This is a genomic window from Fibrobacter sp. UWH5, assembly GCF_900142505.1.
Classification (GTDB): Bacteria; Fibrobacterota; Fibrobacteria; order Fibrobacterales; family Fibrobacteraceae; genus Fibrobacter.
The window spans coordinates 57672-105630 of the sequence record NZ_FRBB01000012.1 but is presented as its reverse complement, the minus strand read 5'-3'; the positions used below and the strand labels follow the sequence as shown (position 1 = coordinate 105630).

The window sequence follows — 47959 nt, the reverse complement described above, 5'->3', positions numbered from 1 at the left end:
TTGCGTTCAAGGGCACGGTATGCGTCTCCGGCGCTCACAAAGCCAAGCCTTTGTCCGATACTCTGGAATGCCATTTTCAGAACCTCCAATGCCTCCGGGCTAATGTACTCCCTCAAATATAACTCAATCTTGCCAACAAGGCAAGCGCTTTCGTTGCTAGGCAACGTCCGCAACTTTTTCTCCATCTCAGGCAGCAGCGACTCGTACTTTGTCATGTCGAAGGCGTACTTCATGGTAATGGCGCCAATGGCCGCCTCAGCGTTGCCGTGAGCAAGGCAAATTTCATCGTCAATTTCCGCCAGGTTCACGAATGCGAACTCGAAATGCGGAATGCGGCCGTTGTACATGGCATGGATGTTCTTGTACTGCGCCAGCGGATCCCAAGGGGAGATTCCGTTATAAACGACAACCGCCTTTGTTGGCAGCCAGCCGTATTCGGAATTGCTCTTGTCTACCATCACGTTGATGGCGTACTTGCCTATCTGCGACATAATCCCGTTACTGGGCGAAGACTTGTGCTCCAGCAGCAAACCAAAGCGCATTTCGCTACCGTCGAGAGCCTTTACCTTGAAGGCAAGATCCGCTTCGCCCCGCTCGCCAACTTCGTCGAAGGCCTCGGGGATTTCCTCCAATGTATCCAGGTCCACCTCTGCAAGGATATCGGCAAGATTCTGGTTTGTCTTTGACGCAATCTCAAAAAGCGCCTTCGTGTTCACAGGTTTCGAGTAGACGTATTTCAGGAATCCGTCATGTTTCCGTTTGTTCATGTATTGTTCTTTTTATTCCGGCGACGCGGCCGGTTCGCAGGCAGAACAGTCCCTACCTACTTATATACACGCAGCAAACTTCTCATTTGCACAAGAAATCTTTGTAAAAATTACTTTTCCCCTCTCACGAGAAAAAGTTTGAATCCCGCTTCTGTGGTGAGGATGCGCCGCCATTTGCAAAAAAAAGGACCCGCAGGGGTCCTTTCGTTCTATTTCTGCATTTCCGGCAGCAGCGACTCGCACTTTAACATGTCGAGGGCGTGGTCAAAATATTTGATAGAGAAGACGTTGGCTACGAAAATATGTGTTCCGAGTGTATCAATACCGTGTTAAATGATTATTTCGGCGATGTTGACGCTGGGCGAAAGTACCGTGAAAAGTTTGATGCAGTATATCCAGACAAAAGCAAGGATTGAAATGCATAAAATCAAGTAACGTTATCAACATAAATATAAAGACGAGGCGACTCTCATGCAAACAACTGTTTGCAAAATGATGTCTTATAACGAGAGTCCCTTGTTTTTTTCACGCGCTTATTCTAGTTTATGGATACCAACAATCCTCCAAGGTAAACAAACATGATTATAGATCCAATCGCTATAACGAACTACAATCTTGATCATCTTGAAAAATCCAAAGAAGCTTCGCTCAAGCGCTTGAAGGGCGCAGGCATTTTGGACGAGGATGGAAAACTTGCAAAAATATACCAGAGTTCCAAACAACCGCGAAAGTGACACAATCTACAGTTCACGTCCAAACCTTTATTTAGGTTTTCACGGATGTGAAAAATCCATTGGTTTCAGGCTTTTAACCGAACCCAACGACATCAAGATCAGTCAGAATAGCTACGAAAGCAACATCGAAAAATAAAAAACCTGCCGTTCGATTCTGCAAAAGACGAATTATTGAGAAAACTTGACTGCGCTGTAATTCAACATATGCATTACGTGAACGAACTGGACAATAACGGGAATGTATATGATACTGTTCGCGGGGCTTTTTCGTCCATCAAGGCTTCTAGATTATCCGCATTTCCTTCCGGATAGTCATGACATCAGTGCGAAGCAGGCTCGCCGCTTTCGACATGGAAATCAGTTCGTTTTCAAGAGCCTTATATACCAGGGACTCAAAACGATGTGAGGTTTCTGCAATCGCCAAGAATTTTAGTTAACAAGTTGTTAATTTTCAATCTCTGCATAGGATAGCGATGGGGGACGAGGGCAGAACACCCCAGGCGCCATACCGCTTCTATGACGAGGAAGTGCCGCCATTTGCAAAAAAAGGACCCGCGTGGGGTCCTTTCGTTCTATTTTTGCATTTCAGCGAGCTTCGCCTTGAGTTCAGCAATTCTGCGATCCTTTTCGGCGATTTTCGCATCTTTCGCCTTACTTGCCAACTCCATCCTGCGAACCTTGCGTTCAAGGGCGCGGTATTCGTCTCCGGCGCTCACAAAGCCAAGCCTTTGTCCAATACTCTGGAATGCCATTTTCAGAACCTCCAATGCCTCTGGGCTAATGTACTCCCTCAAATATAACTCAATCTTGCTGACAAGGCAAGCGCTTTCGCTGCTAGGCAACGTCCGCAACTTTTTTCCATCTCAGGCAGCAACGACTCGTACTTTGTCATGTCGAAGGCGTACTTCATGGTAATGGCGCCAATGGCCGCCTCAGCGTTGCCGTGAGCCAGGCAAAGGTCGTCGTCAATTTCCGCCAGGTTCACAAAGGCGAACTCGAAATGCGGAATGCGTCCGTTGTACAAGGCATGGATGTTTTTGTATTGTGCAAGAGGGTCCCATGGGTCGGTTCCGTTATAGATAACGATGGCTTTGGTCGGAAGCCATCCATATTCAGAATTGCTCTTGTCTACCATCACGTTGATGGCGTACTTGCCTATCTGCGACATAATCCCGTTACTGAGCGAAGACTTGTGCAGCAAGGCTCGGGGAGCGAAGCGAGTACAGCCGGGCACGGGCGACAACTTGACGCGCGACGATATAGCAAACGGTTATACAGACTATGTGATATGGAACCGATTCAAACCGGAGTGCCTCGATATTGACGGGGAGTTGGATATGGAGTGTGTGGATAGCGGGATGGCTGCAGGACGTTTTGGAGCAGGCGTATGGGGAGCAGATTGTAGATGCAGTGTTGCTATTAAAAGACTAATCCTTCTCCCAGCTCAACACGGGATATCCGTCATTCAAGTCGGAATCGTATGTAAAATCGTCACCAAGGAGTTCCGCGAACTTCTTGGTTTTCATTTCTTTTGAGGTCTTGGGGGTGGCTACGCCACCGCCATCGTTATGGCCAAAGGGTTCCTGTTCACCTTGTTCCAGATAGTAGCAGTCGGCCATAGTGGAGTTATAGTTATAACCGATCATGAGACCCACGAGGGTATCGCCATCAACTTTTCCTGTACTATATGCGGAACTAGTTACGCCCTCTTTATTATAACCATAGATTCCACCTACATCAGCCTTTCCTGAAATGGATCCAACACCATAAACACGGCCTGGTTAGCGTATTCATCATTGTGGTAATAGTTTAACCTAGCGGGGCAAAGAAGTGCTTCTTTAAAAGCTGATTTTGTGAAGTATCTCATATAATCTCTATATCTACACTAAAAAAAAGCATTTTCCACCCTATGTAATTCTTTACATTTTGTGTTTTTGATTTCTGCACTTTTTATAAAAAACATGAAGTTTTCTATTGCCAAATCATAGGGCTTGAGCTACTTTATGAAGGTAATTTAATAAGTCTAATTCGAGTCGAGACGCCAGTCAAAACTGCAGCCGGCCGCATCCTACAAGGAGGCCGCCATGGCCCAAAAAAGTTTTAGTGTTCTAGATCTCAGAATTTCAAGTCTCCGCTCCGCCTACGAAAAGGGCGAAACATCGCCGCGAGAAGTTGTCCAAAAATTGCGCGACGCCATGGAGGCGGCCCCCAAGGAAATCTGGATTGCAAAGACCAGCAAGGAACAGCTGGAAAAATATCTAACCGCATTGGAAAGTGTCGCCGGCAGCGGCAACGGTTTCAAGATTCCTGCAGATAAGCCTTTGTTCGGTATTCCCTTTGCCATCAAGGATAACATCGACTGCGAAGGCATGGAAAGTACTTCGGCCTGCCCCGCCTACGCCTATATGCCCAAGAAGTCCGCGTTCGTGGTGGAACGTTTGATCGAGGCGGGAGCTATTCCCATGGGCAAGACCAACATGGATCAGTTTGCCACGGGGCTTGTGGGCGTGCGTTCCCCTTACGGATGCATCCCCAACAGGTATGCGCCGGAATATGTTTCGGGCGGAAGCAGCAGCGGTTCTGCCGCCGCATTGGCCTACGGTCTTTGCAGTTTTTCGCTGGGTACAGATACGGCAGGCTCTGGACGAGTTCCCGCCGCATTCAACAAGCTTGTGGGAGTAAAGCCTACCCGCGGCTTGCTTAGCACCAGCGGCGTGATTCCCGCTTGCCGCAGTCTGGATTGCGTCAGCATTTTTGCATTGGATAACAGCGACGCCCGCTATGTATTGAACATCGCCGGGGCCGAAGATAGCGAAGATGCCTACTCACGAGTGGCCCCCTGGAACGAGGATGCCGTGAACGCAAGGGGGGCTGCGCCGAGGCTCCCCGAAAATTGGACTTTCGGTGTTCCCGAAGAAAGCGAGCTGAACTTCTTTGGGAATGAGGGTTACAAGGCGGCCTTCTACCGCGCCGTCGAGGCATTCGAAAAGGCTGGCGGTACCAAGGTGACGATTCATTTTACCCCCTTCCTGGAAGCAGCCCGCCTGCTTTATGAAGGCCCCTGGGTTTTCGAACGCTACGATGCCGTGGGCAAGTTCATCGAGGAACATCCCGATGAAATCTTCCCCGTTACCAAGCAGATCATTAGCCCCAAGGTAACGCCCCACCCCTCCGAAGTTTTCGCCGGGTTCCACGCCTTGCAAGCCAAGAAGAAAATCGCCGACCGTGAATTCGCCAAGGTAGATGTTCTGCTTACGCCTACGGCCGGCACCATCTACAAGACAGCCGAAGTGAACGCCGACCCCATCAAGCTGAACAGTAACTTGGGTTATTATACCAACTACATGAACTTGCTGGATTATTCTGCATTGGCTATCCCCGCAGGCGTGGCCGACAGCACCGACCCCAACGCACCCAAGCTCCCCTTTGGCGTAACCATCGTAGGCCACGCTTTTGATGATTTCAAGTTGCTGGATGTCGCCGAAAAGGTAACGCCCTTCCTTAGCGAAAAGATTCCTCTAGCGGTGTGCGGAGCCCACCTGAAGGGTGAACCTTTGCATTATCAATTGGAAACCGCGGACTTTTTAGGTGCTGCAGAGACTGCAGCCGAATACAAGATGTACGCCTTCAAGGATGGCACTATCCAGAAGCCGGCCATGATCGCCGGCAACAGCAGCTTCTATGTGGAGCTTTACGCCCTTACTCCCGAAGAATTCGGCAAGTTCGTCGCCGCCATCCCAGCCCCTCTCGGCATCGGAAAGATCAAGCTTTCTGACGGCCGCATGGTCCCCGGATTTATCGGCGACGGAAGCATCTCGGTAATGGCCTTCGAAGGAACCGCCACCGACATCTCCGAATACGGCGACTGGCGCAAGTACGTTCATAAATAAGAACTATAAACCTCTCTACAAAAAAACTGCACCATTACGGCGCAGTTTTTTTTTGCAATAATATGCCAAACAGAATTATTTGTCCGCGAACATTTCCAACATTTTTTTAGCTTCCTCTATTTTATCTTCAGAAACTCCAAGAGAACGCATAACTTGAATGCCATCAGCATGACCTTTTTCTAACCCTTGTTCAATGCCTTGCTCAATGCCTTGCTCAATGCCTTTTTTCAAGCCTTCATTGATGGCATCGTCAATGCAGCAATCGATATCATATTGAGTCATCATAGAAAAAGCCTGCCTTTCAAGAATCTCTTTTGGAGTCCTGCGGATGCGCAGCCGTTCATAAGCGTCGCGGATGGCGCCCTGGGCGGTGCTGGGAATTTCGTCGCGACTGCCGCAGTTGTCGATGAAGTCCATCCATTCGCGTTCCCTTTCGGGCACGTCCTTCGCTCCTTTCAGCTTCGGCAGCTTGATGAAAATATAATTCAAAACATGGCTTACGGGCAAGGCGTCCTTGTTTCCCAGGTCGCTCTTGCGGTAGATTCCCCAGGAGTCGCGATAGTCCTTGTTGCCGTCGGAGGCATTCTCGCAAATCCAGATGCTATAAATCTTGGGCATGCGGTAGCGTTCCTTGAGGGAGAGCTCCCTGCGGCGCTTCTTCAGGGAAAGCAGCTCTTCGCGGTGGGCTTCGGCGGCCATGACAGCGCCGTACAAAACTACACGGTCCTTGAAATGAGTGTGCCCGAATCTCTGCATTTCAACATCGATGTATTCACCGTTCTTTGTCCTGGCGCGAACGTCTACTCCTACGATATCGTCGCTGGGGTAGATGACAGCCAAGTCGCGGTTCATGTGTTCTACGTCCGTGATGGAGTCCTTCTCATCAAGACGGAGTACGGCATTCAGAAAATCAATCAGGATTTCCTTGGATTCAAAAAGCCTGATGAAGGCTGTATTTTCTTTTGCAGAAAGGAAGGTGGAGTGGCGCAGAAGTTCCGGAATTTCCTGTTCCGGAAGGTCCTGGTTCAAAATAACGCCAAAATCGGCGTGAGATCCCGTTCTGACCATGGGATTCCTCTTGAGTATAAAAGTTGACGTTGTGGAGCCGATTTCAAAAAATCCATTGAAATCGGGAGCCCTACGTTACATACTCAGGAAGCGCTTTCCCAGGTAACCTGCAGCGATCTTGCTTCAGTAAAGTCGAAAGCCAAGTGCCGCGAGCAGCAAGCAGAGAGTGAATGGCCGCGCACGAATGCCGGATGAGAATGCTTAGAATATAAAAACATATAGTTTAACAGGCAACACCCCAAACATTGAACTTGGCACCCACTTCATAAATAAGAACTTTAAACCTCTCTATAAAAAAACTGCACCATTACGGCGCAGTTTTTTGTTATTATATTGAGAGTATGGTGAATATTCCTGAAACATTGCTGCAGCAGATAATTCAATTTGCAAAGGTATGCAAGTTGAATCGTGTTGTGTTGTTTGGATCTCGAGCCCGAGGCTCTCATAGAGATCGTAGCGATGTGGATTTGGCCGTTTTCGGAAAGAATGTCGCTGAATTTCAGTTTATGCTCGAAGATGAAGCAGATTCCCTTTTATCATTCGACGTTGTCGACATGGGAACCGTTGTCTCTCAGAAACTGAAGCAGAATATAGAGCGAGAAGGAGTTTGCCTTTATGCAGAAGTTTGAAAATTTCAAAAACTGTTTTGAAATACTAAGGAAATCCGAAAAGGCAAAGGCTCTAGCCGATGAAATTTACAGGACAGGAGTTATAGGTCAATTCGGTTTGACATTTGAACTAGCTTGGAAAACTCTTCAAGAATTGATGAGAGATCACGGCATTGAAGAAGCAGAAAATGGTTCCCCTAGAGAAATTTTACGCGCAGGATTTAAGTTTGGTTTTCTGAACGATGAATCTATTTGGCTCCAAATGTTGAAAGACCGAAACTCAGCAACTCATATTTATGATGAAGATGCATTTAATTTAGTTCTTGACCGAATTTACTCCAGCTATATAGATTTATTCAACAACTTTAAAATGACAATGGAATCGAAAATTTCATTGTTAGAAAACAACGAAGAGAATAAGCTTTAGTTTATAACAAAAACCCGTCTCGGCTTTCACCGGGGCGGGCTTCTTGTTATGTGGAGTTCAAAGGGAGTCCCCGACGGAGTCGGGGATTTTTGTTAGTTAGCTTTTACAGCGAAGAGGCATTGGCCGGAGCGGATTTCGCCGCCTTGCTTGCCAAAGACCTGAGTGATGACGCCGTCTTCGTCGGCAACCACCGGGATTTCGGTCTTCATACTTTCGAGGATGGCAAGGGTGTCGCCGGCCTTGAACTTGGCACCCACTTCAGAAACCACCAGTTTCCAGAGGGAGCCTGCCACAGGGCTGTACACGCCTTCTTCACCATCGGCCAGAGTCACTTCGGCAGCGGGGGCTGCGTCGGCGCTATGGCTTTCGAAAGTAAACTGTCCGTTTGCAATCCAGCGCTGCTTTTCTTCTTCGAAGGCGTTCTTGCGCTTGGTTTCGAAAGCATTGATGGTTTCTGCATTTTCGGCCAGGAACTTTTCGTATTCGGTGATGTCGAAGGAACTTTCGACGATCTTCACATGGAACTTTCCGGCAATAAAGTCCTTGCGCATTTGCAGGAGTTCATCGGCACCCACTTCGTAATACTTGACCACGTCAAAGAAGCGGAGCAGGTAAGGCAAGGTAAAGTCGCTTGTCTTCTTGAAACGGTTCCACATCTGAACGGTACGTCCGACAAACTGGTAACCACCAGGGCCTTCCATGCCGTAGACGCACATGTATGCGCCACCGATACCCACTGCGTTTTCGGGAGTCCAGGTACGGGCGGGGTTGTACTTGGTAGTCACCAGGCGGTGGCGGGGATCCAGCGGAGTTGCCACAGGGGCGCCCAGGTAAACGTCGCCAAGGCCCATGACCAGGTAGTCGGCGTTCATCACGATGTTCTTTACATCGGCAATGGAATCCAGGCCGTTTACGCGGCGGATGAATTCGATGTTATTGGGGCAGCACCAGGGAGCACCGGGGCGAACGGTGGTGACGTACTTTTCAATAGCCACGCGAGTCTGGGGGTCATCCCAGGAAAGGGGCAGATAAACGGTACGGGTAGGAACCTTGGTGACCTTGTTCTTCTTCAGGTGTTCAGCAAGGTCAGCAAGCTTTGCCAGCATTTCACCCTGACGGATTTTAGTTACGTCAAAATGAATCTGGATAGAGCGAATACCCGGGGTCACATCAATGACCAGGTCAGCCATCTGTTCCTTTACAGCCAGCATCCAGGCGTGTGCGGTAAAGCGGAGGCGAAGGTCAATGATGGCGGGGCCAAATTCCACCAGCACATAGTTGTCGCCGTCGGCACGAACCACGATGTGTTCCATTTCGTCGGCGCTGTCCTTATGGAATTCAGCAATAATGGGCGTTACAACAGGGGCTGCCACCAGAGCGGGAATTGCTGTAGAGGCTGCAGCAATGTTAGCGAGATTTGCTTCACGGGCCAGACGAATTTCTTCGGCACTTTCGGCAGTAAGGGGAACAAACTTTACGCGGTCACCGCTGCGGAGCTGACCCATCTTCCAGAGTTCAGAAGAAACAATGGTGACGGGGCAAGCAAAACCACCAAGGCTGGGGCCATCCACGCCCAAGATAATGGGCATGTCACCAGTAAAGTCTACAGTACCGATGGCGTAGGCATTATCATGAAGGTTAGACGGATGAAGGCCTGCTTCACCACCATCGGGGCGAGCCCACTTCGGCTGAGGTCCAACGAGACGGATACCGGTTCTAGAGGAGTTGTAATGGACTTCCCAGTTGGCAGCGAAGAATTCATCGATGTCTTCCTTGGTCAGGTAATCGGGAGCGCCATGGGGGCCATACATCACGCCGATTTCCCATTGGGTACTGATCTGCGGAAGAGCAGCCTCTGCAGGGACCATGGGTTCCGTGGCAATGGCGTTACCGATGTGGAGGATATCGCCTGCAGCCAGGGCGCGGCCACCATGGCCACCAAAACCGCCCAGGGTAAAGGTAGACTTACTTCCCAGATAATCGGGAACGTCAACACCACCGCGAATTGCCAGGTAAGCACGCTGACCCATCTTGGTAATGCCGAACTTCAGAACGTCACCGTCGTGAACTTCAACAGGAGTGTTCTTGGGGCATGCGGCACCATTCAGCTTTGCCGGAAAATCACCGCCCACCCATGCAATCACCGTGTCGGTGTGGAAGGCGAGAGAGCAGCCGGAGAGAGTCATTTCGATACCGGCAGCGTCATCGGCATTACCCACAATCTTGTTGGCCAAGCGGAAGCTGTAGTTATCCATGGGGCCGCTAGGAGGAATACCTACGTCCCAAAGGTTCAAGCGACCCGGATAATCCTGGATCGTGGTCTGGAGACCCGGAGCCAGCACTTCAAAAATCTTATTTTCGTACTTGTAATCGTTCAGGATCCAGGTAGAAACCTTGCCCGTAATAAAGGCATCCATTTCAAGGACATCTTGCAAGAGCTTGATGTTGGTCTCGAAACCGCAGAGCTTGACCTGCTTCAGGACTTCGCGGGCCTTGGCAATGTTGTCTTCGCGATCGTCGCCGGCCACAATGACCTTTGCCAGCAGGGGATCGTAAAAGGCGCTGACTTCAGTACCGCGGGAAACCCAAGTATCAACGCGGATTCCTTCGGGGAAGGAAACTTCGGTCAGGAGGCCGCTGGAGGGGCGATAGTTCTTGCCCGGATCTTCGGCGTAAACGCGGAATTCCATGGCGTGGCCCTTGGGAGTAAACTTTGCACCGATTTCGAAGGGACGAATACCTGCGGCCTGCTCGATCATCCAGCGAACAAGATCCACGCCAAATACAGTTTCGGTGACGCCATGTTCCACCTGCAAGCGGGTATTTACTTCCAGGAAGTAGAACTTGTCGTCGTTGGCATCGTAAATGAATTCCACGGTACCAGCAGAACGGTACTGCACACCTTGAGCCAAGCGGAGGGCAGAAGCATGCAGAGCCTCGCGAGTCTTTTGGGGAAGGCAGGGAGCCGGAGTTTCTTCCACCACCTTCTGGTTACGGCGTTGCACAGAGCAGTCACGTTCGCCAAGGACAACGGCATTGCCTTCGCCGTCACCGAAAATCTGGACTTCTACATGGCGGCCGCGTTCCACATACTTTTCTACAAAGAGGCCAGCGTTCTTGAAGTTGTTTTCGCTAAGGCGTTTGATACGGTCGTAGCTTTCGCGAAGTTCTTCTTCGCAGCGGCAAATAGACATACCGATGCCGCCACCGCCTGCAGTGCTCTTGAGCATGACCGGGTAACCGATCTTGCCTGCACCGGCTGCGGCTTCGTCAACACTGTTCAAAAGACCTGTGCCCGGAACCAGAGGCACACCAAATTCTTCGGCCAGTTCCTTACTGCGATGCTTCAGACCGAATTCAATCAGTTGCTTGGGAGTGGGGCCAATGAAGGCCACACCGTTTTCTTCGAGGGTCTTTGCAAATTCAGCATTTTCGCTCAAGAAACCGTAACCCGGATGCACGGCTTCGGCACCGGTCTGCTTAATGGCAGCCAAGATGGCATCTACATTCAGGTAGCTATCCTTGGCGGCGGCAGGGCCTACACGAACAGCTTCATCAGCCATCAAGACGTGAGCGGCAGTTTCGTCGGGGTCGGAGTAAACCGCCACGGACTTCACGCCCATTTCTTTTAGAGAACGAATGACACGGCAGGCAATTTCGCCACGGTTCGCAATCAGTACTTTCTTAAACATTTTTAGTTCCTTTTTATCCACACAACAATTTTTTGGTTTGAGGACGGCCTACGGCCTTTTAGGTATCAGGCCGCGCTTTCGCGCTCTCAGGTCATATTATTCAACCTCTAGGTGGCAAAGCCACCGACCTCATACCTCAAGCGAAGCGTTCCTCACGCCTTACTTCCCTGCCATGATGTTTAGTAGCCGGGAAAGAGCGCCATTGGGATTTTCCAGTTCCGTAAGGATTGAAAAATGGTCATGGCCATCTAGCAGGGAATAGCTTCCCGGTATACGTTCCGCAGCTCGAAGAGCCGCAAATTCAAGACTCTGACGGCGCAGTTCCGGAAGTTCCTTGCTTCCAGAAACAACGATTACAGGTTTTCTCACAAGGGGGGCGCGAGCAGGACTCAGGCGAAGAATCTCTTCGGCAGTCAACTGCAATTTTTTATTCAGGTAGCTCTTGGAAATAGGCTCCAAATCATATATGCCGCTAATGGCCAAGGCTCCCCGCACACCCGTTTCGTCGAGAACAGAAGTGCAAAGGTGACCGCCGGCAGACCAGCCAGACACATAAATACGATCAGCATCAAAGCCCAGTTCGTCGGCACGGCTGCGTAGAACCTTTATGGCCAAACGGATTTCGTAGACGATTCCCGTCAAGGGCATTTCGGGAGCCAAAGTGTAGCCTATGTTCGCTACGTTAAATCCGTTGGCCAAAGGGCCCTGTGCAAGAAAGCGGAAAGTTTCCTTGCAACGCATCTGCCAATAGCCACCATGAATAAAGACAAACAGGGGGGCCTTTCGATTACCACAGCTAAAAAAGTCGAACTTGTTCCGAGGGTGAACATCGTAGGTCATGTCTAGGGAAGAAGCGAATCTTCTGGCCAAGGCATCGCTACGCAGGTCGAACCCCTTCAGCTGAATGGCGCTATCGGCAACGGCATTGGTATTGTCGTAACCGGCGTCCAACTCGGCCTGGGTAAATCCACGGTAAACAAGTTCACTCATTTTACACCCTACTTGTCAAACACCACCATGCGAATGGGAGTGGGGTTGTAATCGTTACAGGGGTTGTTCAGCTGGGAGCAATCCGAAAGCAAGAACAGGATATCCATATCCACGCGCATTTCGATGTACTTGCCCGGGCCAGAAATGCCGTCGGCAAATTCAAGGCGGCCAGCATCATCCAGAATCACCTTGGTAAAGAAATTCAGGTTGCAAGTCTGATCGCGCTTACTCATGCCAAAGTTTTCCAGCGTACGCACGAAGGTATCGCGACAGCTATGCATATAGCGGGTCTTGTCCGTATAGCGAACGCAGTTGCCTTCTGCAGAGCATCCACTGCCAAGAGTATCGTGCTCGCCGCAGGTATCCGCAATCACCGTCAGCATGGGGTTGTTGCGGTTGCTGCGAATCACCGTACCCAATTCAATCATGGTGTTGGCCTGGGCGGTAATGGTGTTGTTGGCATTATAGCGTTCAGTCTTGTCGTGCTGATTATAAATCTGCACGTCGCCGGACTGGTTTCCGCAAACGTCGATCATGCGAAGAATCTGTCCCTTCTTCAGAGGCAGCATGTAGCCGTCGCCCGCATTCACCGTCACATCGAAGACGGCGTCTTCAATCTTTCGAGAACTTTCAAGAAGCTTCGAGTTCATAAAAATTTTTCTCCAAAAAATTTTCAGGTATGAGGTTTCAGGTCGGCCTTACGGCCTTTGAGGTTAATTTGCGCGCCTTTGGCGCATTTTTATGAAGCGGCATAGCCGCCGTCTTGTAACCTCTAGGAGGCAAAGCCTCCGACCTTGAGCCTCAAGCAAAGCGTGTCTGTCAACCTCTTAGTCCCAGATGAGCATTCTTACGGGTGTGGGGTCGTAGGCGTTGCAGGGGTTGTTGAGCTGCGGGCAGTTGCTAACGACTGCAAGCACATCCATTTCCGCACGCATTTCCACATACTTGCCCGGGCTAGAAATACCGTCGGCAAAGTTCAGGTTGCCCTGTTCATCGAAAGGCACATACATGAAGAAGTTCAGGTTGTTGACCTGATCGCGCTTATCCAGATTTTCAGTTTCCAGAAGAACCTTCAAAAAAGATTCGCGGCAGGCGTGCATATAACGCTTGTCCAGAGCGTAGCGGCAAGTGTTGCTTTCGCAGGAGCAGGCGGAGCCCAAGGTGTCATGGTCGCCGCAAGTGTCGGCAACAACAGTGAGCATGGGATTGTCATCGTTGGAGTAAAGCTTGGTGCCAACGCCTACGAGACAGTTAGCCTGACGCTGCACGGTCTGCTGAACGCTATAACGTTCAGAAGGATCGTTTGCGTTAATGAACAGAGTATCTACAGCCTGGTTCCCCTTCAGGTCCAGAATGCGGAAGGTCTGACCTTTTTTGATCAGATGGAGCCAGCCAGCACCAGCCTGCACATCTTCAGAATAAACGGCATCTTCTTCTTTCAGCGAACTTTCAACATATTTTGTATACATCTTATAAATCCTTTTTTCTTTTTTTACTTTTCGCTCATACCTCAGAGCGAAGCGACCTCATAGCTCAAAGCACCGCAGGTGCGCCCTACAAGTTGTAGTTTGCAGTGTTGATGTAGCCGCGGCCATTTTCCGGGCACCAGGTAAAGCAAGGATCGTCTGCGGGAGCTTCGTCGCAAGTGAGGAGTTCAACCTTCACGGGCTTGCGCAGATATTCCTTGGAAGGATTCAGCGGATGCATACCGGTATCGATTACAACAAGAGTGTCCATTTCGGCGCGGAGTTCTACGTAGTCGCCGGCCTTGGAGTTATTTTCGACGAAAGTCATCTTGCCGTCGGAAGTAACCACAACCTTGCTGAAGAAGTTTACCAGTTCGGTAAAGTCGCGCTTGGTCATGCCATGCTTGCCGATTTCAACCAGCAGGGAATCGTAACCGTTGCGGAAGAAGTCGTTGTGGGCAGCCTGATAGGACTTTTCGCCGAAACGTTCCTTGATGAGGCTTGCGTGGGTGCAGCCGCACAGAGGATCGTGCCAGCCAACGGTATCTTCGACAACACTGAGGAGGATGCGGCCCATATCGCTATAAAGGCAGCAGTTCTTGGCGATGCGGCAGATGTGCTGGATTTTCAGGGTATCACCGAGATTGAAACGTTCAGTGAAGTTCTTGGCGTTGTAGCACATGATGCTAGCGTTTGCGCCACCTTCAATATCGGTAAGGCGGATCTTCTGGCCCTTCTTTACGATGCGGGAATAGTTCCAGCCGCCAGCAATTACTTGTTCACACAGTACTTTAGATTCAGACATTTTTGGACTCCTGTATAAATGGTTTTAGGTCGCGCTCACTACTTCTTGGCGATCATGTTTACAATCTTGAATTCTTCTTCGGGTTCTTCTACCAGCTTGGGCGGGTGAATCAGGCCTTCGATATGCTTGCGCTTTTCGATGAATTCCGGAAGCAAGAAGCTATCCTTGTTGCGGGGGCGCGGCACAGAATGGACATCCACCATTTCCTTGACCTTGCCGGGGTTGGCCTGCAGCGTAAGGATTCGATCCGAAAGGAATACCGCTTCGTCAAGGTCGTGGGTCACGAAGATGATGGTGATATCGATGTTCTTCCAGACTTCCAGCAGGTACTTCTGCATCTGGGAACGAGTCTGGGCATCCAAAGCGCCGAAGGGTTCATCCATCAAGAGTACGCGGGGCTGCGGGGCCAGGGCGCGGGCAATAGCCACACGCTGCTGCATACCGCCCGAAAGTTGCTTGGGGAAGTACTCACCATACTTTTCCAAGCCCACAATCTGCAGCCACTGTTCCGCAATTTCTTCAGCCTCACTTCCGTGGCCAATGGATTCCAGTCCGAACATCACGTTCTTCTTCACGGACATCCAAGGGAACAAGGTGTACTTTTGGAACACCATGCCACGTTCAGCACTTGTACCCTTCACCTTCTTTCCATCCAGATAGAACTCGCCGCCAGTAGCCGTTTCAAGACCTGCTGCAATACGAATCAAAGTAGACTTGCCGCAGCCCGAAGGTCCAATGATGGAAAGGAATTCACGACGGCGAACGCCAAAGGAGACGTCATCCAATACGCGATGGGTGCCGGAACCGTTAGTCTCCTCGAAGTCCTTTACAATGTGGCGGGCTTCCAGGATAATATCTTCGGCGGGTGAAATAATCTTAGAGTCTGCCATTGTAACGATCCCTCATAGTTTTTTCTTCTGCAGTCAGGCGGAAGCTAAACACATCATCCTTAGAACCAACGACCTGCTTGAACTTGGCGGCCACACCGACGCGGCCATCTTCCCAGGCAAAGATCTTCTTGCCCAGCCAGGCGAGAATCAAGTCGCAGCCGAGACCGATAATTCCAAGAATCACGATGGCAGCATAAACATTATCGAAGTTACGGTACTTGGCCTGCTGATTAATGAACCAGGTAATGCCGGAACTTGTGCCCACCACTTCGGCCACAATCAGGTAAGTCCAGGCCCAGCCCAAAAGGATTCGCATATCCTTGTACATCTTGGGAGCGATTTCAGGGAGGATCACCTTGAAAAGGATGCGCTTGGGAGAGGCCCCCAGAGTGCGGGCGGCTTCAATCAGGGCACCGTCGGCACGGCGGGTGGTGGCGTTAATCATGGGCACCTGCTGGAAGAAAGTACCGATGATAATGATGGCGATTTTCGGAGCATCGTTAATGCCAAGAACAGCAACCGCCAGGGCACCAAAAACAGGGGCCGGGAAATAGCGGAAGAATTCGATAAACGGTCCAGTCAGCTTTTCAAAAAATGGAATAGCACCGGACAGCATACCCATGGGAACACCCACAAGGCTAGAAAGCAGGAAGGCCAGGAACACGATCTTTACAGAGTGAAGGATGCTCTGGTAGAACCATACATCGCCATCGCGCTTGGGTTCCGTAGTGAATGCGGTAACCAGGGCCTTGGCCACTTCGTGGGGTGCGGGCAAGTAAGCGGGATTGGCGCGCACACCGGTCATGGGCTTTGCGCCAGATTCCAGAAGGTTCTTGTTTTCTTCTGCAAAGTTGGCGCGATCGATTTCGTCTCCCGGCATACAGAACATGCTGTCGCCTGCATCTACCACGCGCATCAGCGGATGATAGACAAAAGGCACATAGCTGATCACGCTCCAGGTCGCCAGGGGAATTACGAAGGAAAGAATAGCCAGGACCATAGTCCACTTCTTTCCAACAGTCTTTTGAATTCCAATAGGATTAGTCATTTTATCCACACAACAATTAAGGTTTTAGGGCGCACTCTTTGAGTGCTTTGAGGTTTTAAGGTCGGCCATCGGCCTTTTAGTTTTTTCCTCTAGGCGGCAACGCCACCGACCTCATACCTCAAGCGAAGCGTACCTGATTACTTCTTCAAGGCGTCTTCGGTGAACTTGGGCATGATGAAGCGGTTTACGTCCACGTTCTTGTCGTACACCTTGTTCTCTACAAAGAACTTGTCGACGATCTTGCTGGAACCAAAGACGGAGTTATAACCTTCGCCCTTCTTGAAGTACTTCACCGATTCGCTCAGGCGCAGGAACTTGGTACCGTTCATGAACTTTGCATACTGGGATTCAGAAATGCCTACGCGAGCGGCAAGAATCTTGACGGCCTCATCCTTGTTTGCGGGGTCATTCAGATAAGCCACCACATCATCCCAGGCTGCAACAACCTTGGCCCATTCAGCCTTGTTCTTCATCAGGGATTCCTGAGACACCACCAGCAAGTCGTAAATGATACCCGGTTCGTTGGCACTGGTGTAAAGTTCCTTGGAACCCTTCACCTTTTCAAGGGCGTTCACGGAATGGGGAACCCAGGCCACCACGGCGGAAACTTCGCCGGATTCAAGAGTCTGTACCGCCTGATGGGTCGGCATATTCACCAGAGTCACATCAGAAGGCTTCAGGCCGTTCTTGGTAAGAGCGTTAATCAGCAAGGCATGAGAAAGACAGCCAATTTCTACACCCACCTTCTTGCCCTTCAGATCCTTGATGGAGTTAATTCCCGGAGCGCCGATAATCTTGTCGTTACCGTTGCTGTAGTCGTTAATCAAGATGGTCACGTTGCGGGCGCCGGTAGCGTTCAGCACCATGGCATCACCGTTGGCGACACCTACGGCATCCACCTTCTTGGCGGCAAAGGCATCCATAGACGGGCCGTAATCAAACCATTCCAGCTTTACATCCACATCGTGCTTCTTGAAGAAACCCTTCTTTTCGGCAATTTCCCAGGCAGTCCAACCCGGCCAATCGCTATAGGCGATCTTCAGTACCGGCTTTTGTGCGTAAACGGTTGCGGCAAGGGCCATCACACCAGCAATTAAAAACTTGGAAATATTCATAAACACCTCGTGGGTAAATTGTTTTACGCCCCTTTTTACGCAAAGGCCGTGCCAACTTTTCAGAAACCCACGATTTTTACAAATTTTACCGGTTTTACATAACCGTAGCAGCACGGTAGCATTTTGGTAGGTACATCATTTGTAAAACGACTTTATAAAGTCGGCAGTTTATTTTCAACTTCTGTAAAAACAACAAATTTTTATAAACGGCATATTTTTTGCTGCATTCATTGTTAGTTTTACTCACGGAAAAAGAGAATGAACATGGCAAAAGAAATTCGCTCCGCAGCAGAGATCAAGAAGCAGAACGTGGCTAGCATCAAGCGAGTCATTCTAGAGATGGGTTCCGTCACAAAACCCGAGGTGGCCGAAAAGACAGGCCTCAGCGTAGTCACCTGCGGAAGCATCCTCAACGAGATGACCGCAGAAGGCTCCATCGTAGAAGAACGGCTCCGCTCGTCTAGCGGCGGCCGCCGGGCCATGAGCTATCGCATCAGCGAAGGCGTGGGCAACACCCTCTGCCTTTATGCCTTTACCGAAAGCACTGGATCATTCATTCGCTACCAGGTCCGCGACCTGATCGGCAACGTAAAAGACGCCGGCTTCACTCAGGAGCCCGTCATCAACGTCACCACCCTCAGCGAAGCCATCAAGAGAATTTGCAAACCCGAACAGAATGTCAAAATCGTAGTCCTTGGAATCCAGGGCTGCATCAACAACAACATCCTGGAATATTCAGACCTTACAGAACTCAGCGGACTTAACGTGGCCGCCGAACTGGAAAACGCCACCGGCTTCCCCGTCCGCGTCGAAAACGACATGAACACCATCGCCGTGGGCTACCGCAAGAACTGCGAAAAGAAACTGGATTCAAAATCCGGCAGGAACGTGGCCATCCTGTTCTTCCCCAAGGGGCAAACTCCCGCAGGTGGATTCATCGTAGACGGAAACATTCTGCGAGGAGCCTCCAACCTGGCAGGGGAACTCTCCTTCTTCCCCTACAACTTCAAAAAGGAAGACCAGCGAGTCGTCTTCAGTTCCATCGAAAAGGCCCAGCCCACCATCAACCGCATGATCCTGGCCACCACCGTGTTCCTGGACCCGGCCGTAGTCGTCATTACCGGCGGTCTCTCTAGAGAAGTGGATTGCGACGCCATGACCAAGTATCTGCAAGACAACCTGAAGCGCCCCCAGATTCCAAGAATTGAGGCCCGCCCCGTCATCGAGAGAGACTACTTTACCGGCCTCCACAGCATCGCCGTGGACTACATAATCGACGGTTAAATTTTACAGGTTACAAATAAAAGTCCGGACGGATTCCCAGTTCGAGTTCATCTACCAGCAATTCCGCGGCAGGTTCATTTCGGCCCACAACCAGGGCACTGTCAAAGCCAGCCACGCGGGCCCCAAGAACATCCGTTCCCAGGGTATCGCCAATCATGACCACCCGGGGCTTGCGCCCATTAAAAAGGGACTCGGGCAAAGAAGCGCTAACCTTTTTCCAGATCGCCGGGAAGGGCTTTCCCAAATAGTAAGTGGTACAGCCCTTGCCGCCATTACCGCAGTTACCGCCATTGCCGCCGTTAGATTCGTCTACGGATTCGCGACGAAGGCGTTCACAAAGGGCCCCAGAGACAGGCTCACGGGAACCGTCAATTTTCGGAGCCCAGGCATCGGAATTCAGCACCAGCAAAATAGCACCGGGACGTCTTAGAATTTCTACAGCGCGGGCATAAGTTTCATCGGTATCCTTCGCCGAAGAAATGGCCACCACGGGCTCTTCGGGGAATTCGTCGGGCGCAACCGCCGTCATGCCACATTCCGCCAAGACGTTCTTACCGGTTTCCCGCCCGATGTAGTAAACCTCACGCAATTTCAGAGGGCCGCAGGCCTGATTTGCATTGGCGGCGGTTCCGGCCCGCAATTCCTTCACCAGGTCCTTCAGCAAACTTCCCGACGAAATCGTCTCCGCTTCAGAAAAGTCAAACCCACGCTTTGCGGCATCCGCCGCCAGCACACGGTCTACATCGCTGGCCGCATTGGTAATCAGGCGCACCTGCTTGCCCGCAGAACGCAAGGCCGCAAACCAGTCCCGGGCCCCCGGGTAAACAAAGGCTCCGCGGTTATACAAGGTCCCATAGCCATCAAAGCAGAATGCGTCATACTTCTCCAGCAGTTCGCCAAAGGATACCGCCTGCGGTTCAGCCGCACCGAGGCCCTGAGCTCCAAGGCCATCGCGGTTTTGGGGCAGACAGCCATCCCGATTCAATATTTCCAGATAGCGCTTGTAAATCTCAGTCTCAAAAAATTCCATTTAAAGCTCAAAAAAATGCGCCGGTTCTTTCAAAGCCGACGCAGTTCAACAACGAGTTTTCCGCAGCAGTTTGCCGAAGCAATTTGCCGCCAGCAGTTTGCTGCCTAAAAAATTAAGCGTCGCTTCTCAGAATGCCGTAGTCGCGGCCTTCTACGGGAATCACCAGCTGCAGGCGGGAAAGCACGTCGATATGCTTGTCGAATTCCGCCTTGAAATCTTCGCCCAGAACTTCTTCGTCGTCGTGGGCCAAGTTGTAGGCGATGTAGCTGCCATCGGGGAAAATGGAAATGCAGCAATCCCAGGTAATGTCGCCTTCCTGTTCCTCTTCGTCGTCATCGCGGTCCTTGCTTTCAAGCATCAGCATGGGCTGGGGAGCGGGAATGGCGTCGGCATGGCCGTTCTCGAAAATGAAGTAGTTGCGGCTGATCAGCTCATGTTCCAGGGCCATGGTGCTGGGGGTACGTTCGAACTCGTTGCGCAGACGGTGAATATTGCCCAGGTCATCTTCGTAAGGGTCCTGGAAATCTTGGGGCAGCACCACCTGATAGTAGTCAAATTCCTTGCCCTTGGCGGCATAGGTATCGGACCATTCCTTGGGAGGTTCGGGGCGGGTCGTCAAGAAATCTTCAAAAGCATCCAGGATGTCGGACAAGCGGGAACTCCACTGTTCGCCCTTCTGCTTCTGCACCAGTTCCATGAAATTCTTAAGGCGTTCTTCGCCATTCACTTCTTTCAGTTCTTCGTTTTCTTCAGCCATACAATCGTTCTCTTGTTCTAAATAAATTCTAGTACCTTCGCTCCGCTCAGGATGACACGGAAGGGGGGGGGGCAGGATGACATCGCTTTCAAGATGTTCCAAGTTTTTACCACTCTTCCACGGTCTTCGTGGTGAGGCTCATGGCGATGTCTTTTTCGTAATAGGCGGGTTCGCTGATAAAGATGGGGTACACCGGGCTTTCACCATGGTACAGTATATCCTTACCGTCAAACGTTCTGAACAGCTTATCCCCATCCTTCAATTCACAATAGTCGTGTCCCATGAGATTGGGGTGGATCATGGCCTGAATCGCTCCGCCGCCCTGGGGCTTGGGGTAGCCGATATCCTTGAACTGGGTGTACACATCCACCTTGATGGGCGGGCGTTTCTGCAGTTCGCCGCGGTTCCATTCTTCGGCCAGTTCCAGGTAGCGCTGGACCAACTTTTCGGAGCGCTCAAAAATGGCGGCGTCCAGAGTCCCGTGCTGCTGGGGGCCAATCTCTACGCAGATGTCGGCCTTGGCCACCGTACCGAAGTAGGGCGAGGCGCTGCGTTCCTCGGGCTGGTAATAAATCCAGGCGTCAGAAAATTCCTGAGTCAAAACCGCAGAGGCTCTCATGCAGAAGGGATCCCTGTCAGAAAGGATCAGGCACATGCCCATGTTGGATCCGGTGTTGTGGACATCCAGGATCAGGTCGGTTTTGGTATCGGGGCCCTTGGGTCCGTAAATTTCGTTCAGTTCCTTAGACCGGCGGAACTCATACTGCTGGGGAGTCCCATTCATATCCAGGCAGGTCTGGGAGAAGGCGCGGTTCAGGTCGTGGTCCCGATAGCGGCGGTTCAACCTTATGGCTTCGGGATTGGCAAGTACCAGTTCGACCTTCGCACTTTTACATAAATTGTTATAACATTCAGGATTATCCATCCACTTCTGAACCAGACGCACACCAGTACGCTCGTTACCGTGGGTGCCCCCCGAAACAACAATCGTATTTATCAAGCTCATATTTCAAATATAAATATTCTCTACCTAGTCCGTTTTGAGGTTTATGATTGTAAAAAGTATCGTTAGACCTAATTTAGGTTCAACACGGGCCTACCACATTTATTATATTCATCGGCGTATTTTATTGAATTAATACACACGGGGTTATAAGCCCCATAGGAAGACACATGAAAAAGATCAAGTTCCAGGATACCTCCTTCCGTGATGGTTTCCAGTCTATTTTCGGTGCCCGCGTGTTCGCAAAGGACTTCATGCCGGCTGTTGAAGCTGCATGCCACGCAGGTATCACCCACTTTGAAGCAGGTGGCGGCGCCCGTTTCCAGGCCCTCTACCAGAACTGCGGCGAAGACGCATTCGACATGATGGACGAATTCCGCCGCGTCGTTGGCCCCAAGGCTCGTCTGCAGACCCTGGCCCGCGGTATTAACGTTGTGGCTCTGGCTCCCCAGCCCCGCGACATGATCAAGCTCCATGCCGACATGTTCAAGAAGCACGGCATGACCCGTATCCGTAACTTCGACGCTCTCAACGACGTGAACAACCTGATCTACTCCGGTAAGTGCATTACCGAAGCCGGTCTGGAACACGAAGTCGTGGTTACCATGATGGAACTTCCTCCGGGATGCGAAGGCGCACACGATGCCGCTTTCTACGAACGCATCCTCAAGAACATCCTGGACGCAGGCGTTCCGTTTGCTTCCGTTTGCTTCAAGGACGCTTCCGGTACCGCCAACCCCACCAAGGTTTACGAAACCTTCAAGCGCGCTCGTAAGCTCCTGGGCGACGATGTCGAACTCCGCATCCACAGCCATGATACCTGCGGTACCGGTGTTGCTCAGTACAAGGCAGCTATCGAAGGTGGCGCAGACGGCGTTGACCTGGCTCGCAAGCCCCTTTCCGGTGGTACTTCCCAGCCCGACCTGTTCTCCATGTTCCACGCTCTCAAGGGCACCGACTACAAGCTGGCTCTCGGCGAAGACGGTATCGTTGACGATCACATCAAGGAACTCATGGACGCAAACAACGTCGCCGTTGAATGCCTCAAGGACTACAACTTCCCGCCCGAAGCTCGTCAGATCTCTCCGGACGTGATTTTCTCCCCCATGCCGGGTGGCGCACTTACCGCCAACACCCTCATGATGCGCGAAACCAAGACCTTCCACCTGTACGACAAGGTGATCAAGAACATGAGCGAATGCGTGGCTCGCGGTGGCTTTGCTTCTTCCGTGACCCCGGTTTCTCAGTTCTACTTCCAGCAGGCCTACATGAACACCATCAACGAAAACGCTGGTCGTGATCGTTGGTTCAAGATGACTGAAGGCTACGGCAAGATGCTCCTTGGCTACCAGGGTAAGACTCCTTGCGAACCGGATCCGGAACTGGTGAAGATCGCTGCAGATCAGTTCGGCATGAAGCCGTTCGCTGAAGCTCATCCGGGCGTTCAGTGCGCAGAAGAAATCCTCGAACCGGGTATTCCGGCTGCAAAGAAGCAGCTCGAAGAAAACGGTCTGCCTGTTACCGACGAAAACATCTTCATCGTTGGCTGTCTCCAGACTAAGGCTGGCAACAAGGGTATCGAATTCCTCAAGGGTAACCGTCACATCGGCGTTCCCAAGAAGGACCCCAACGCTGCCCCGGCTGTGGACACCAAGAACATGAAGGCTGGTCAGGCTTCCACTTACCGTATCGCCCTCGGCAACCAGAGCTGGGACGTTCAGGTAAGCACCCTGAAGTAGTCGTAAGGCGAAAGCCGCAGACTACTGCTCGCCAAGCCGACGCAAGTTGGCTACGGCAGTTCTAACAAGAAGCCCCGCGATTCAACTCGCGGGGTTTCTTGTTTTTTATTCTTGTTTTTGTTCTTGTTAATTATTCTAGAACGTGAAGGTTTTACCCGCATACAGGGTAAGGCCAAGCAGGTCTTCGTAGGCGGCGCCGCCAAAGAATCCAGTGGGGTGGCTGTAGGTCAGCTTAACGCTACCAAGCCAGTCTTCCGGGTCGCCCTTGAAATAGGTATCCACTTCGGCCACCACGTTGCCGTACTGCCCCTGCTTGCCCAGGTGGGCGCCAAGCCAGACCGCAGAGACAACTCCAAAGCCCACATTCCGATCGACGTCATCCATGATCTTTTTCTCACTGAGCTTATCGCGGAGATCATCGTAGTCAGAGCTACCCTGGTAGAACTGCATTCCGGCACCAAGCCCCATGATCATCAAGGAACCGGGGTTAAAGTCAGCACCTACAAGAACTCGTTCCTGAACATTCCAGAAGCTGTAGTCCTTCTGGCCTTCCTTAGTAGAGAGCCACTGCCTGTACTTTTCGTTTTCGCCGTGATTCTTGCAATCACTCTCCGTGCAGGACATGGAAAGGGAACCGCCAAAGGCCCCTGCCGCGGCATTCACAAACAGCGGAGACAAAGAACCGCCAAAGCGATAAGTCAGGCCCAGGTCGCCACCACCAGACATCACCTTATCCAAGTTGTGGTCTTCTGAATTACGGTTCCAGAAACCGCTAGCAGACAAAGTCACCTTCTGGGAGTTGTCATTTCCATCGACTCGATGATCCAGGGGGACTGGCATCAGGGAAGCCCCCATAGAGCGAGCCTTGGGAAGAAGGCAGCCGGTCAAGTTCAACGACAGTGCAGCCATGGTAACCATGGCGATGGTACTCTTATTCATTTTTATCTCCTTTTTACATCCCTACGCAATCAAAATCTTGCCTGTAAAAAAGCATATAAATTTTACATAATTTTATATGCAACGCACAAGTTATTCTAACAAAATATCCTGGATAACGCAAGATTCCGAAGTTTTCATACCTAAAATGGACAATCGGCTTGCAGACAATCCAAAATTAGGCGTAACGCGGGTATCCACAATCAAATCCAGGGGAATCAGGGCCGCACTTGTACCCGCCGGGGCAAAGTCCCTAAGGCGACGAGCGCCCCCTCGATAGGAATCGAAATACACGGCCGTTTCACTACAAGTACCCTGCTTAAAGGACACCCGCAAGTTTGAAAATCCCCTCAAGGACTTTGCACTATCAAAGATGATATGGACTCCCCTTTCCGCAGCATCGAAATCAATCTGCAAAGCCTTTTGACCTTGAGCCGTCGGCATATAGCGCACCCGGGTAGAAGACAGCCACGGTGTCACCTTGTAAGACGAGTTGGGGTAAATTATGTTGGACTTGATCTGATCCGGTTCAGGCATTTCTACACCGGTCACCACAAGCCTTGGATTCGACAACGCCACACGGCCTCCATCGGAATTCAGCACAAGGCGAATCCACCTGTAGGTGCTGGGGGCATTCCTGCTAAAGGGCATTTTCCAGCGCAAGGTATGTTTCTTGCCATCGACAGGGACCTTCACTTCGGTCAGCTGAAGCTGGTTGGAATTGTTCTTGCCCTTATGCAGAAGGAGTTCTGCACGCATCCAGTCATTCTTTGCGTTCTCCACCTTTACATCAACTTCAAAGGAACTCCCTTCCGGAATGTTTTCGCCGTAGTCAAACCAGGCCACACGATGCCAGCCTGCAGCCAAGTCAAACTTGACGGTACCGCTCTTTTCGGTGGCAGAAGTCTTGTAGTCATACCTGGCATAAGGGAATTTCTTCGTCTGGGTAAGGCCGGCATTCTTCACGATTGCAGGGATATTGGCATTATCCATGCAGCTGGCCTTCGGAGTAAAATGTTCCGCCAGATAGGCATTACGATATTCCTTGCGGGCCGTATCATAATCCGCCTTGGCCAATTCACACAGAACCCTCCAAATGTCCGTCTGAATACCCCGGAGAACCGTCGTATCCAACTCGCCCTTACTTACAGGAAGTTCAATATGATGGGGTCCCTTTGAATCCTTATAGCGGGGATGTGTCGGATCGACGCCGTAAAAAGCTGTCGCGGTGCTATGACTACCCGGCTTTTCAAAATTCAATCCGCTAGACGACTGGCTAAAGGCACACCCCTGGTTCATGGCCATCTTGCCATTACACTTTAAATCCATGGCACTAGCCGTAGGAATGAAAGTACTCTGGGTCTGATATAGGGTATCAGCATCCCACCCTGTGCTCAAGGAGAAATGAGCCCCGAGGATTTTCATCTTCATACCGCTGGGCATGGCATTCAGCATTCCCTTTCTCAGGTTATTATACATCACCTTAGAAAAAGGGTAAGTACTCCCCTGTACGAAATCATATTTGGAATAGCGGACTTCATCTCTTTTGAAATCTTCGCTAATCTTACGATAAATTCGATTGTAGGAAAGACTCGAAGAATCGCTCCCCGGCGCATACAGGTAACTTTCGGCACGGCCCATTACGGTACCTGCCTTCTTAGCCCTGCGATTCAACTTGAAGTAAGTCTTGGAATGGGAAATTTCCTTACCCTTCAGCAGCCCCTGGGCCACAAGAACAGAAGGGAAGCCCTTGTATTCCGCAGCCTTGCGGTAATCCCCGAAAAGGAATCGGTTCGAAGAGAAATCCTCCTTTACCACCGTAGGCGTAAAAAAGAGGCGCTGACTTCGCTTCTCTAGCCTGGCCAACAGCAAGTCCTGGGCACCATCCCCCTGAATTAAATCCCTGAAGGCTTCAGCTTCACTGCTTCCGCCCCTTTCGGCCCAGAAGTCAATCGTGTAAAGCAGGCTTTTAGGAATCACGGCCCCTTGATGGGGCGAATCCAGCGAGGCAAACAGGCGCACAGGAGCATCAGACGAAGAGCGGGCAGAATCATACTTGTAGGCACCATAGCGGCCGATAATTCCCCCTTGGCTAATGCCCATAACTACAAAGCCGTCGACAGAACGGTTGGCAAAGCCGAACAACTTATTCCTGTTCATGAATTTCATGAGGTCCGTAAAATGTTCGGCATTTTTCTGCAGGGACTGCAGAACCGTTTCCGAGAACTGCACCAGCACAGGGGTATATCCCAGATCAGAAAGTAGGCTAGAAAGCCCCATCTGACTGGCATCATCCTGAAAACTGGAGAGGGTCCTTTGGTTACCGGGGTCCAGATTGATTCCGTCGATAATCAGGAAGGGGCGAACCAGATTAAAGCCCAGCTTCTGCCCCGAATTCTGTTCGGCATTGATCACACGGATGCGAACATCGTGCCTAGAGGAACTACTGCAGTTTTTTCCGTCGGCATCCACAGGCGCCATGCCATAGGAATCCTTTACGCAAGTACGGCTGCCGTCTTTATAGAAGAACAGGTCCTTTACCGAGGCAAAAGAAGAGGCCGCGGCAAACAGAAGTGTCGCCATCAACAAGAAGAAACGCATTATTTCACCTCCACTGCAATATTCTGAGTAACCGTCATATCACCATCTGCAAGGCGGACACTCACGCTGTTTTTACCGGCAGAATCGAATTCTACGCGGACCTTTGATTTCAGGGGAACATTCACCCATCTTTTGCCATCGTGGATTTCTAGAGTCGGAATAGAACTGCGGTTAGTGGCAATAAAATAGGGGTCATAGTAAATTTCAAGTACAGACCCAGAAACCTCTGACGAAGGCAACCCTGCCAGCAGCGCCCTGCCCGACTCAAAATCAGAAACTTCGCAGGAAGTATCGGCACAGACGCGGTAGGCATAGTCCACATTACCGACGAGGACAGGCATGACGCGATTATCATACCCCGCCGTAAATTCCGCCGCCTCGTAGAACAGCGCCTTCGGATTCGCCATGGCGCTATCCCGCAAACGGTTCCGTTCAATCAGATACATACTGTTAAACCAACCTCGGCGAGATTCCTCGGGAGTAAGCTCCGCAGATTCCATAAAGTTCTGGATTTGCAGATGTTCCTGTTCAGCCAATACAAAGTCGGCGTTGGTGGAGTCGGCGATCTTTACGCGGGATACAGAATCGTAGGCGGCAGAAGTTTCTGTAGCCGCAACACTCCTGAACCGGGTTTCGCGACGGGGACTTGCAGGAACCACATCGCTAAAGGAATAGTCCACCACCAATTCCCGGGATTCATCGTCGGAGTCGCCATCGACCATACCATCAACACCCACGGCACAGCTAAAGGCGATGTTATCCAGAAAGAGAGTCTCATAGCTGTTGGCGGGAACGTCATAAAGTCCAACGCCAAGCCTCTGGACAAGTCCACCGGCAGAACCCACAATCGAGGCGACGGGAATTTCCAGGTGGTTCGGCACACCGGCAGACACATTCACATAATGTACCGCGCTAACGCCGAAATCACCCTCCAGCCAGACGCCCACCTTCCCCGCCCGGGAAGCCGACAGGTCCAAAGACAGGTTGCCTCCAGGAACGTTTACCGGCATGCGATCCAGGACCATGGTTCCGCTCCAGTCGCCCGCAGAAGCCTTCGCTCCAGAAATGCGGATATACGGCGGGACCAAAGTTCCCATGTTTCCCCAGTTAGCATTCCACTCCGGAGATTCCGGAAATGTATTTCCGGCCTCCATCACACCAGATTCGCCACCCTTGTACAAGATGACCTCGTTACAAACCTGCGCAAAGCTCGAAAGAGACAATACGGTCCCAATCAAGGCTGCGCACCTTGATACCCTATTTTTCATGATTTCTCCAAAAGAGAAGTTTTTATCTAGTAGATATAAAGGGTCCGTAAATGAGGCCCAAAAAAAGTCACTCGGAGTGAACTTGTGTGCAAAGTTAAACAAACAAGATGGAATTGTAAAGAGGATGAGATTGTATTCACAGAAAAAGCAACCGGCTCTCCCCAAAAAAATTTATCTTTCTCTGCAGGAGTTTAACATGAAGAGTGCTTTCGGGTTAATTTTATTCAGCGGCATCGTTTCTGCACTTTGGGCTCGTCCTGCAGCCCCTAACGTCTACAACACTGTAGACAACGGAGATTCCAAGCTCACCCTTGTCAACCATGGTGACGAGCATTATCATTATGCCACCACCCAGGATGGCTACCTGGTGCTCCCCGACCAATCCGGGACTTACGTTTACGCCGACACCAACGGCAAACCGTCTAACGTTATCGCCCACGACAAGGATTTGAGGCTGCCCTCCGAAAATGAATTTCTGGAACAGTTAGACGAATCCCAGAAGCAGAATATCCTAAAAAAGCATGAGGCCATTTACGGGGGCCGATTTCCCGACGAAAGTGAACAGCCCGGCGCATTGATACTAAGGAGCTCTTCTAGCCCCCAGCCCCTAAACCGCCCTACCCCGCAAAAGTGGGTCTCGGGGGAACGTTACATCCCAACCCTCCTGGTCGGAACCACAGACATTCCCCACGCCGACTCCGCCGCCGTCTATGACCTGCTCAACAAGGAAGGCTACAACAAGAACGGCAACATCGGCAGCCTCCGCGATTACTACCTCCATTCATCCAACGGTAAGCTGGACATTCATTTTGACATCTACCCCCTACCGCTAAACGTGGCACAGACCAGTTTCGGCAGCGGCAGTAATTTCAACGAAGGGAATTACACCAAGGCAGGTATTGACGCTTTGGTCAAGCACCCGAACTTCAAGGCCAACGCAAACAAGTACTGCGCCGAAGGCACCACCGTCGACGGGTTCCTCTTCCTGTTCCCCGGCGAAGAACAAAACGCCCTTAAGCAAAGCGACTACTTCTGGGGGCACAAATACCAGATGATCTACAACGGCGCCGCCAGCCAGTGGAGCAAGGGTTATACCGCCGGCGGATATACATTCGACGCCTACCTGTTCATCGCCCAGTACCGCGACAATTCCAACAATTCGAAATTGAACGCCATGGGAATTTTCGCCCACGAGTTTAGCCATGTGCTGGGTCTCCCCGACATGTACTCCGGCTCCGGAACGAACTTTGTATCGGGCCCCACTCCCTACGACGTCATGACCCAGGGCATGTACAACGGCAACTGGGAAACGCCGCCCTCGTTCTCCGCCTTCGAACGCGAAGCCATGGGTTGGATGACCATCAAGGAAATGTCTCCCAATTCCTCGTACGTCATGAGGGACATTTCAAAGATGGAAGCCTTTTCTGTCAGCAACCCAAACCAGAACGACGAATATTACATTGTTGAATACCGCCCCGCCGTAAAGTACGACGCCTACATCCAAAACAACGGCGTATATGTGTGGTACATCGATTACGATGCATACGCTTTCGAAAACGCAGCGGTCAACAGCAACAAGAGCCACCAGCGTGTGGCCATGAACAAGGTCGTTCAAAAGGGCGGTTACTATGCCGACTTCACCTTCGTCAACAAGAGCGGCAGGGCAGGCATTCCGGGCGTATACAACTTCGTTCTAGAAGGAGACACCCTGGCCTGCTTTACCACCAACTCCGCCATGCCTCTTTCCAAGTGCCCCACGCCGGAGCCCCTTTCCAGCAGCAGCGGGATTTCTTCTAGCAGTGAGAATCCTTCTGACAGTGAAGTTTCTTCTAGCAGTCAGCAGGCCGAGCCTACTACATCTACAACAGGATTCGCTCCCACCGTCGCCTCTAGGCTTAAGCTCCACGTAGAAGGTTCTACCCTGCACATCAATACAGCAAGCGCCTCCCCGAAGGAAGTTGCCATTTTCGATATGCTGGGGAACAAGATTCTTGCGGAACGTTTTGCAGGAAGGGATTATAGTTTGAACCTTGGAAATCTGGATCACAAGGTCTATATGGTCAGGGTTACCGAAAACGGAAAGTCCCTCACACAAAAGACATTCGCCTTTTAAGCTAGCTTTCTGATTTTCCGCCCACCTGGAACAACGCAAATTCCATCTGGAACACCTTATCACTGCCCTCATCCTCTTCGGCGATGAGGGCAATTTCTTTACGGAAGGCATTGATACGTTCTACGATGCGGTCGTAGCCTTCCTTGCTGATGCCCAGGGTCAGGCCAGAAATGTGGCGCTTGCCCGGCGGGTCACGGTCGATGGATTCCGCCCCCATCTTGAGGCAATTCTGATGGTAACCGCGAAGGGCCAGCTTTGACGTACGATCCCCTGTGGTAATGGCGCTTTCTGTAAGCACGTACTTGCCGTTCTCATCCTTCTTTATGAGTTGGCATTCTTCCAGCAGCTTTACGGATTGCTTCGCCTCGTCGGCGGTAATTTTTGGATTCACCTGTTTTGCCAGGGCGGCATAATCCCCGTCGAATCCGAACATGCCGATCAGGCTACGGATAAACAGATGACGGGGGTGGGAATAGATCATATACTGGGCATGCCCCAGCATGTGCTGCTTTTCGGCAAAGCGGACCACCTTCATGGCGGCCTGCATCTTTTCGAAAGCGGCATTGCGGTCGTCAGTGGTTTCGGCCTGGTTGAATTCCACCAGGGCCACGAAAAATTCCGTCTCGTGCTTGCCCAACCGCAGCCCAGACGCCACCTTGGGAATGCTTTGCTGGCTCAGGTTCTTTTCGCCGTTCATGACGCGGCTAATAAAGTCCTTGGCCTTGAAACCGATCCTGTCAGAAAATACACGCAGGGAGAAGGCCGGGTTTGCAGCCTTCTTCTGACTGTAATAGTCCCTCAAAAATTCCCGGTAATCCAGGTATTCGAAGACTTTTTTCTGTTTTTGCGGTTCAACCATGCCCAAAATGTAAGAAAAAGGGGGCAAATGGGGGTATCGGCCAGCGCATTGCCGTTGTCCAGAAACAACGCTAAATGAGGTTCAGTCATAAAACAAGTAGGAATATTCCCGCTTTTTGGGTAGATTTATCAATGGTTCAGAGCCGACGAGGTTGGGATGCCCGTTGTCTAGGAACCAGGGATATTTGGGATTTCATAAAAAGAAAGGTTTAACTTTATGAAAAAAGGTGTTTTGGGTAAAATTATCGCAGGCATGGTTATGGCTGGTACGTGTGGTGTATCGCTGGCCGCCACGCCTGCAAATGAAGTGGTGACGCTTCCTGCAGACAAAAACTATGGAGGTGGAGACAAGGTGGGCTCTCAGCTCATCGCCGCCACCTACAACGCAGGAAAGGGTCCGGGAGTGTGGATTGTGGCAGATGGCGGCTACCGCCTTTACCACAATGGCGCCCTGCTGGCCGAAGACAATCAGGCCGGTCGCGTCCGCTTCATTCCTATGACTTTGCTCCCCGGCGAGAACGCATTCTCCGTGGTGGGTATCAACGGCGCGGGAGCCCCCGGCGTATTGGTCCAGATTGACGATCTTGACCGTTCCTATTACAGCGGCAGCGACTGGAAATCCAAGCCGTCTGTAGGAAACGCCTCCTGGAAGGAAAAGGGCCGCGACTTGAGCATGTGGGGCGGAGCTACAGCCCTGAGCTATTCCAACACAAAGATGCCTAGCGGCGGCGACCTGAAGGGCTTTGCCGCAAATACCCAGTCCAAGTGGATCTGGACCAGCAGCGAAAGCGATTCCGTCGCAGTCCTCCTGTTTACCCTGAATGTAAGGGCAGAAGGTTTCGGTGCCTCTACAACAGGCGGCGACGCAGGCAAAATCGTTATCGCAAAGGATTCCGCAGAAGTCCGCAAGTACCTGCAGTCTTCTGACGCCTTGACTATTCTCGTTCCCGAAGGAACCTACGATTTCCGCCAGTTCCGCAATGCGGTAACCGAAGCCAAGGCCAAGGGACGCACCTGGTGCAAGACTACCTGCTCCGAAAAGAATGCGGTCACCGGAAAGACCAATACTTTCTACCGCATCACCTTCAAGGCCAATAGCTGCAGCGACCTGACCGAAGCCGGCGTGCAGATTGTCCAGGAAAGCGAAAATCTGATGGCATGGTCCAACTGGATTACCACCAAGGCCAACAAGAGCCTGGTGGGCATGGGCCGCGGCGCCAATCTGCGTGGAGCCTCTATTGCAGTCCGCAGTAACGAAGGCAGCGGCAACCACATTTATCGCAACCTGGCCATCTACGACGTGAACCCCCACCTGATCGAAGGTGGCGACGGTCTCGAAACGGTAGGAACCTCTTCGAAGCATGTGGACAAGTTCTGGGCCGACCATATTAGCTACAAGTGGATTAGCGACGGTTTCGACATGGAATTCGTAGACAACGCTACCATCAGCTACCTGGATTTTGACGGCGCCAACGATTACAACTGCTGGGGAACCGACCCTTACATGGCCCTGGTAGAAGACGCCCAGCTGACTTACGCCAACTCCTATTGGCATAATACCTACGGCCGCGTTCCCAAGGTAACGGGCGAAAACGACGGTTCCAAGGTTCACCTTTACAACCAGCTGGTAGACGGCAACCGTTTCTTCATTGCAGGCGCCAGCGGCCACAGTGCCACAGCCAAGGCCTATGTCCGCTACGAAAATAGCTACATCAAGAACGGCAAGGGCTACCTGGCAGAATGGGGCGACAACGGCTATGTCTACTTTAGCGGCATCACCTATAGCAACACCACCCAGCAGCACCGCTACAATGGTACTGTAACCATGGGTGCCCCTCAGGCAGAAACTTTCAACCCCAGCTACAGCTGGGAAAAGCGAGACGTAAACAGCCTTCCCACCGACCTGCCCTCTCTCTCAGGCGTGGGAGGCCGCTACGGATCCATGCCCGCCTACGACCAGGCCTTTGGCGTAAGCAACAAGGCAGCCACCGTCGCCATGACGGCACCCGCCGCCAACAAGGCCTTTGATGCAGGCTCCAGCGTAACACTTTCCGCCTCCGCAAGCGATGCCGACGGTTCCGTAAAGAGCGTAAGCTTCTACATCGGAACAGAGCTGGTGGGAACCGCAACTTCTGCCCCCTATAGCGTCACCGTAAACGACCTGGCTGCAGGAACCTACTCCGCCGTGGCCGTAGCTACCGACAATTCCGGATTGACCCAGATGTCTGAATTCGTGACTTTCGAAGTGGCTGCAGAAGAAATCGAAGACCCGGCCAGCAGTTCCTCTGAAGAAATCGCGTCTAGCGGTTCCGAAGAAGAAATTGAATCCAGCAATTCTTCCGAAGAAATTGAATCCGGCGATTCCGAAGAATCTGCCATCCGAACCATCGCAGATGCGGCTACCGAGGCCGAAGCCAGCTACTACCGCGTTTTCGATATGCAGGGCCGCCCCCTCTACACCGGCAACACCAAGCCGAACAAGATGGTCGCCACCCGCGCCATCGTCGTAGAGTACAGCAAGTCCGGTACCGCCATCAGACGCTACATCCAGACGAAATAAGAAATTCCTCCTCCAATACCAACCAACAAAAAAAAACTGGCCCCCACCCGGGAGCCAGTTTTTCTATTAAAAGTTAGACGTTCTATTCTCCGACTACAAACCTTATATAAAGTTCAAGGAAGGTTTCGCCCCAAAGGTACACGATAGGGGCCGCCAGGGCCAGAAACGGACCAAAGGGAATCTGGCCAGAAACATCTTCGGAATCATCCACCACGGCCTTTTCTGCAATCTTGCGCTGGATACGGGCGTAGGGGATCATCACCAGCAGGCCCACCACGGCGGCAACCACCAGGATCATGGCCGCAGACTGCCAACCCATGAGGGCTCCGTAGCCGGCCAAAAGCTTCACGTCGCCAAAGCCCATGGCTTCTTTCTTGAAGACCTTGCTTGCCACAAGTCCAAGCAAATAGAGGCCGCCACCGGCGGCAACCGCGCCGATCAGGCTCTGCAGCGGGGTAATGCCCCCGGGAATAAGCGAAATCAGGAGGCCAGCCACAATGCCGCCAACGCTCATGGAATCGGGAATTAATTTATACTTAAAATCCACCGCACAGACGGGGTAAGCTCCCAGCAGGAGCCAGAACATGGCCAGGGCATCGGCCCACACGCTGGGCTGCATCACGGGCGATACAAAAAGTTCCGGCACAACGGCACCGTAATTGACCGCCACGGCAGCGAACAGGGCCAGGGCCCCCAGCAAACCGCAGAGGGCTTCGCCAATGGGATATATAATGTTGAGGGGCTTATGGCAGCAGGCGGTCTTGCCACGCAGAATGAACCAGCCGATTACAGGCAGGTTCAGGTAGATGGGGATCTGCTTCTTGCACAGCGGGCAGTGGGAGGGCGGGTTTATCAGCGAAATCCCGCGGGGCATGCGGTACACGATAACGTTATAGAAGCTACCGACACAGGCGCCAAAAACAAAAAAAACAGCCAACCAATACCAAAGGGGTATTAATTCCATAAATCTTACTCCATCGGTGCAAATTCCACACCCAAATGCTTTCAAAAAAGATACATTTTATAAAAGTTTACAATACAAGGTTTAACCCCAAAAGGTGCAACATAGGTAAGTCATGCGTAAGTCACGATATTTAACATTGCTCTTTGGTATTTTAGCCATAGCAGGCCTTTCGGACTGCTCTAGGGAACCCTCCGTCAAGGAAGACGTGAGCCTCCAGAATAACCATTCCCGAATTTTCGCCCAGCGCGAGTCCTTCGAAGACGCCAAGGCATTCGCCGACTCCATGGCCAACACTAACTTCAACACCTCAGACTCCCTGGCAGACACATTGACGGTTACCGTAAACGATACGGTCTACCTGATGGGCATCCTGCCCCGTAACGTCGACAAGATCTACCGATTCCAGTGGAACCTGACCAAGGCCGACGGCAAGGACACCGTCATCCTGGGCAACAACGCAACGCCCATGGCCTGGGCCTACTCCAAGCCCGGCGTGTACTACCCGCTGTTCATCGCCTTCGACGGTAACAACTCCACCGACACCGCCGGTACCGACACCAAGCGCACCTATATCAACGTCATCGACACCAAGCCTGTCCTGAACGTTCCCAAGGATACCTTGTGGACCAGCAACAAGGGCAACATCGTCTTCCCCATTACCGTTAGCGATTCCTTCGGCACCATCAAGAAGATCATGGTGGACCTGGACGCCAGCGGCAAGGAAGACCCCAAGGAATGGAAGTACGAGACCCGCAAGAATAACGACTCCCTGTACCTGACCATCAAGAACGATCCCAAGAAGATCGACTCCAAGGGCAACCAGAAGATTTACGTTATCGCCATCGACGACGACAACAACGAGACCAAGGATAGCGTAAACCTCCACTTCAACAGGATCCCCAAGCTGGAAATCCTGTACCCCAAGGATGGTGAACGCCACGACATTACCAAGCCCTTCTACTTCTATTACGAAGGTACCGACGAAGACAATCCCAAGGACCTGAAGTACTTCATCTACGCCCAGAACGGCAAGAACGGACTTCCCCCTGTCAAGGCTTTCGACTCCGAAGACCTGATTGCCGAAAACTACATGTCCACCAAGTGCGACTTCTGGGACCAGGAAAAGGAACGCAACTCCATTACGCTCATCAACAATCCTGCCAAGGAACTGAAAGGACGTATCTACTGGGATATGTACGTCACCGACGGCTACGACATCGTCCACATCGAAAGCATTTCTACAGGCGAAGGCACCAGCCGCCCCTGGAACTTCTATATCGGCGACATTTCCTCTAACCAGGGTTCCATCTCCGGTCAGGTACACTACCAGGGCAGAACCTCCCACGAAGGAATCAACCTGGAACTGAACAACGGCATCAACACCTTTGTCGGCGTTACCGACACCAAGGGTAACTACACAGTTAACGTCGATCCGGGCAACTACACCATTTTGGCAAAGTCCGGCATCGGCGAATACACCAGCGACTCCCTGACCAAGATCTATGTGGAATCCGGCGCCATGGTCACCGTAGATTCCATGTCCCTCAAGGATACGGTCGCCCCGATCATCCTGGTAAAGAACTACGACACCCTGACCGTCCGCAACTTAAGGCAGACCGTCTATGTTCGCGACCTGGGATCTCGAGTCAAGAGCGTTTCTGCAACCCACAACAAGCAGGAACAGACCCTTACCTGCAACAACACAGACCAGGGCGCAATCTACAACTGCGAATTCAACTTGGCCAACATGGAAGACGGCCTCCACAGCTTTGAATTCACCGCTATCGACAATGCCGGCAACAAGCGAGTCATCAAGCCCAGCTTCGTGGTCGACGCAACGACCTTGACCCTGGATGTGGATGGCGCACAGAAGCAGCTCATTAGCGAAGGCAAGGAACTGACCTTCAACGCAAAGATTACCGGAGCCTACCCCGCCCCCAAGTCCGTCAGCTGGACCTACATCATCGGTAAGGACACCGTCACCAAGACTTCTGCAGTCAACGACGACGGCGAGGCCAAGTTCGTTCTGAAATACAGCGATATTACCAAGGCCGAAGAAGGCGTCGACTACATCATGACCGTCCGCTACACAGAGAACAACGTAAATCTCAGCGCCCAGGTCAAGTTCGGCGTCCGCGGCGAAAACCCGGCCATCATCTTTACCGAGCCCGGCTTTACCACCTCGGTGACCATGCACGACACCATAGACTTCAAGGTGACCGCCTTCCCCGGCAACGGTAGTTCCGACCTGACCGTTTCCTGGAACTGCGGCGACAGCAAGAATCTCGATACCAAGTACCCCTGCCCCACAGCGTCTACCTTCACCGACGGACAGGAAAGCTACAACACCCAGGGCACCCTGGCCTTTAACAAGACCGGCTCCTACAACGTGGTCGTAACCGTCAAGGATGTCAAGAACAGAAGCGTCTCCGACACCGTCAAGGTGATCGTCATCGCAGATCCTCCTTCTGTCAAGGCCACCTACAGCGGCAGCGACAAGCTCAAGATCAACTCCTCTGTAAATGTGACCGTAGACGCAAGCGACAAGTACGGCTACGTCAAGCAGATTGAATGGGGCTGCAGTAACGGAACAATCCCCTTCGACAACAAGAAGGTATTCGACAACACTCCCAAGAGCGTCAGCGATGTCAAGATTACCTTGAACATGCCGGGCTCCGAAACAGACAAGTTCCGTTGCAAGTTCAAGGTTACCGATGATGATGATGAAGTCGGATACGACTCTCTGACCTTCAAGGTCCTGCTGGATCCGCCCACCGTCAAGCTCAGCACACGTCAGGCCACGGTCAAGATCAATTCCGTGCAGACGATCAACGCCATCGCAAACGACGAACTGGGTTACATCGCCGAATACTCCTACGCCTGTAGCGACAACCTCAAGACCGTGACATCCAACGACTGGGAAATCATGTCCAGCAACAAGGCCGAAGTGAAGATGCCCAACCGCGAAGGAAAGTACTACTGCGTTGTCCAGGTCAAGGATGACGACGGCCTTACCGCCCGCGATACGGCAACCTACACCGTGCTTCTGGACCCGCCCACCGTGAAGGCCGTTCTAGCTAGCGGCTACGACATGGTGACCATCAACGACAAGCTCCCCCTGAACGCCATCGCCCGCGACGAACTGGGCACCATCGTAAAGATCGAATGGGGTTGCGGCGTCCTTTCCAAGGATAACGACATCGGCCTGAACATCGTCGCCGGCAGCAACGGCAGCGCCGAAGCCACCATGCCTTCCACCAAGCAAGACAAGTACTCCTGCATCGTGCAGGTCACCGACGATGACGGAAACACCGCACGCGATACCATTCATACCAAGGTCATTACCGCACCACCCACCATTACCGTCAAGAGCAAGGAAATCATCGTTCGCGAAGGCTTCAACATGGCCCTTAGCGCCGTGTCAACCGACGATAACGAAGGCGTCGCATCTGACCCGGGCGAAATTTCCAAGCGTGAATGGAGTTGCGGAACTCCCAGCGAAATCGACCGCAACTGGAAGACTGTTAGCGCCTACGACACCGTATGGAAGGCTCCCGCACCTCAGGTTTCCTACTACTGCGTCGCAAGGGCAACCGACAACGACGGCAACACCGCCACCGACACAGTCAAGGTCCAGTTTACCACAGAACAGCCCCTGATCCAGGTCCAGGATGAAAAGATCTACATCAACGTAGGTGACGCATTCACCCTCTCTGCCACCGTGAACGACGTCTGGCAGGGCATCGACTGGTTCTCATGGGAATGTAAGGTCATCGAAACCGGCAAGAGTCTAGAAAAGGGCGGAAAGGCCACCCTGTACGACTACAACGCCAACGGCAAGAAGATGACCATCTCCAAGGATTCCAGCTACTCCGAACAGGGCAAGGACATGTACTGTATCGTTAAGGCCCAGGAAACCAGTACCCAGGCAACCTTCAGCGATACCACCGTGGTTCACATCCTGAAACAGCATCCCATGGGTGTCATTACCGCTCCCGATACCGCATACCTGTGGAGTGGCGACGCCAACGTGGATGACGACGCCATGTACTTCTTCGATCCTTCCTGGGGCGGACAGAATTCCAAGCAGGGTGAACTGGGCGACAAGGACAATTACGTCTTCTACTGGCGCTTTAGCGGTTCCGACAACGGCTACTACCTGGGTAACCCCGACGGCACCCTGGACACCAACATTTCCCAGTTCAACTCCGCCTTCAAGCGCAGAACCGCCGTGGGCTCCATGACTATCTATCTGGACTTCCGCGACAGTTCCACGACCACACCGTCCCTTTCCTTCTACAGCCGTCACCGCGCTGAAGAAGCCAAGCACACCATCTACTTCGAAAAGGCATGGCAGACCCAGGGCAAGGATACCGTCCTCAACAACAACGCCTCCCTGATTGTCGCCCCCGCCTTCGTTATCGTAGACGATGTACCTATCGAAGTATACCCGACCAGTGGAAAATCCGTCAAGGCCTCCGCCCTCAGCGGTAACAGCTGGACCAGCGGCGGCACCATCACCCTGACCGACTCCATCGTCGATATCAAGGTGACTACCGACGGTACCAGCCTGTATGTGGGCCTCCTGGATGAAAAGGGAACCTTCTTCATCTACTCCAGCGACAAGACGGCAAAGAACTTCACTTCTCTGGGAAATATCGCCAGCACCACCAGCCCCCAGTTGCTGTACAACGCCTCCAAGCAACAGCCGGTCGTTCTGTACATCAACTCCAGCAAGCTGAACAAGCTGGCCTACTACAGCAGCAGCAAGTGGAGCACAAAGGATATCGCCAGAAAGACCCAGAACAACCAGAATGTCACGTTCCGCGAAATCAACGGCGTATTCGTGAACGGCAGCCTGGTCGTTACCGCAGTCGATAACACTTCGGACTACACCCTCTACAGTGCCATCTACGATGCGTCCTACAACGAAAAGCAGGGAACCTCTTCCGTCGCCAAGAACGTCAGCAAGATGTCGCTGTCTGCCAGCGGTTCCACCTTCTACATGGCATTCGCCAACAGAGACTACAACAACTACGGTCCCTACGTGTACAAGGGAACCCTGAACACCAATAGCATCAGCTGGAACAAGTCCGACGTCTTCGGCAAGCCGATTTTCGAAGGCTTCATCGCCTACCATCTGAGCGTAGTTACCCGAAACAACGACGTCTACCTGGCCATGGACGACCATAAGGCCGACTACTCCCAGGTCCACGTATTCAAGCTGAAGACCGTCAACGGCAAGCAGGTATGGCACTTCTACGGCGAAAACCAGCTTCCGTACTTCAATGCGGTCTTCCAGAAGAAAAACAATTACTACCTTCGTGGTTCAAGCCCGCTGCTGGCATTTGACGGTGCAGGAAAGCTGTTCCTGTCGATGCTGGCCCGCGAAAATGGATCTAGCAAACCTAACAAATACAACGGCCCGCTCGTCATGAAGTATGTGGCCGAAAATTGGGAGTAAATAATGAATATTGAAGTTGCAGCAATTTGTGACGCCGCTACTGCCAGCGACATGGGTGGCCGTCTGAACATTCTTGGCGCATTTGACCGCGTTTTTGCCCAGCAGTTCCCCATGCAGATTCCCCAGTGCGCTGTAGCCTTCCGTATCCGCTACCAGCGTGCAGAAGCCGGCGAACATGAGCTGTCCCTGGTCTTCGAAGACGTATGCGGCAACCCGGTGGTTAACCCCATGCAGTCCAAGATTCCTCTGGCACCGGTAGCACAGGGTTTCGACACCGCCGCCGTGAACATGGTCCTGAACCTGCAGCGCCTTCCCATTAAGCGCGCCGACAAGTACATCGTACGCCTCTCCGTCGACAACGAAGAACTGGTCAGCCTGCCCCTCTATGCACTGACCGCTCCCCTGCCGCCGGGCGCCCCCGCTGCACAGGGCGAACAGAACCTCAACTAATCAAGGTTAGACTTGCGGGAAACCGCAACACAAAGGGCCGCCGGGAAACCGGCGCCTTTTTTATTTTCTGAAAAACATTGCCCGTCCAGGTCAACAAAATGAACCTGACGCTCACCGCCTTCGGGCCCTGCCCACACCGAATCCTCCAGTACAGAGCGACCGATGGCGCCTTCGAAGAATGATCCTCCTACGCACTTGTAGAGGGCCTCTTTCCGAGACCACAGGCGGTAAAACTCAACCGTCTGCGCTTCTATCCCGCGATTTTCAAGTTCACGGAGTGCGGTAATCTCCTGGGCATTATAAAAACGTTCTGCCAGGCGCAAATGCTTGGGGGAATGGCGTTCCAGGTCCACCCCCACCAGCAAATCCTTGCCGGTCGCAGGGTCTCCATAGGCCACGACGCAATAGCCCTTGGAATGGGTCCAGTTCACGTCAAAGTCCAGCTTCGGGAACCGGGGCCTAGGATCATCCTCGGACTCCTGCAGATCAGAGGCGGCGATGGGCTCCCCCGACGCCTCCCTTAGAATTCTGAAGATCACTTCCCGATGGGGACCGTCCATGACAAAGCCCGCCAGGTGAACTACACCCAGGGGCGTTTCTACGTCAAGCCGATCCAACTCCGGAAATTCAGTCATCAATGCCAAAGATAATTTCTAGTTTAGGGCCATGAAGTTCCCAACCCGCATTTTTACAGCCATAATTACAGGCGCCACTTTCGCCACCACCTTGATGGGGTGCAGCGACATCAACAGCAGTTGGGAAGTCAAGGGCGGCGGCTATTTCAAGTACACTGTCAACGGAGAGGGCCCCTACACCATCGACCTGGATAAAAACGATGTGGAGCCCCCTTACTACGTCAACAACCAGCACCATTATTTCTACTTCCAGACGCAGCTCTCCGCAAGCAGCCGAAAGGACCAGTTTGCCCTGCTGGTAAACAACCCCTCTACAGGCAAGGACCTGACCCCTGTGGCACGGGCAAGCATCAACGGAAGAATGCAGAATGTCACCTGGATGAAAGCGGAAGGTTCGTCCCAGTCCCCCATAATTCCCGACAGCAGCTCGATCCATTTCGACGAGATCATCGGAGATTCCCTGTGGACAGCCGACCTGAACCTGTATTTCAAGGATTGCCGTTCCGGCTCCTGCAAGGACGCCCTGCCACCACTCCACGTGAAGGGCCGCCTGCGTTACTGGGTCCCCGAAGACGAGCGATAAATTCCGGCACAAAGAAACAAACTCAATTTTTTTGCCCAAATCCCCTTGACAAATTACAGAAGCTTTCTATATTTGGGCTACCCTAACGGAAGTTAGAACCAAATGGTCGCAAATGGTCGATTAGCTCAGTTGGTTAGAGCGCTACCTTGACATGGTAGAGGTCACAGATTCGAGTTCTGTATCGACCACTGAAAGAAACCTCGCTGAAAAGCGAGGTTTTTTTCGTATATATAAAATACGTCAAACAAAGTCCGTCATCCCTTTTTGAAGGACTGGCGTAGAATTCAGAAAGTCAAGTTCCCAGACCGCATAAAAAAACGAGACGCCCTGTTTCCAGAGCGCCTCTATTCCGCTAAACTTGCGAATGTTTGCGGGACCAGGCCCGCGATATAGCAGCGGGAAGAACCCGCCACCTTAATTACTTAGCTTCGGCAGCAGCCGGGGCTTCAGCGGCGGGAGCAGCTTCAGCCTTAACTTCTTCAACCTTAGCAGCTTCTGCAGCAGGAGCGGCAGCAGCGGAGTCAACCACTTCAACCTTGGCGGCAGAGTCAGCCGGCAGGGCGACAGTGCTATCGGCAGCAACTGCAGCGGCGGTGTCAGCAACAGCGGCAGGAGCCGGAGCTTCAGCAGCCACAGGTGCAGCAACCGGAGCAGCTTCGGTGGGCTTCACAACGGGAGCGCCAAAGAACTGAGCCTTAGCCAGGATAATCATCATACCCCAGGAGAGTACGAGACCAACGAGACCCATCACAACGCCAGTGATTGCCATACCCTTGGTATCGGTGTAGCCGGTAGCGTGGGCAAGAGCGTTAGGCGGAGTGGAAATCGGCATGGACATACCGAGAGAAGAAGCGAAGGCAACAGAAACCAGGAGAGCGGTAACGCCACCGAGACCGGTGAGGTTGTCCTGGCAAGCAATGCCAACTGCGCAAAGAATAGGAACGAGAAGAGTTGCAGTAGAGGTATGGCTCATGAAGTTAGCCATGAACAAGCAGATGATACCGCAACCGACCATGAGAGCAACCGGAGACCAGCTTGCAAACGGAATGGTCTTGATCAAGTGAGCGGCAAGACCGGTAGCGTTGAGGCCAACACCCAGTGCGAAACCACCAGCAACCAGCCACAGAACGTCCCAGCTCATTTCGTTCAGGTCCTTCTTGGTGATAACACCAGTCAGGGCGAACACTGCCATAGGAATCATAGCGATAGCGTTGTCGTTAATGCCATGGACACCCTTACCGGTAACCCACAGGAGAACGCAGAGAACGAAAGTAATGTAGACGATGATGGCCTTGGGGCTGGTGTCGAACTTGCCAGCGCCTTCGATGTTCAGGATCATTTCCTTCATCTTGATGGGGTAAATCTTCATCAAGAGAACCCATGCGATAACCATCAGGATAATAACGTAAGGAACGCCGAAAGCCATCCACTGACCGAAGGAAACCGGGTTTGCAGCCAGGTCGCCGCGGGCGATAGCGTCGTTCAGGGCGCCAAGAGCGATAGCGTTAGGAGGAGTACCGATCGGGGTACCCATACCACCGATGTTTGCACCGAGAGGAATGGCGAGAGCGAAAGCAGCCTTACCGCGGTCGTTTTCATCAAACAGCTTCAGAACCGGAGCGAGGATAGCCAGCATCATAGCGGCGGTAGCGGTGTTGCTCATGAACATAGAGAACACGGCGGTGATGAGCATGAGGCCCAGGAGCACGAACTTCGGGTTCTTTCCGAAAGGCTTCAGGAGCACGCGAGCCAGGTTCAAGTCCAGCTTGTACTTGGTAGCGGCAGCTGCCAGGAAGAAACCTCCCAGGAACAGCATGATAATGGGGTTAGCGAAGGTAGCCATCACAGACTTGTGGCTAATCATGGTAACGCCATCAACACGGAACATGGACAGGGAGGAATCAGACATGGTGATGATCATGAGGACGATCACCAGCATGGAGGTGGACCAGATCGGGAACGGTTGGAGAATCCAGAAGAGAGCTGCCATGACGAATACGCCAATGACGCGGATTTCCAGCGGGTTCAGGATGCCCATGGGGCTTGCTGCATCGAATCCCAGGGATTCGTACGGCAAGTAGAGAGCAACAATTGCGAGAATTGTTGCGATAACGAATTTGATGAATTTAGCCTTTGTCATAGTGCGCCCAAATTTAGAATAAAAGGATACCTATGGCAATGTCTTTAATTCATAATTGAGAATCGGAATATCAATAGCTTTTATCAATAAATCTTTAAAATCTATCAAATTCCATCAATTAACAACTTTCCTTTACGAATTAATCATTATTTATTATAAAAGACGTCCGGTTTCCCGGGCGTCTTCTTCGCCATAAATCGGCAAAACGGTCGAATTTGGCCTATTTTACCATAATCTTCCGGGAAGCCTTCTCCCCTGCCACCTGGACATGGAGCAGGTACAAGCCGGTTCTGGGAGCCTCGAGGGCCACGCGGTTCGTTCCGGCAGCGGCACGGCCCTTGTAAGAAGCCTTCACCTTGCCGTGCAGATCCAGCACATTTACGACCATACGGGCGCCAGCCAGGGATTCTTCCACGGTAAAGCCCACATCCAAAGAACCTGCAGCCTGGACAAAGCGAAGCCCACCCACAGCCGAAGCCACCACGGCGTTCGCCCTGGTCACATGGACCGTGGCATTGGAACCGGAGGTCTTCAGGGCGACCTTCAGGGCGGCACCTTCCTTCATCTCCGTTGTTTCACCGTTTGCGGTTACAAATACGCGGTAACCCATATCATTCAGGGCGGCCACGCCCACCAGGGTCAGTTCACCCATTCGGTCAGAACTTGCACTCAGGCTCAAATCCCACTTATAGCTCTGGGATTCAGACTTAAAGGACTTGGCCAGGGCGCGCTTGCCTTCGACGATAGACAGCGAAACACGGTCACCCATGGCGGCAGGCGGTTCAGAACCCACAAAGGGTTCCGGGCTCACACCCATGATGTTCCAGGAATCTTCGCGACCATTCTTATCGGAAAGAACGGCCTGGATGTACCAATTGGAGTTATTTTCGGCCTTGGCCAGGGATTTTTTGAGGACCGCAGGCGAATTACCGCTAACCTTGGAATCGGAGATGTATACCGGTTCCGCCTTTAGACGCCATTCCACAGGTCCAGACACTTCAGCCCATACCGCCTCGTAGGGCATCAACGTATCGGCAGCCACATAGTCGCCCGACTTTACATCGTAACGCACGAAGTTTACGCGGGACTTTTCGTTGACCGACTTGCGTTCATTTTCGTGCCCCGCATAAAGGCTGACGTAACAACCATAGGGATTTGCCACCAGGTTCCAACCGCTGTAGGAACTGTCCAGGTTCCACTTCACGTCCTTGTAAAGAGGTTCCCTCTTGGAATTCAGCAGCAAGTCCTGACCGGTCAGAGTGTTATACCAGAAGCCACGGCGGTCGTCAAATTCTTCGCCACGGCCCAGTTCCTTGTACTGCCAGTACAAACCGGGAGTACCCATGTCGTCCCACCAGTAGAAAATCTGGTCGTCATCACGGGAAAGCTTAGACGTATCCACCAGCGCCATAGAAATCATCTGCCAGGCATCCTCGCCGGTAGCCACAATCCGATCTTCCACCACGTAGGGATATTCCCTGGAATCCACAAACTTGCCACCTTCGGACAGGCGCACGCTAAACTTGTAGCTTCCCGGTCGAAGAGGGAACTTGCTGAAGCTCAAAGTGTCAGAAGTTTTCTCCACGGACTTTGTCAAAAGCGTATCCACCACGCCCATGGCATCGATCAGGAAGGCATAAGCCTTCACGCCACGAGCCACATCGAAATCGCTCGTCTTGAACTTCATCGCTACCGCATTGCCGGAACCCATCAAGGTATCGTACACAATTTCAACAGGCGTCTTGTTGGCCTTGCCGAAGTAAGCCTTCAGTTCGCCATCCATGCGGGCCAGAGGCAAAGCGACACCTTCCGCAAAATAATAGGTGATGCTATCGGAACCATGCAGCACCAGGGAATCCAGCTCATAGCCCGCATCCGGCGTTCCATTCGCCACAAGACGGAATCCATCCATCCGCTTCGGAAGCAAAGTGGAACCGTCTGCAGCAAAGCGATACTCACTGGCAACGGAATCATTTTCCAGGGACACATTCTGCAGCACCAGCACACCATGTTCAGAGGAGACCTTCAGGTGGTTGTAGTTGCCACATTCCTGTGCGTCGGCCCACACGGCATAAAGCTTATTCTTGCCGGATTCGGCAGAACGTTCCGCCAGATGCAAGTCAAAGGCCGTATACACCCAGTCCTGTTCCGAAAGCTCCGTCTTTTCGGACCAGCCAACAACGCAGGCGTCAGAAGTATAGACGTAAGCCGGCAGCTTATAGGTCGCTGTATCATTCTGATTGGCGAATGTGTAACGGGCACTGTCCACCCAGTCATAGCCATAATAAATCTGCTTTTTATCAAGGGCTGTTGTCTTTTCATCGAACAGTACGTCAAAGACCAGTTCTACATCCACCGGCTCTTCCTCTTCAGGCTTCTTGTTAATCTCAAATACGACCTTCGCTAAATTACCCCAGCCAAGATAATAGTTTCCCTCCTCTTCGTTCGAGAAGCGATAACACTCGCGGGATTCAAGAAATTCCTCTAACGAGTTATAACTCATCCAGTCCTCTTCACTGCCAGATTCTCCGAGGGAGTTATATTCAGTCTCACATTCCATTGCGTAAACTTTTACGCTGTTTTTGACAAATTCGTATTTCTCGTCCGGCACAACCTTGAACCAGACTTGAACTCCCATAGTATCGGAAGCGAACAGCTTGCCATTCTCGTCAAAGGCATGGAACAAGGTATCCTTTCCAAAAAACTGGTAAGCCCAGACCGATGCATGGCCCTCTTCAAAAACAGCAATTTCCTTTGCATCACTGGCGTCCTTGTCCTTCCACACGGCATAGAGAGTCGTGGGCGCATTGGGGTTCATGCTTCCATAATCCTGCAATTCCTGCAAGTCAACATAAATACGGTCGGTTGCACTCCTACGTCTCGCGCGGATCAAGGACCATCCCAAAAAAGCCTTTGTCTTGTGGAATACCATCCTACTATGGGACTGGCCGTAATAAACCGTATCCGGCTGGGGGATCACCGCACTTTCAAAGAACAGGTCCTCCATTTCTTCGGGAGTCAACTCGAAATCATAAGCGTAATAGCGGGGCGAGCTCCGTTCAAAAGAAATAGTCCAGTTTGCACTTTCCATCAAATTGACGTTGGCCGTTTCGTTAAACACGAAGGTTCCAGAAACTCCATCGATTTCCTTCTCCACGGAAATCTGACGTAAGGAGTAACCATCCTTAGGCTTGGGCACAACCGTAACAGGGATAGAATATCCCCATAGAACAGGAAGATCCAATTCCGGAACGCCGCTGACATTGGTTTTCAATTCAAGCTTAACCAGGTCTACTTCATCGCCATTGGGGTAAGTCTGTACAACTTCTACAGAGCCCCCTTCATCCGCATAAAAAACATTTTCCCACTTGTCCATCACCATGTTGCACTGGCCTACCTTAGACAACTTCATGGAATAGGAATCTTCGGCATTCATGATTGCGGCAAGTTCGGCAGTCATCCCCAGGGCAACGCCACCCTTATACTGTTCAGCCAATTCCTCGGAGGCCGGAACCCAGCCATATCGGCAACCATTCATATCGTAAACAATGGGGAAATTCCCACTCCCGATACTATAGCCAACGGCCCCGCTGGGCCAGCCATAACCATATTCGTCCTTCACGTAGAATAGGCCCTGACCATCGATGGGATGTTCAAAAGACAAGGAATAGGTCAAAGCGGAATACGAAGCCTTCAGCTTGTACTTACAACCTCTTATCGGCTTAATTTTGAGAATCCGTGTTTCACGCTCATAAGAAAAGCTATCATCACAAACGGATCCATTTACAGCACTAGCCTCATCACGAACCATCTCAATATCGCTAAGTTCATAACCCGCATCAGGCAAATCCAGGACATGGAACGTAAACGAAGCATATTCCGAATTCCCTTCTGTAGTGCCGACTAAAATCAACTTCCAGGGAATCTCAAAAGTCGTGGAGTTGGGAGCAATTGAGATCGAATCCATCTCCAATTTCGGAGACAACTGCGAATAATAATACTGCTGCAACCGAATGCTTCCATGCAAGCTAGCCCCCTCGTTCTCAGGAACAATCTCTACAGGCACAGTAGCCG

Annotated in this window: 32 protein-coding genes, 1 tRNA gene and 2 pseudogenes (1 of these 35 running past the window's edge); 11 read left to right on the top strand and 24 right to left on the bottom strand. The window is 51.9% G+C overall.

Annotated features, from left to right (window positions below):
• From BUB38_RS10660 to BUB38_RS10645, 4 genes are all read right to left on the bottom strand, one after another.
• On the bottom strand, positions 1-767 hold a 767-nt coding region (locus tag BUB38_RS10660), incomplete at its 3' end, for an Rpn family recombination-promoting nuclease/putative transposase (RefSeq protein WP_073160356.1).
• Between the two features lie 1306 nt (positions 768-2073).
• Positions 2074-2253, bottom strand: a complete 180-nt coding sequence (locus BUB38_RS10655) for a hypothetical protein (RefSeq protein ID WP_139258411.1) — start codon at positions 2251-2253, stop codon at positions 2074-2076.
• Positions 2254-2291: 38 nt separating this feature from the next.
• The gene (locus tag BUB38_RS10650) at positions 2292-2735 is read right to left on the bottom strand and encodes an Rpn family recombination-promoting nuclease/putative transposase (RefSeq protein WP_139258410.1); all 444 of its coding nucleotides are present in this window, start codon (positions 2733-2735) and stop codon (positions 2292-2294) included.
• A 193-nt stretch (positions 2736-2928) separates the two neighbouring features.
• Entirely contained in the window at positions 2929-3147 is a 219-nt protein-coding gene (locus BUB38_RS10645; RefSeq protein WP_073160350.1) for a hypothetical protein, read from the bottom strand.
• A gap of 438 nt (positions 3148-3585) precedes the next feature.
• Here BUB38_RS10645 and atzF point away from each other — a divergent pair, with 438 nt between their 5' ends.
• The gene (gene atzF / locus BUB38_RS10640) at positions 3586-5391 is read left to right on the top strand and encodes an allophanate hydrolase (protein WP_073160348.1); all 1806 of its coding nucleotides are present in this window, start codon (positions 3586-3588) and stop codon (positions 5389-5391) included.
• 75 nt (positions 5392-5466) lie between these two features.
• Here the strand turns inward: atzF and BUB38_RS10635 are convergent, their stop codons facing one another.
• A complete protein-coding gene (locus tag BUB38_RS10635) occupies positions 5467-6459 on the bottom strand; it encodes a PD-(D/E)XK nuclease family transposase (protein WP_073160346.1) in 993 nt (330 codons plus the stop codon).
• Between the two features lie 341 nt (positions 6460-6800).
• Between BUB38_RS10635 and BUB38_RS10630 the strand changes: the two genes are divergently transcribed.
• Together BUB38_RS10630 and BUB38_RS10625 are read left to right on the top strand one after the other, a co-directional pair.
• On the top strand, positions 6801-7088 hold the full coding sequence (locus BUB38_RS10630; RefSeq protein ID WP_073236847.1) for a nucleotidyltransferase family protein: 288 nt from the start codon (positions 6801-6803) through the stop codon (positions 7086-7088).
• Positions 7075-7494 carry an HI0074 family nucleotidyltransferase substrate-binding subunit gene (locus BUB38_RS10625; protein ID WP_073160344.1) on the top strand — a complete coding sequence of 140 codons (420 nt, stop codon included), beginning with the start codon at positions 7075-7077 and terminating at the stop codon, positions 7492-7494. Before BUB38_RS10630 ends, BUB38_RS10625 begins: the two co-directional genes overlap by 14 nt.
• Positions 7495-7586: 92 nt before the next feature.
• Here BUB38_RS10625 and uca read toward each other — a convergent pair whose 3' ends face one another.
• The 8 genes and pseudogenes from uca to BUB38_RS10585 form a co-directional block, all read right to left on the bottom strand.
• Positions 7587-11186 carry an urea carboxylase gene (gene uca / locus BUB38_RS10620; protein ID WP_073160342.1) on the bottom strand — a complete coding sequence of 1200 codons (3600 nt, stop codon included), beginning with the start codon at positions 11184-11186 and terminating at the stop codon, positions 7587-7589.
• Positions 11187-11345: 159 nt separating this feature from the next.
• Positions 11346-12176, bottom strand: coding sequence for an alpha/beta hydrolase (locus BUB38_RS10615; protein ID WP_073160340.1), 831 nt, complete (start codon positions 12174-12176; stop codon positions 11346-11348).
• Between the two features lie 8 nt (positions 12177-12184).
• Positions 12185-12826, bottom strand: a complete 642-nt coding sequence (locus BUB38_RS10610; RefSeq protein ID WP_073160338.1) for a DUF1989 domain-containing protein — start codon at positions 12824-12826, stop codon at positions 12185-12187.
• 177 nt (positions 12827-13003) lie between these two features.
• Positions 13004-13645: an urea amidolyase associated protein UAAP2 gene (locus tag BUB38_RS10605; RefSeq protein WP_073160336.1), complete on the bottom strand. Its 642-nt coding sequence runs from the start codon at positions 13643-13645 to the stop codon at positions 13004-13006.
• An 85-nt stretch (positions 13646-13730) separates the two neighbouring features.
• Positions 13731-14447: an urea amidolyase associated protein UAAP1 gene (locus BUB38_RS10600; protein WP_073160334.1), complete on the bottom strand. Its 717-nt coding sequence runs from the start codon at positions 14445-14447 to the stop codon at positions 13731-13733.
• A 38-nt stretch (positions 14448-14485) separates the two neighbouring features.
• Positions 14486-15337 carry an ABC transporter ATP-binding protein gene (locus BUB38_RS10595; RefSeq protein ID WP_073160332.1) on the bottom strand — a complete coding sequence of 284 codons (852 nt, stop codon included), beginning with the start codon at positions 15335-15337 and terminating at the stop codon, positions 14486-14488.
• Positions 15338-15440: 103 nt separating this feature from the next.
• Positions 15441-16385, bottom strand: a pseudogene (locus BUB38_RS10590) (ABC transporter permease subunit); the annotation flags it as partial.
• Positions 16386-16522: 137 nt separating this feature from the next.
• Positions 16523-17500, bottom strand: a complete 978-nt coding sequence (locus BUB38_RS10585) for an ABC transporter substrate-binding protein (protein WP_073160328.1) — start codon at positions 17498-17500, stop codon at positions 16523-16525.
• A 264-nt stretch (positions 17501-17764) separates the two neighbouring features.
• Here BUB38_RS10585 and BUB38_RS10580 point away from each other — a divergent pair, with 264 nt between their 5' ends.
• Positions 17765-18784, top strand: coding sequence for an ROK family protein (locus BUB38_RS10580; RefSeq protein WP_158535522.1), 1020 nt, complete (start codon positions 17765-17767; stop codon positions 18782-18784).
• Positions 18785-18794: 10 nt separating this feature from the next.
• On the opposite strand, the gene BUB38_RS10575 is transcribed toward BUB38_RS10580, so the two are convergent.
• The 3 genes from BUB38_RS10575 to BUB38_RS10565 form a co-directional block, all read right to left on the bottom strand.
• Positions 18795-19814 (bottom strand): HAD-IIA family hydrolase, encoded by a 1020-nt coding sequence (locus tag BUB38_RS10575; RefSeq protein WP_073160324.1) that lies wholly within the window; start codon positions 19812-19814, stop codon positions 18795-18797.
• A gap of 112 nt (positions 19815-19926) precedes the next feature.
• Positions 19927-20571, bottom strand: coding sequence for a hypothetical protein (locus BUB38_RS10570; protein WP_073160322.1), 645 nt, complete (start codon positions 20569-20571; stop codon positions 19927-19929).
• Between the two features lie 106 nt (positions 20572-20677).
• A complete protein-coding gene (locus BUB38_RS10565; RefSeq protein ID WP_249505899.1) occupies positions 20678-21577 on the bottom strand; it encodes an aspartoacylase in 900 nt (299 codons plus the stop codon).
• A gap of 167 nt (positions 21578-21744) precedes the next feature.
• Here BUB38_RS10565 and BUB38_RS10560 point away from each other — a divergent pair, with 167 nt between their 5' ends.
• The gene (locus BUB38_RS10560; protein ID WP_073160320.1) at positions 21745-23313 is read left to right on the top strand and encodes a biotin attachment protein; all 1569 of its coding nucleotides are present in this window, start codon (positions 21745-21747) and stop codon (positions 23311-23313) included.
• A gap of 135 nt (positions 23314-23448) precedes the next feature.
• Here BUB38_RS10560 and BUB38_RS10555 read toward each other — a convergent pair whose 3' ends face one another.
• From BUB38_RS10555 to BUB38_RS10545, 3 genes are all read right to left on the bottom strand, one after another.
• Positions 23449-24252, bottom strand: coding sequence for a hypothetical protein (locus BUB38_RS10555; RefSeq protein WP_073160318.1), 804 nt, complete (start codon positions 24250-24252; stop codon positions 23449-23451).
• 90 nt (positions 24253-24342) lie between these two features.
• Complete coding sequence (locus BUB38_RS10550) at positions 24343-26850, bottom strand: alpha/beta hydrolase family protein (RefSeq protein WP_073160316.1); 2508 nt, start codon at positions 26848-26850, stop codon at positions 24343-24345.
• Entirely contained in the window at positions 26850-28118 is a 1269-nt protein-coding gene (locus BUB38_RS10545; protein WP_175547677.1) for a hypothetical protein, read from the bottom strand. Before BUB38_RS10545 ends, BUB38_RS10550 begins: the two co-directional genes overlap by 1 nt.
• Before the next feature lie 196 nt (positions 28119-28314).
• Between BUB38_RS10545 and BUB38_RS10540 the strand changes: the two genes are divergently transcribed.
• On the top strand, positions 28315-30231 hold the full coding sequence (locus BUB38_RS10540) for a snapalysin family zinc-dependent metalloprotease (RefSeq protein WP_175547676.1): 1917 nt from the start codon (positions 28315-28317) through the stop codon (positions 30229-30231).
• A gap of 1 nt (position 30232) precedes the next feature.
• On the opposite strand, the gene BUB38_RS10535 is transcribed toward BUB38_RS10540, so the two are convergent.
• Positions 30233-31090, bottom strand: a complete 858-nt coding sequence (locus tag BUB38_RS10535; RefSeq protein ID WP_073160371.1) for a TIGR02147 family protein — start codon at positions 31088-31090, stop codon at positions 30233-30235.
• Positions 31091-31306: 216 nt separating this feature from the next.
• Between BUB38_RS10535 and BUB38_RS10530 the strand changes: the two genes are divergently transcribed.
• Positions 31307-33649: an Ig-like domain-containing protein gene (locus BUB38_RS10530; RefSeq protein ID WP_175547675.1), complete on the top strand. Its 2343-nt coding sequence runs from the start codon at positions 31307-31309 to the stop codon at positions 33647-33649.
• Between the two features lie 82 nt (positions 33650-33731).
• Here the strand turns inward: BUB38_RS10530 and BUB38_RS10525 are convergent, their stop codons facing one another.
• On the bottom strand, positions 33732-34613 hold the full coding sequence (locus tag BUB38_RS10525) for a prepilin peptidase (protein WP_073160310.1): 882 nt from the start codon (positions 34611-34613) through the stop codon (positions 33732-33734).
• A 112-nt stretch (positions 34614-34725) separates the two neighbouring features.
• Here BUB38_RS10525 and BUB38_RS10520 point away from each other — a divergent pair, with 112 nt between their 5' ends.
• Positions 34726-40077: a hypothetical protein gene (locus BUB38_RS10520; RefSeq protein ID WP_139258408.1), complete on the top strand. Its 5352-nt coding sequence runs from the start codon at positions 34726-34728 to the stop codon at positions 40075-40077.
• 3 nt (positions 40078-40080) lie between these two features.
• Positions 40081-40527 (top strand): DUF6941 family protein, encoded by a 447-nt coding sequence (locus tag BUB38_RS10515; protein ID WP_073160306.1) that lies wholly within the window; start codon positions 40081-40083, stop codon positions 40525-40527.
• Here BUB38_RS10515 and BUB38_RS10510 read toward each other — a convergent pair.
• Positions 40524-41162 (bottom strand): 4'-phosphopantetheinyl transferase family protein, encoded by a 639-nt coding sequence (locus tag BUB38_RS10510; RefSeq protein WP_073160304.1) that lies wholly within the window; start codon positions 41160-41162, stop codon positions 40524-40526. The two genes, BUB38_RS10515 and BUB38_RS10510, sit on opposite strands and share 4 nt — an antisense overlap.
• 31 nt (positions 41163-41193) lie before the next feature.
• Here BUB38_RS10510 and BUB38_RS10505 point away from each other — a divergent pair, with 31 nt between their 5' ends.
• A complete protein-coding gene (locus BUB38_RS10505) occupies positions 41194-41745 on the top strand; it encodes a hypothetical protein (RefSeq protein ID WP_073160302.1) in 552 nt (183 codons plus the stop codon).
• Positions 41746-41859: 114 nt separating this feature from the next.
• Positions 41860-41933, top strand: a tRNA-Val gene (locus tag BUB38_RS10500).
• Between the two features lie 512 nt (positions 41934-42445).
• On the opposite strand, the pseudogene BUB38_RS10495 reads toward BUB38_RS10500, so the two are convergent.
• A pseudogene (locus tag BUB38_RS10495) lies at positions 42446-43885 on the bottom strand (SLC13 family permease); the annotation flags it as partial.
• 220 nt (positions 43886-44105) lie between these two features.
• A protein-coding gene (locus BUB38_RS15845; protein ID WP_139258406.1) for a T9SS type A sorting domain-containing protein crosses the window boundary here: on the bottom strand, positions 44106-47959 show its 3' portion. The gene runs 382 nt beyond the window's last position; only the last 3854 of its 4236 coding nucleotides appear in the window; the start codon falls outside the window, past its right edge; it ends in the stop codon at positions 44106-44108.

What these genes read in the sequence shown, in the direction of transcription:
- BUB38_RS10575 (WP_073160324.1), bottom strand. Translation starts at nt 19,814, where the DNA reads ATGGAATTTTTTGAGACTGAGATTTACAAGCGCTATCTGGAAATATTG.
- BUB38_RS10545 (WP_175547677.1), bottom strand. Translation starts at nt 28,118, where the DNA reads ATGAAAAATAGGGTATCAAGGTGCGCAGCCTTGATTGGGACCGTATTG.
- BUB38_RS10580 (WP_158535522.1), top strand. Translation starts at nt 17,765, where the DNA reads ATGGCAAAAGAAATTCGCTCCGCAGCAGAGATCAAGAAGCAGAACGTG.
- BUB38_RS10625 (WP_073160344.1), top strand. Translation starts at nt 7,075, where the DNA reads ATGCAGAAGTTTGAAAATTTCAAAAACTGTTTTGAAATACTAAGGAAA.
- uca (WP_073160342.1), bottom strand. Translation starts at nt 11,186, where the DNA reads ATGTTTAAGAAAGTACTGATTGCGAACCGTGGCGAAATTGCCTGCCGT.
- BUB38_RS10605 (WP_073160336.1), bottom strand. Translation starts at nt 13,645, where the DNA reads ATGTATACAAAATATGTTGAAAGTTCGCTGAAAGAAGAAGATGCCGTT.
- BUB38_RS10645 (WP_073160350.1), bottom strand. Translation starts at nt 3,147, where the DNA reads ATGATCGGTTATAACTATAACTCCACTATGGCCGACTGCTACTATCTG.
- BUB38_RS10565 (WP_249505899.1), bottom strand. Translation starts at nt 21,577, where the DNA reads ATGAGCTTGATAAATACGATTGTTGTTTCGGGGGGCACCCACGGTAAC.
- BUB38_RS10630 (WP_073236847.1), top strand. Translation starts at nt 6,801, where the DNA reads ATGGTGAATATTCCTGAAACATTGCTGCAGCAGATAATTCAATTTGCA.
- BUB38_RS10560 (WP_073160320.1), top strand. Translation starts at nt 21,745, where the DNA reads ATGAAAAAGATCAAGTTCCAGGATACCTCCTTCCGTGATGGTTTCCAG.
- BUB38_RS10520 (WP_139258408.1), top strand. Translation starts at nt 34,726, where the DNA reads ATGCGTAAGTCACGATATTTAACATTGCTCTTTGGTATTTTAGCCATA.
- BUB38_RS10595 (WP_073160332.1), bottom strand. Translation starts at nt 15,337, where the DNA reads ATGGCAGACTCTAAGATTATTTCACCCGCCGAAGATATTATCCTGGAA.
- BUB38_RS10555 (WP_073160318.1), bottom strand. Translation starts at nt 24,252, where the DNA reads ATGAATAAGAGTACCATCGCCATGGTTACCATGGCTGCACTGTCGTTG.
- atzF (WP_073160348.1), top strand. Translation starts at nt 3,586, where the DNA reads ATGGCCCAAAAAAGTTTTAGTGTTCTAGATCTCAGAATTTCAAGTCTC.
- BUB38_RS10615 (WP_073160340.1), bottom strand. Translation starts at nt 12,176, where the DNA reads ATGAGTGAACTTGTTTACCGTGGATTTACCCAGGCCGAGTTGGACGCC.
- BUB38_RS10610 (WP_073160338.1), bottom strand. Translation starts at nt 12,826, where the DNA reads ATGAACTCGAAGCTTCTTGAAAGTTCTCGAAAGATTGAAGACGCCGTC.
- BUB38_RS10525 (WP_073160310.1), bottom strand. Translation starts at nt 34,613, where the DNA reads ATGGAATTAATACCCCTTTGGTATTGGTTGGCTGTTTTTTTTGTTTTT.
- BUB38_RS10505 (WP_073160302.1), top strand. Translation starts at nt 41,194, where the DNA reads ATGAAGTTCCCAACCCGCATTTTTACAGCCATAATTACAGGCGCCACT.
- BUB38_RS10530 (WP_175547675.1), top strand. Translation starts at nt 31,307, where the DNA reads ATGAAAAAAGGTGTTTTGGGTAAAATTATCGCAGGCATGGTTATGGCT.
- BUB38_RS10585 (WP_073160328.1), bottom strand. Translation starts at nt 17,500, where the DNA reads ATGAATATTTCCAAGTTTTTAATTGCTGGTGTGATGGCCCTTGCCGCA.
- BUB38_RS10510 (WP_073160304.1), bottom strand. Translation starts at nt 41,162, where the DNA reads ATGACTGAATTTCCGGAGTTGGATCGGCTTGACGTAGAAACGCCCCTG.
- BUB38_RS10570 (WP_073160322.1), bottom strand. Translation starts at nt 20,571, where the DNA reads ATGGCTGAAGAAAACGAAGAACTGAAAGAAGTGAATGGCGAAGAACGC.
- BUB38_RS10600 (WP_073160334.1), bottom strand. Translation starts at nt 14,447, where the DNA reads ATGTCTGAATCTAAAGTACTGTGTGAACAAGTAATTGCTGGCGGCTGG.
- BUB38_RS10540 (WP_175547676.1), top strand. Translation starts at nt 28,315, where the DNA reads ATGAAGAGTGCTTTCGGGTTAATTTTATTCAGCGGCATCGTTTCTGCA.
- BUB38_RS10635 (WP_073160346.1), bottom strand. Translation starts at nt 6,459, where the DNA reads ATGGTCAGAACGGGATCTCACGCCGATTTTGGCGTTATTTTGAACCAG.
- BUB38_RS10515 (WP_073160306.1), top strand. Translation starts at nt 40,081, where the DNA reads ATGAATATTGAAGTTGCAGCAATTTGTGACGCCGCTACTGCCAGCGAC.
- BUB38_RS10535 (WP_073160371.1), bottom strand. Translation starts at nt 31,090, where the DNA reads ATGGTTGAACCGCAAAAACAGAAAAAAGTCTTCGAATACCTGGATTAC.
- BUB38_RS10655 (WP_139258411.1), bottom strand. Translation starts at nt 2,253, where the DNA reads ATGGCATTCCAGAGTATTGGACAAAGGCTTGGCTTTGTGAGCGCCGGA.
- BUB38_RS10550 (WP_073160316.1), bottom strand. Translation starts at nt 26,850, where the DNA reads ATGCGTTTCTTCTTGTTGATGGCGACACTTCTGTTTGCCGCGGCCTCT.